50 protein-coding genes (2 of these 50 cut by a window edge) are annotated in these 57671 nt (G+C 71.6%); 29 read left to right on the top strand and 21 right to left on the bottom strand.

Annotated elements, in window-relative coordinates:
* Positions 1-48: the 5' portion of an FAD binding domain-containing protein gene (locus tag FB157_RS31370; RefSeq protein WP_145884024.1), read on the bottom strand. 675 nt of this gene lie to the left of the window's left edge; only the first 48 of its 723 coding nucleotides appear in the window; its start codon is at positions 46-48; the stop codon falls past the left edge of the window.
* Positions 49-259: 211 nt separating this feature from the next.
* On the opposite strand from FB157_RS31370, the gene FB157_RS31365 reads away from it, so the two are divergent.
* From FB157_RS31365 to FB157_RS31350, 4 genes are all read left to right on the top strand, one after another.
* Positions 260-1984, top strand: a complete 1725-nt coding sequence (locus tag FB157_RS31365; protein ID WP_145884023.1) for a serine/threonine protein kinase — start codon at positions 260-262, stop codon at positions 1982-1984.
* Positions 1985-2100: 116 nt separating this feature from the next.
* Positions 2101-2748: an RNA polymerase sigma factor gene (locus FB157_RS31360; RefSeq protein WP_261386655.1), complete on the top strand. Its 648-nt coding sequence runs from the start codon at positions 2101-2103 to the stop codon at positions 2746-2748.
* The gene (locus FB157_RS31355) at positions 2741-3685 is read left to right on the top strand and encodes a CU044_5270 family protein (RefSeq protein WP_145884022.1); all 945 of its coding nucleotides are present in this window, start codon (positions 2741-2743) and stop codon (positions 3683-3685) included. Before FB157_RS31360 ends, FB157_RS31355 begins: the two co-directional genes overlap by 8 nt.
* A 31-nt stretch (positions 3686-3716) precedes the next feature.
* Positions 3717-4301, top strand: coding sequence for a DUF6434 domain-containing protein (locus FB157_RS31350; protein ID WP_145884021.1), 585 nt, complete (start codon positions 3717-3719; stop codon positions 4299-4301).
* A gap of 118 nt (positions 4302-4419) precedes the next feature.
* On the opposite strand, the gene FB157_RS31345 is transcribed toward FB157_RS31350, so the two are convergent.
* Positions 4420-5361: an Ig-like domain-containing protein gene (locus FB157_RS31345; RefSeq protein ID WP_145884050.1), complete on the bottom strand. Its 942-nt coding sequence runs from the start codon at positions 5359-5361 to the stop codon at positions 4420-4422.
* Positions 5362-5639: 278 nt separating this feature from the next.
* Between FB157_RS31345 and FB157_RS31340 the strand changes: the two genes are divergently transcribed.
* On the top strand, positions 5640-6629 hold the full coding sequence (locus FB157_RS31340) for a phosphotransferase family protein (protein WP_261386654.1): 990 nt from the start codon (positions 5640-5642) through the stop codon (positions 6627-6629).
* A gap of 10 nt (positions 6630-6639) precedes the next feature.
* On the opposite strand, the gene FB157_RS31335 is transcribed toward FB157_RS31340, so the two are convergent.
* The 9 genes from FB157_RS31335 to FB157_RS31295 all read right to left on the bottom strand — a co-directional run bounded on the left by FB157_RS31335 (position 6640) and on the right by FB157_RS31295 (position 17993).
* On the bottom strand, positions 6640-9462 hold the full coding sequence (locus FB157_RS31335; protein ID WP_222440982.1) for a type 2 lanthipeptide synthetase LanM family protein: 2823 nt from the start codon (positions 9460-9462) through the stop codon (positions 6640-6642).
* 95 nt (positions 9463-9557) lie between these two features.
* A complete protein-coding gene (locus FB157_RS31330; protein ID WP_145884020.1) occupies positions 9558-9758 on the bottom strand; it encodes a DUF6229 family protein in 201 nt (66 codons plus the stop codon).
* Positions 9759-9914: 156 nt separating this feature from the next.
* Positions 9915-11336, bottom strand: a complete 1422-nt coding sequence (locus FB157_RS31325) for an aminobutyraldehyde dehydrogenase (protein WP_145884019.1) — start codon at positions 11334-11336, stop codon at positions 9915-9917.
* Positions 11329-12642, bottom strand: a complete 1314-nt coding sequence (locus FB157_RS31320) for an NAD(P)/FAD-dependent oxidoreductase (protein ID WP_145884018.1) — start codon at positions 12640-12642, stop codon at positions 11329-11331. Before FB157_RS31320 ends, FB157_RS31325 begins: the two co-directional genes overlap by 8 nt.
* Positions 12643-12675: 33 nt before the next feature.
* The gene (locus tag FB157_RS31315) at positions 12676-13746 is read right to left on the bottom strand and encodes an ABC transporter ATP-binding protein (protein ID WP_145884017.1); all 1071 of its coding nucleotides are present in this window, start codon (positions 13744-13746) and stop codon (positions 12676-12678) included.
* 3 nt (positions 13747-13749) lie between these two features.
* The gene (locus tag FB157_RS31310; protein WP_186581773.1) at positions 13750-14631 is read right to left on the bottom strand and encodes an ABC transporter permease; all 882 of its coding nucleotides are present in this window, start codon (positions 14629-14631) and stop codon (positions 13750-13752) included.
* Positions 14628-15518, bottom strand: coding sequence for an ABC transporter permease (locus FB157_RS31305; RefSeq protein ID WP_145884016.1), 891 nt, complete (start codon positions 15516-15518; stop codon positions 14628-14630). The genes FB157_RS31310 and FB157_RS31305 overlap by 4 nt, the downstream gene beginning before the upstream one ends.
* 3 nt (positions 15519-15521) lie before the next feature.
* Positions 15522-16646, bottom strand: a complete 1125-nt coding sequence (locus tag FB157_RS31300; protein ID WP_145884015.1) for a spermidine/putrescine ABC transporter substrate-binding protein — start codon at positions 16644-16646, stop codon at positions 15522-15524.
* A 168-nt stretch (positions 16647-16814) separates the two neighbouring features.
* On the bottom strand, positions 16815-17993 hold the full coding sequence (locus tag FB157_RS31295) for an aromatic ring-hydroxylating dioxygenase subunit alpha (RefSeq protein WP_145884014.1): 1179 nt from the start codon (positions 17991-17993) through the stop codon (positions 16815-16817).
* 406 nt (positions 17994-18399) lie between these two features.
* Between FB157_RS31295 and FB157_RS31290 the strand changes: the two genes are divergently transcribed.
* The 8 genes from FB157_RS31290 (at position 18400) to FB157_RS31255 (ending at position 26571) form a co-directional block, all read left to right on the top strand.
* Positions 18400-18828: a hypothetical protein gene (locus tag FB157_RS31290; protein WP_145884013.1), complete on the top strand. Its 429-nt coding sequence runs from the start codon at positions 18400-18402 to the stop codon at positions 18826-18828.
* Positions 18825-20078 (top strand): NADH-ubiquinone oxidoreductase-F iron-sulfur binding region domain-containing protein, encoded by a 1254-nt coding sequence (locus FB157_RS31285; RefSeq protein ID WP_145884012.1) that lies wholly within the window; start codon positions 18825-18827, stop codon positions 20076-20078. Before FB157_RS31290 ends, FB157_RS31285 begins: the two co-directional genes overlap by 4 nt.
* Before the next feature lie 160 nt (positions 20079-20238).
* The gene (locus FB157_RS31280) at positions 20239-20430 is read left to right on the top strand and encodes a ferredoxin (RefSeq protein WP_145884011.1); all 192 of its coding nucleotides are present in this window, start codon (positions 20239-20241) and stop codon (positions 20428-20430) included.
* Between the two features lies 1 nt (position 20431).
* Positions 20432-22486 (top strand): acetate--CoA ligase family protein, encoded by a 2055-nt coding sequence (locus tag FB157_RS31275; RefSeq protein WP_145884010.1) that lies wholly within the window; start codon positions 20432-20434, stop codon positions 22484-22486.
* A 105-nt stretch (positions 22487-22591) separates the two neighbouring features.
* Positions 22592-23764: an acyl-CoA dehydrogenase family protein gene (locus FB157_RS31270; RefSeq protein WP_145884009.1), complete on the top strand. Its 1173-nt coding sequence runs from the start codon at positions 22592-22594 to the stop codon at positions 23762-23764.
* 39 nt (positions 23765-23803) lie between these two features.
* A complete protein-coding gene (locus tag FB157_RS31265; RefSeq protein WP_145884008.1) occupies positions 23804-24976 on the top strand; it encodes an acyl-CoA dehydrogenase family protein in 1173 nt (390 codons plus the stop codon).
* A 36-nt stretch (positions 24977-25012) separates the two neighbouring features.
* The gene (locus FB157_RS31260; RefSeq protein ID WP_145884007.1) at positions 25013-25912 is read left to right on the top strand and encodes a 3-hydroxybutyryl-CoA dehydrogenase; all 900 of its coding nucleotides are present in this window, start codon (positions 25013-25015) and stop codon (positions 25910-25912) included.
* A 47-nt stretch (positions 25913-25959) separates the two neighbouring features.
* Entirely contained in the window at positions 25960-26571 is a 612-nt protein-coding gene (locus FB157_RS31255) for a TetR/AcrR family transcriptional regulator (RefSeq protein WP_145884006.1), read from the top strand.
* On the opposite strand, the gene FB157_RS31250 is transcribed toward FB157_RS31255, so the two are convergent.
* The gene (locus FB157_RS31250) at positions 26507-27031 is read right to left on the bottom strand and encodes a hypothetical protein (protein ID WP_261386653.1); all 525 of its coding nucleotides are present in this window, start codon (positions 27029-27031) and stop codon (positions 26507-26509) included. The two genes, FB157_RS31255 and FB157_RS31250, sit on opposite strands and share 65 nt — an antisense overlap.
* Entirely contained in the window at positions 27009-27290 is a 282-nt protein-coding gene (locus FB157_RS31245) for a hypothetical protein (RefSeq protein ID WP_145884005.1), read from the bottom strand. Before FB157_RS31245 ends, FB157_RS31250 begins: the two co-directional genes overlap by 23 nt.
* A gap of 302 nt (positions 27291-27592) precedes the next feature.
* On the opposite strand from FB157_RS31245, the gene FB157_RS31240 reads away from it, so the two are divergent.
* The 5 genes from FB157_RS31240 to FB157_RS31220 all read left to right on the top strand — a co-directional run bounded on the left by FB157_RS31240 (position 27593) and on the right by FB157_RS31220 (position 31758).
* Complete coding sequence (locus FB157_RS31240; protein ID WP_145884004.1) at positions 27593-27823, top strand: hypothetical protein; 231 nt, start codon at positions 27593-27595, stop codon at positions 27821-27823.
* On the top strand, positions 27820-28134 hold the full coding sequence (locus FB157_RS48805; RefSeq protein ID WP_261386652.1) for a hypothetical protein: 315 nt from the start codon (positions 27820-27822) through the stop codon (positions 28132-28134). Before FB157_RS31240 ends, FB157_RS48805 begins: the two co-directional genes overlap by 4 nt.
* Positions 28135-28196: 62 nt before the next feature.
* On the top strand, positions 28197-28955 hold the full coding sequence (locus FB157_RS31230) for a PIG-L family deacetylase (protein ID WP_145884003.1): 759 nt from the start codon (positions 28197-28199) through the stop codon (positions 28953-28955).
* A gap of 92 nt (positions 28956-29047) precedes the next feature.
* Complete coding sequence (locus tag FB157_RS31225) at positions 29048-30004, top strand: hypothetical protein (RefSeq protein WP_145884002.1); 957 nt, start codon at positions 29048-29050, stop codon at positions 30002-30004.
* 107 nt (positions 30005-30111) lie between these two features.
* Positions 30112-31758, top strand: coding sequence for an APC family permease (locus FB157_RS31220; RefSeq protein ID WP_145884001.1), 1647 nt, complete (start codon positions 30112-30114; stop codon positions 31756-31758).
* 42 nt (positions 31759-31800) lie between these two features.
* On the opposite strand, the gene FB157_RS31215 is transcribed toward FB157_RS31220, so the two are convergent.
* Genes FB157_RS31215 through FB157_RS31205 form a run of 3 tightly spaced genes read right to left on the bottom strand, consistent with a single transcriptional unit; the run spans position 31801 to position 34989 of the window.
* The gene (locus FB157_RS31215) at positions 31801-33072 is read right to left on the bottom strand and encodes an ABC transporter permease subunit (RefSeq protein ID WP_145884000.1); all 1272 of its coding nucleotides are present in this window, start codon (positions 33070-33072) and stop codon (positions 31801-31803) included.
* Between the two features lie 5 nt (positions 33073-33077).
* Positions 33078-33860 (bottom strand): ATP-binding cassette domain-containing protein, encoded by a 783-nt coding sequence (locus FB157_RS31210; RefSeq protein ID WP_145883999.1) that lies wholly within the window; start codon positions 33858-33860, stop codon positions 33078-33080.
* A 40-nt stretch (positions 33861-33900) separates the two neighbouring features.
* A complete protein-coding gene (locus FB157_RS31205) occupies positions 33901-34989 on the bottom strand; it encodes a substrate-binding domain-containing protein (protein WP_145883998.1) in 1089 nt (362 codons plus the stop codon).
* Positions 34990-35178: 189 nt separating this feature from the next.
* Here FB157_RS31205 and FB157_RS31200 point away from each other — a divergent pair, with 189 nt between their 5' ends.
* The 3 genes from FB157_RS31200 to FB157_RS31190 all read left to right on the top strand — a co-directional run bounded on the left by FB157_RS31200 (position 35179) and on the right by FB157_RS31190 (position 40099).
* Positions 35179-37707, top strand: a complete 2529-nt coding sequence (locus FB157_RS31200; protein WP_145883997.1) for a SpoIIE family protein phosphatase — start codon at positions 35179-35181, stop codon at positions 37705-37707.
* Positions 37704-38780 carry a sugar ABC transporter substrate-binding protein gene (locus tag FB157_RS31195; protein ID WP_145883996.1) on the top strand — a complete coding sequence of 359 codons (1077 nt, stop codon included), beginning with the start codon at positions 37704-37706 and terminating at the stop codon, positions 38778-38780. The genes FB157_RS31200 and FB157_RS31195 overlap by 4 nt, the downstream gene beginning before the upstream one ends.
* 281 nt (positions 38781-39061) lie before the next feature.
* Complete coding sequence (locus FB157_RS31190) at positions 39062-40099, top strand: chitinase (RefSeq protein WP_261386651.1); 1038 nt, start codon at positions 39062-39064, stop codon at positions 40097-40099.
* Between the two features lie 86 nt (positions 40100-40185).
* On the opposite strand, the gene FB157_RS31185 is transcribed toward FB157_RS31190, so the two are convergent.
* Complete coding sequence (locus tag FB157_RS31185; RefSeq protein WP_145883994.1) at positions 40186-41259, bottom strand: acyl-CoA desaturase; 1074 nt, start codon at positions 41257-41259, stop codon at positions 40186-40188.
* Between the two features lie 205 nt (positions 41260-41464).
* On the opposite strand from FB157_RS31185, the gene FB157_RS31180 reads away from it, so the two are divergent.
* The 8 genes from FB157_RS31180 (at position 41465) to FB157_RS31145 (ending at position 52790) form a co-directional block, all read left to right on the top strand.
* Positions 41465-42595 carry a PP2C family protein-serine/threonine phosphatase gene (locus tag FB157_RS31180; protein ID WP_385172411.1) on the top strand — a complete coding sequence of 377 codons (1131 nt, stop codon included), beginning with the start codon at positions 41465-41467 and terminating at the stop codon, positions 42593-42595.
* 32 nt (positions 42596-42627) lie between these two features.
* Positions 42628-45429, top strand: coding sequence for a SpoIIE family protein phosphatase (locus FB157_RS31175; protein ID WP_186581772.1), 2802 nt, complete (start codon positions 42628-42630; stop codon positions 45427-45429).
* Positions 45430-45600: 171 nt separating this feature from the next.
* Positions 45601-47181 carry a hypothetical protein gene (locus FB157_RS31170; RefSeq protein ID WP_145883992.1) on the top strand — a complete coding sequence of 527 codons (1581 nt, stop codon included), beginning with the start codon at positions 45601-45603 and terminating at the stop codon, positions 47179-47181.
* 186 nt (positions 47182-47367) lie between these two features.
* The gene (locus tag FB157_RS31165; RefSeq protein ID WP_145883991.1) at positions 47368-48054 is read left to right on the top strand and encodes a FadR/GntR family transcriptional regulator; all 687 of its coding nucleotides are present in this window, start codon (positions 47368-47370) and stop codon (positions 48052-48054) included.
* On the top strand, positions 48051-49490 hold the full coding sequence (locus FB157_RS31160; protein WP_145883990.1) for a hypothetical protein: 1440 nt from the start codon (positions 48051-48053) through the stop codon (positions 49488-49490). Before FB157_RS31165 ends, FB157_RS31160 begins: the two co-directional genes overlap by 4 nt.
* Entirely contained in the window at positions 49487-51322 is a 1836-nt protein-coding gene (locus FB157_RS31155; RefSeq protein ID WP_145883989.1) for a GMC family oxidoreductase, read from the top strand. Before FB157_RS31160 ends, FB157_RS31155 begins: the two co-directional genes overlap by 4 nt.
* Before the next feature lie 50 nt (positions 51323-51372).
* A complete protein-coding gene (locus tag FB157_RS31150) occupies positions 51373-51810 on the top strand; it encodes a GNAT family N-acetyltransferase (protein ID WP_145883988.1) in 438 nt (145 codons plus the stop codon).
* Between the two features lie 20 nt (positions 51811-51830).
* Positions 51831-52790, top strand: a complete 960-nt coding sequence (locus FB157_RS31145; RefSeq protein ID WP_145884046.1) for a MerR family transcriptional regulator — start codon at positions 51831-51833, stop codon at positions 52788-52790.
* Between the two features lie 128 nt (positions 52791-52918).
* Here the strand turns inward: FB157_RS31145 and FB157_RS49715 are convergent, their stop codons facing one another.
* The 4 genes from FB157_RS49715 to fdh form a co-directional block, all read right to left on the bottom strand.
* The gene (locus FB157_RS49715) at positions 52919-53044 is read right to left on the bottom strand and encodes a hypothetical protein (RefSeq protein WP_398947549.1); all 126 of its coding nucleotides are present in this window, start codon (positions 53042-53044) and stop codon (positions 52919-52921) included.
* Positions 53045-53425: 381 nt separating this feature from the next.
* On the bottom strand, positions 53426-54376 hold the full coding sequence (gene nrfD, locus FB157_RS31135; RefSeq protein ID WP_261386647.1) for an NrfD/PsrC family molybdoenzyme membrane anchor subunit: 951 nt from the start codon (positions 54374-54376) through the stop codon (positions 53426-53428).
* Positions 54355-55287 (bottom strand): 4Fe-4S dicluster domain-containing protein, encoded by a 933-nt coding sequence (locus tag FB157_RS31130; RefSeq protein WP_145883987.1) that lies wholly within the window; start codon positions 55285-55287, stop codon positions 54355-54357. The genes nrfD and FB157_RS31130 overlap by 22 nt, the downstream gene beginning before the upstream one ends.
* Positions 55284-57671, bottom strand: the 3' portion of a protein-coding gene (fdh, locus tag FB157_RS31125) for a formate dehydrogenase (protein ID WP_261386646.1). The gene runs 900 nt beyond the window's last position; the window shows 2388 of its 3288 coding nt (coding positions 901-3288); its start codon lies off the right edge, out of view; the stop codon is at positions 55284-55286. Before fdh ends, FB157_RS31130 begins: the two co-directional genes overlap by 4 nt.

The following is a 57671-nucleotide window of genomic DNA, read 5'->3' as shown; positions in this document are numbered from 1 at the left end:
CAGACACTCCCGCGTCTCGGACACGGAGCTGGGCAGTCGCAACAGCATCGCAGCCGACCTGCCTTTCTGGGTAGTTGAGCAGCGGGGCCGTGAACCGGTCACCCGCTCACAGGCATGGCGCATTCTTGTCGCACGACGCGGGGCGCACACAGGGCTCACACGAGCATGCCGGGCGTCGTCGAAACGCAGGCCGCACAGGCATCGGGTACCGGCCCCCTGCGGCGAAGGAGGCATCCCGGCCCCCGCTAAGCTCGCGCGCATGAACGGTGAGGGAAGCGACAACAGCGGTAGACGGGTTGTCGACGGGCGGTTCGAGCTGGAAGCACGGCTCGGCGGTGGCGGTATGGGCATGGTCTGGCGCGCGACGGACCTGGTGCTGCATCGGAGCGTGGCCGTCAAGGAGGTTCGGCCGCCCGATCCCGACCTCGCCGAGTACGATCCGCAGGCCGCCGGGATGCTGCGCGAGCGGGTCCTGCGGGAAGCACGCGCACTGGCCCGTATCGATCACCCCAATGTGGTGACCATCCATCATGTGGTCGACGGAGGTCCGGGTACCTACCCCTGGATCGTCATGGAACTCGTCACCGGCGGCTCCCTGGCCGACCGGCTGGCCCGCGGACCGATGTCCCCCCAGGAGGCGGCACGGATCGGGCGTGAGGTGCTGGCCGCGCTGCGCGCCGCGCACCAGGTGGGCATCCAGCACCGCGACGTGAAGCCGGCCAACGTCCTGCTGCGTCCCGACGGCCGTCCGGTGCTGACGGACTTCGGTATCGCGGCGATCCGCGAGGCGACCTCGCTCACGGCCACCGGGTCGGTCATCGGAACCCCCGACTACATGGCGCCCGAACGCGTCTCCGGCAAGGACGGTGGTCCCGCCTCGGACCTGTGGTCGCTGGCGATGATGCTCTACACGGCCGTGGAGGGCCACCACCCGCTGCGCCGCGGCACGACACTGGCCACTCTGGCGGCCGTCCTCAGCGAGGAGATCCCCCCGCCGGTCAAGGCCGGTCCGCTGCAGGACGCCCTGACGCGGGTCCTCGTGCGGGACCCCGCGGCGAGGCCCGATGCCGAGCAACTCGACCGGATGCTGGGCGACGTCGCTCGCGAGCCCGAGTCGCCCACGTCCTACCAGCTGCACCCCCCGTCGGCGCCGTACGTTCCCGGGCCCGCCACGGCACCCACGGGCTTCGGTCCCGCGCCCGCGATGTCCGGGGGGCCGTACGGCGCTCCCGGGGCCCCGACGGCGTCCCAGGGCCCGCAGGACGCGCGTCCTGCGTCGGCCACCGTCCCGGTGCGGCCGGACCGTGGCAGGCGCTGGAAGGTGGTGGGCCTGCCGGTCGCCGGAGTGGTGCTCGCCGGGGTTCTCGTCTGGGCGGGGCTGCCCGACGGAGACTCCAAGGCATCCGGTTCCACCGCGTCCGGCAACTCCACCGGCAAGTCGCCCAAGTCGCCGTCGGGCGGGGGCTCGACCGCCACGGACGTCACGCCGTCGGCGAAGGAGTCGACCGGCGCCACGGAGAGTGCGAAGGGGAACTTGCTGACCCCGGCCGGCATCCGCACCGCCATCAGCGCGTTCAAGCAGCAGACCGGACGGACCCGGTTCGGGGCCTTCGTCGTGTATCCGGACTACGTCTCCGCCGACCTGATGGTGAACGGCAGCGACACCAAGAAGGACTCGTACACCTATCGCCCCGGTCAGGGCGTCGAGAAGGGCATCATCAGCGACACGCTCAGCGATGGGGAGAAGCCCGTCAGCCTGGACGACTTCGACTGGGACAAGGTCCCGGCCCTGCTGGCCGAAGCCGAGCGGAAACTGAAGGTCGATCACGTCACGACCCGCTACCTGACGGTGATCCTGCCGGGCAACGCCTTCGGCGACCCCGCCGGAATGTCCGTCTACCTCACCAACGCCTACAGCCAGACCGGCTACCTCCAGGCGGACACCCGGGGCAAGGTGACCAGGGTGATGCCCAACGAGGGCTGACGCGGCATGTGAGGCAGGTCACGCTGCGGGGTGGAACTCGGGAAACGGAATCGGCGAACAGGAGGTGACCACAACACGGCTCTCGAGGGATACGAAATGAACCACAGAGGTGAGGCGTGACGCTCCTGCCGGGCACCGCTGCCGCACTCACCACGGCAACGGAAGCGGTCGCGGACTCCGACGGCTCGGTGATCGAACGGTCCTGGCGGACGCCCGAGGCGTTCGCCCTGATCTTCGACCGCTACGCCGACGACATCCACCGCTACGTCGCCCGACGTCTGGGCTCCGACACCGCCGACGACCTGATGGCGGAGACGTTCGTGATCGCGTTCCAGCGTCGTCGGCGCTACGACCTGTCGCACGCGCACGCCCGACCGTGGCTGTACGGGATAGCCACCAACCTGATCGGCCGTCACCGCAGGGACGAGGCGCGCCGGCTGCGGGCACTGTCGCGCATGGCCTCGCTGTCCGCGGACCGGGATCTCGAAGGTCCCGAGGACGGGATCACCGAGAAGCTCAGCGGCGGCGGGACGCACGGCACTCTGGCCGCCGCTCTCGCCGGACTGCCCGCCCGCCACCGGGACGTGCTGCTGATGATCGCCTGGGGAGAACTCGACTACGCGGAGGCCGCGCAGGCCCTGGGTGTACCCGTCGGCACCGTGCGCTCCCGCCTGCACAGGGCCCGCACCAAGCTGCGGCGGGCACTGGGGACACCGGATCTCACCACCTCGACCGCGCCTCAGAAGGAGACGGATCATGGATGAACTGACGATGGTGCGCGGATGGGAAGCCGACGAGCACGGGCTGTCCGACGACGCCCGAGTCGCCGCCCGGGCCCGCCTCGGAGCCGCGATGGCCGAGGAGTCCCGCGGCGGCGCGTCCCGTGGGGGTGTGCTGAGCCGGCGACTCGTGTTCCGTACCGCGCTCGTCGGCGTGACCGCGGCGGCAGTGGGTGCGACCGTCGTGGTTTCCCGCGATGCCGGGGACGACCACAAGCCCCGTCTGGGCGCGATCAGCGCGACGGAAGTGCTGCGGAAGGCCGCTGACAGGTCACGCGCCGCGGGGAGCGATCTGCCCGTGCCGCGCGACGACCAGTACTTCTACTACAGGACCTACATCCTGCGGACGCCGGTCAAGGGCGGGAGGACCAGGACGTGGACCGACGAGAGCTGGATGTCGGTGGACGGTTCCAAGCCCTCCCTGCGGGAGGAGCACGGGAAGATCCACCACGATCCGCCGCTCGGCGAGCACGAGGTGCGCTGGCCGCCCACCGTCTACTCCAAGCTCAAGGCCATGCCGACGGACCCCGACAAGCTCCTCGCCCGGTTCAGGATGGGCCGGCCGGGCTCGCCCGACAACGACAGGTACGCATTCTTCGAAGGATGCATGCTGCTCATGGGGCCGCGTGTGATGCCGCCCGGCCTGCAGGCCGCCGCCTTCGAAGCGCTGGCGAAGCTGCCCCGGATCCGCCTGGACTACGACGCGGTGGACGTGGCCGGCCGGAGCGCAGTCGGCGTCTCGTACCCCAAGACGGAGTGGACGTTCCTCTTCGACCGCAAGACGTACGACTACCTGGGCCTGCGTACCAAGGGGAGCAGTCCGAGGAAGGTGCACGGCGAGTGGAAGCAGGCCAACTGGTACTACGAGACCAGGAGTCTGCAGGACATCCAGGTGGTGGACGGCATCGGACAGCACGGCTGAGCACGGGACGCGGTCCGGCAGAATGACGGCCATGAACGAGAACCAGAACACCAGTGCGACATCTGTCGAGTCCAGGCCGCCTCTGACGGCCGCCCTCACCGGTGCCGAGCTGCTGCGCTGGTACTGGACGCTGGACGAGCTCACCGGCCTGGCCCGCACGATGGGCGTCGCGCGGCACGGCGGCAAGGCGGCGGTCACCGCCCGCCTCGCCGCGGCGCTGGACGGCCTGCCGCTGCCGGCCGCCCCGGCCCGCCGCCGCCCGGCGACCGCGCAGTTGGCGGAGCCCGTCGACGGCGGCACCGTGATCCCGGCCGGCCAGCGGTGCAGCCAGATCCTGCGGAGGTACTTCATCGAGGCGATCGGCCCCGGCTTCCACTTCGACGCCTTCATGCGCGACTTCATCGCCGGGAATCCCGGCAGGACCCTGGCGGACGCGGTCGCCCACTGGCACGCCACCCGCCCGGACGCGGCCCGGCCCCGCGAGATCGAGGGGCAGTTCGAGTTCAACCGCTTCACCAGTGCCTGGCACCGCGAGAACCCCGCAGGCACCCGGGCCCAGGCTCTCGAGGCCTGGTACGCCCACCGCGCACTCCCCAAAACCGCCGGCGGCGGCTGACGGCACCCACATCGGGCGGGGACGGACCCGGACGTCTCCGCCCGGCCCGAAGGGCACGCACGCCGATGGCGTCGCGGTCGGCATCATCGAGTGCCTACCGCGACGCCATCGCAGTGCGTCACAGGGTCGCGGTCGAACCCTCCCCGGACGCGCTGCCCGCGAGCCACTGGTCCCATCCGAGGTTGAAGTCGGCGTAGCCGTTGTCGGGCGAAGCCTTGGCACGCGTCGAGCCGGTGATCGTGACGGGGTCGCCCTGCTTGACCTGGCCGTAGAACCACTTGGCGTCCGACATGGACAGGTGGACGCAGCCGTGCGAGCCACGGGCGCTGCCGCTGCCGGGGTTGGGGTCACCCGTCGAGAAGTGCACGTAGGTGCCGGACTGGGTCAGGTGGACGTCCCAGGGCAGCGTCAGGTCGTAGTAGTTGGGGCTGCCCTTGTCGCAGCTGATGCCGACGCTGCAGGAGGTCATGTGGACCTTCTCCTGCTTGTCGATGACGGCCATGGTGCCGTTCCACGTCGGGTACTGAGGGCTGCCCGCGTTGATCGACAAGGTGCGCACCGCCTTGCCGTTGCGGCTCACCTTCATGGTGTGGCCGGTCACCGAGACGTCCGCGCGCACGTCGTCGCCGACCTTGAAGGTGTGCGTGTAGGCGCGCACGCCGTAGCGCCCGTTGCCGTTGCTGACGCCCTTCATGTCGGCGTCGATCTTCACCGTCGTACCGGAGGGCCAGTAGTTCTTCGGGCGCCAGTCCGCGCGCCTGTCGCCGAACCAGTGCCAGGCGCCGGCCACCGGCTGCGAGGCGCTCACCTTCATGTGCTTCTCGACCGAAGCCCGTGCCTTCGCCGCCACCGGGTTGGTGAAGACCACCGAGATCGGCATGGCCACACCGACCGTGCTGCCCGTCTGCGGGGTGATCGTCTCCAGCAGCATCGGCGGGCCCGCGGGCTTCGTCGGCGACGGAGAGGAGCTGGCGCTCGGCTTGCCCGGCGCCTTCGCGTCGCCCCCACCGGCCTTGTCGCTGCCGCTCCCACCGCCGCAGGCAGTCACGCCCACCAGCATCGCACCCGTGACCAGTGCGATCCCTATGCTGCCCTTGCGCCGTCCCACGCCCCGCCCCACTCTCTCGATCTTCGGCCCTGACGGGCCCGACTCCCTGTCAGACAGTGTGGACCCGGGCCTCAGTTGCACGTGTCGTGTAAAGCATGTCCCAAGAATCAGCGCCTACCACCGGACCGGGCCGCTGACACCAGTCTTCTGCCTGCTGATTTCACTCGATTCCACGCCGACGTCCCCCATAGGGTGCACGAGTTGCCGTGACGGAGGGGCGGGTGCGGGACGTGGCAGGCAGGGCAGTGGCGCGGGAGCAGTTGGCGGGGGCGGCCCGGGCCGCGCTGGGCGGCGGGCGGCGGCTGGAGGCGGTCGAGCGGGTCGCGGGCGGCAGCAGGAAGGGCGTGTACCGCCTGGTGCTGGACGACGCGACGACGGCGATCGCCTACCTCTGGCACGACGCCGAGAACCACTGGCCGGCGGCCGAGGGCGACGACGACCTCACCGACCCGTTCTCGCCCGGCCTCGGGCTCGACCTCTTCGAGGCCGCCCACGCCCGGCTGGACGCGCTCGGCGTCCGCGTCCCGGCCGTCCGTCTCGTCGACCGCGAGGGCACCCACGGTCCCGCCGAACTCGCGATCGTCGAGGACATCCCGGGCGAGAGTCTGGAGCACCTGCTCGCCCGGGACCCGAGCGCCGCCGCCCCCGTCATGGAGCGGCTCGGAGAGGCGCTGGAGGCGATGGGGCGGCACCGGGCGTCCACGTACGGCAAGGTGGCCGTGGTCGACGGCGGCGGCACGTCACAGGGGACGTCGTGCGAGGACGTCGTCCTGGACCGCGCGCTGCGGGACCTCGCCGAGGCCGCGTCGCGCGATCCGCGGATCGCCGAGGCCCGCGGCCGGCTGGAGGAGCGGCTGGCGGATCTCGCGGCGGCTGTGCGGCCCCGCGCCGAGTACGCGGTCCTGCACGGCGAACTCGGGCCCGACCACGTGCTGGTCGACGCGGCCGGGTACCCCGTGGCGATCGACATCGAGGGCTCGATGTACTTCGACGTCGAGTGGGAGCACGTCTTCCTGCGGATCCGCCTGCACGACGCCTACCGGCCACTGGCGGTGGACGGCCTGGACGAGAACCGCCTCGCGCTCTACACGCTCGCCCGGCGTCTCTCCCTCACGACGGGTCCGCTGCGGCTGCTCGACGGGGACTTCCCCCACCGGGCGGCGATGGCGGACATCGCCGAGCACAACCTGAAGGAGGCGCTGGCCCTGGTCCTCGATTGACCCGCCTGGATCAGTCGAGGACCAGGGGATCCGGCAAGGATGCCGACCCGTGCATCCGCAGGAGCGTGTGGACGACTCCTGCGAGGCCCGACATGAGGCTCGGGGAGAACGCCTCGCGGGCCAGGCCGCCGACCGGGCCGCGTTGTTCGAGGCTGGTGAGTATCTCGCCGTCCAGGTCGGCGGGGTCGCCGACGTTCATGGACGTGAGGAACTGCCAGAGGCCGAGATCGCCGTGGCACAGCGTGTGGCTCCAGCCGAAGCCCTCCGCCGCACAGGCCTGTGCGGCCCGGCGGGCCATGTCGAGGTGGGCCGGATCGCCGGTGCGCCGGTGCAGGTCGAGCATGCCGGTCCCGATGCCCGCGCTGCCGTGGCACCAGCTGGTGAAGAAGTCCTCCTCGGCGCCGATGCGGACGTCGAGCCAGTTGCCGTGGCTCGGCTGGTAGAGGGACTCCTGGTAGGCGAAGGCCAGTTCGGCCAGGCGGGCCCAGTCGTGGCGCTCGGCCGCGGAACCGGCTTCGCTCAGGGCGAGCCGGGACAGCGCCCAGCCGATGCCGGTCGCTCCGTGGGCGAAGCCGCCGATGCCCTCCGGGTTGAGCCGGGTCGTCCAGCGGGCACCGCTCGCGTCGACCGTGGCCAGCCCCGTCAGCCGGCGGCCGATGTGCGCCGCCGCGGCGAGCCAGCGGTCCTGCCCGGTCGCCGCGGCCAGGTTGAGCAGCGGGACGATGCCACCGGCCGCCCCGTTGAGGAGATCCACCTCGACGTCGTCCTCGACCAGACGGCCCTCCAGCAGCACCGCCCTCGCGGCGGCCCGCTCCAGCAGCCGGCTCTCACCCAGCACCCGGTGCAACGCCAGCCACGTCCACACCTGCGACGCGGCGCCGCTGAACGCCCCGGCCGACGGGGTGGGGGTCCGGTCCTCGGTACTCATCAGCACGCGCAGCGCGCCGTCGAACGTCTCGGTGACGCCGGGCACCTCGTCCGCCCGCCCGGCCCGTACCTCGGCCGCGTACTCCGCGAGCGTCAGCACCACCCCGCCCTGCCCGGTGTACAGGTCGGCGGGCAGCACCCTGATGGACCATCCGGCAGGGGTGAAGACCGGGCTGATCCAGGTCGCCGTACCGTCCTCACCGCGCACCGCCCCGTCGCACAGCCGCCGCACCATCCGCGCGGCCTGCTCCCGGCGGCGCCGCTCCCGGTCACGGGCGTGCGGCTCATGGGCGGCGGCCTGCACCCGCGCCGGCAGCGACCGCTCGTTCAGGTACGCGCCCACCAGCGCGTCCTGGATCACCGACTCCTCCAGCGCGAAGTCGGCGGTGCGCCAGTCCTCGACCGTGTTCCGTACGGCGGCCTCGTCCACGGTGAAGCCGAACATCGGCACGTCGCCGGCCAGGAGGTCCGCGATCTCGCCGTCGACGGCCGTGTGCTCGGTCGGCGCACCGGGCAGCACCTCGGCGTTGCGCAGCAGGATGTCCCGGGCCCGCTCGACGGCCGAGGCCTCGTCGTGCAACGACGCCGGATGCCACAGCATGCGGCCGATGTCGACGTACGCCTGGGTCGGTCGCAGGATCCGGCGTGCCCGGGCGCCTTCGAAGCGGGCCAGCAGACGGTACGGATCCGCGCCGGGCCGGAGCAGGTGCGCGGTCATCTCGCGGAAGCCGGCCAGGATCCGGTCCCAGTACGTGCTCAGCACGGGGGTCGGGCTCGGGTGATTTCCGGCGGTGGGCATCGCCACCAGGTCCACCTGGAAGCGGGCCGCCGCGGTGCCGCCGTCCGCGATCACCGGGTTCGGGATCAGCGGCTGCTGGCCGGGCAGCGCCCCCACCCCGGAGATGTCCACGCCGCCGAGCGCGAACCCGGTGCCGCGCACGGGCAGCAGCCCGGTGCGCAGCACCGTCCGGCGGATGGCCGCCGCTGCCACGTCCACCGCGTCACCCCGGCCACTGGGCGGGAAGGGCGCGGGGGAGTCGAAGAGCGTCTCGGCGTCCACGATCACCGGTACCGGACCTGCGGCGATCATGTTCTCGGCATGCATGTCGGTGCCGCCGGTGAAACGCAGCACGGCCAGCCAGTGCCCCATGTTGCGGTAGAAAGAGGCGAGTTCGGCGTCGTCCGCGCAGTACCGGTGGTGGACGAACTCGGCCCAGCCGTAGCCCTCGCGCGCCAGCGTCCCTGGCACGCGGATCCGTTCGTCCGGTGCCGGGGCGCCGGGGAAGTCGGAGAACAGCTCCGTCAACAGCGCGCCCAGAGCCACGTCCGCCTCGGACGGCCGGGGTTTGTACATGACGCTGCCGCCGGCGAAGTCGACCCGGCTCACCGTCAGACCGCCCCGGTGGCTGTCGCCCGCCCCGAACGTCACGGCGTGCATCGGCCCAGCCGGACCCCCGAGCAGCGGGTGCAGCAGTGCCCGGTCCGCGGCGAGCCGCTGCGCGAACCCGGCCGCGGCCGCGACCGACATCCGTGCCACCGAGGCGACCCGCCGGCCGGCACACGGGTACCGGTCGGCCAGCTTGTCGAGATAGCCCTCCGCACCGGCCTGCTCGACGAACGCGGCCCACGTCCTCGTGTCGGCCGTGCCCCCGGCGTCCGGACCGGCGCCGCCGGCCAGGCGCAGCGCGTGGAGTTCGACCAGGAGGAGGCGGGAGAGTTTGGCGTGCAACGACCTGACCAGGGCGGTGTGACCCGCCTCCAGCACCACGTCCCGCTCGTTGCGGTCCAGCGCGGTCACGGCCGCCAGACGCCCTGCCAACTCGTCCCGCCACGGCCGAGCCATGCTCCGTACAGGCCCGGCGAACCACTCGGACTCGTCCACGCCGTCCGGCGCCGATCCGCTCACCTTCCACCCTCTCTTCCAGTCGACCGAACGAGACGCGGGGAACCGCGCGAGCAGCGCGCGGTTCCCCGGCCGGGGCCCGAAGGCACCGTGGACGATCAGCAGCACCAGCTGCCGTGCGACCCGCTCGGGCTGGAACAGAAGCCGTACAGGGAGTCGCTCGGGTCGGTGAGCGCGGCCTCGGCGGCGGCGCCGCCGACGTACAGCGGCCCGGCTGGGTTGAGCTGGCCGTAGGCGCTCTCGGCACCGGACAGCCAGGCTTCGAGCACTGCCGCGGTCTGAACACTGGTCTGGGGCATCAGTGGCCTCCGAAGGCGGGAGTTTGGGGCGGATTGCCCAGCCCTGAGTATCGCGATGTTCGAACACCCGTCAGATGCGCAATCCGGCCACAGTCGTGTGGGAATCCTGATGCCTCCGGTAGGAAACTGAGGCGTTCGGCAGGCACCTGTCCACCCTCACAACATGACGTGCTTGACCTGTGTGTAGTCGAGCAGGCCGGTCAGAGAGAGGTCGCTGCCGTAACCGGAGTGGCGCACACCGCCGTGTGGCATCTCCGAGACTGTCGTGCCATGGGTGTTGACCCAGACGATGCCGGTGTGCAGTGCCCGGCTCGCCCGCATCGCCCGGTCGTGGTCGCGGGTCCAGACACTCGCGGCCAGTCCCTGGGGAACGGCGTTCGCCATACGGAAAGCCTCGGACTCCTCACTGAACGGCTGCACGGTGACGACCGGGCCGAACACCTCGCTGCGCACGATCTCGTCCTCCTGCCGGGCCCCGGCGACCACCGTGGCCTCATGGAAGTAGCCCGGACGGTCGAGGGCACCGCCACCGGTGACCACCTCGGCGTGGTCCGGGAGCCGCTCCAGCAGGCCGCGCACGGAGGCGAGCTGGGCGGCGTTCGCGAGCGGGCCGAAGTCGGCGCGCGCGTCGCCCGGGCCGCCGGGCAGCAGCCGCGCGGCCCGGTCGGCGAAGGCGTCCAGGAAGATCTCGTACACACGGCGGTGGACGAGGATCCGGGTGGCGGCAGTGCAGTCCTGCCCCGCGTTGTAGAAGGCCAGCGATGACAACTGCGCGACCGCGTCGTCGAGATCGGCGTCGTCGTGGACCAACACCGGAGCGTTGCCTCCGAGTTCGAGGTGCAGCCGCTTGAGGTCGGCGGCCGCCGCCGCGGCGATCTCCTGTCCGGCGCGGACGCTGCCGGTGACGGCGACGAGCCGCACGTCCGGGTGGGCCACGAGGGCGCGCCCGGTGTCGCGGTCGCCGCACACCACGTTGAGCACTCCGGGCGGCAGATGCTCGGCGGCCAGCCGGGCGAGGAGCGTGGCCGACGACGGCGTGGTGTCGGACGGTTTCAGGACGACGGTGTTGCCGGCGGCCAGCGCGGGGGCGACCTTCCAGACGGCCATCATCAGCGGGTAGTTCCACGGGGTGATCTGCGCGCAGACGCCGACCGGTTCGCGCCGCAGGACGGAGGTACGGCCCGGCGTGTACTCGGCCGCGGCGGCGCCCGGCAGGTTCCGGGCGGCCCCGGCGAAGTACCGCAACACGTCCAGGACCGCGGGCAGTTCGTCCGCCAGGAAGAGCGCGCGCGGTTTGCCGGTGTCGGTCACCTCGGCGTCCGCCAGCGCGTCCGCCTCCCGCTCCAGGGCGTCGGCGATGCGCAGCAGCGCGGTCTGCCGCTGTGCCGGAGTCGTGGCCGACCAGCCGGGCAGGGCCCGCTCGGCCGCCCGGCAGGCCAGGTCCACGTCCACGCGGCCGGAGAGCGGTGCCGTGCCGTGGAGGAGTCCGGTGGCCGGCTCGACCAGCGGCACGGTGGCACCGGAGGCGGCCGATACCTCCTTGCCGTCGACGTGGTTGAGACGGATGTGGTCAGCCACGGCGCAGCACCTCCTCGGCGGCGGCGCGCCCGGTGCGGACGGCGCCCTCCATGTACCCGGCGACCCACTGGTCGGAGCCGCAGACGTAGAACGGCGGCTCGTGGGTGCCGTGCAGCGGGCCGACCGCCATGACCTCGCCCGGCGGCCACTGGGTGACGTAGCCCTGCGTCCACGGGTCGGTGCCCCACAGCCGCAGATGGCAGGCGGTCGGCCGCAGCGCCTCCTCGCCGAACATCACGGCCATCTCGGCGAGCAGTTCGGGCGTGCGCAGATGGGGCGGGGTGCCGAGCAGGACGCCGTAGCGCTCGGGCGGGACCAGCGCCGACAGCACGCCCTCGTTCTGCGGCCAGGTGCTGCCCAGAACCCCCTCGGCCTCGGACAGGCCGTTGAGCCCGTCGGCGCGCCAGAAGGGACGGTCGTACACGGCGGCGAACTTCGCGGCCGTCGCCTGTCGTTGCCGGTGCAGCGAGGCCAGGCGGGCGTCACTCACCCCGGTGACCGCGACCGACCGCAGCGGTCCCACCGGCAGGGCACTCACCACGGCCGCCGCGGTGAGGACTTCGCCGGTGACCAGGCGTACCGTGCAGTGGCCGGGGCGTATGTCCAGCGCGGCGACGGGCGAGCCGAGGCGTATGCGCGGCCCCAGCTCGCGGCCCAGGACCTCGGCGAGGGTGGCCGACCCTGCCGCCAGTCGCAGCCCCTCCCAGTTGTCGTAGTCGTAGTCGCCCGTACCGGGGACCGCCGCGCTCTTGCGGAGCGCGGCCAGCAGCGAGATGCGCTCGTACGATCCTCCCGCCAGGGCCAGTTGGCCCAGGTCCCACAGCCGCACCACCGCGGGTGCGGCGTGGCGGGAGCGCAGCCAGTCGGCCACGGACAGCCGGTCCAGGGCGATCGCGTCCGGGTGGGACCAGGGGTCTGCGGGGTCGACCGTGGCGGCGAGTTCGGCGAACTCCTTGCCGAGCTGCTCGTGCCGGGTCATGTCGCCGGGCCCGAACCAGTGCGGCGGTTCGCCGGCCGAGAGACCCTCGGGTGTGGAACGGGTGATACGGCCGGGTTCGGCGACGTAGCTGGCGACCAGCTCCAGGCCCAGTTCCCCGGCGAGTTGCAGATAGGCGGTGTGGGCGCGGCCGACCACTTCGCCGCCCAGCTGGACGGTACGGCCGTCGGGCGTGCGGGTCTGCTCGACCCGGCCGCCGACGCGGTCCCGGGCCTCCAGGACGAGCACGTCGGTGCCGGCGGCCGCCAGGTCCCGGGCGGCGGCGAGCCCGGCCAGACCCGCGCCGAGCACGATCACGTCGTGATGCATCAGCTTCGCTTTCGTGAGTGGGGCGGGCGGGGATCAGGCCAGGACCAGGCAGTGTTCGGGCCGCCAGCCGAACTCCACCGTCTCGCCGCCGCTCCAGCGGTCCTCCATGCGCGCGCGGGCCGTGTTCTGCTCCAGCACGGACAGCGTGACGCCCGGGGCGAGTTCGATCAGATAGGTCGTGGTGGGGCCGCTGTACACGGTTTCGCGGATGACGCCGGTCAGCATCGACATGCCCGGTTCGAAGTCCGACAGCCAGATCTTCTCCGGGCGCACGGACACGCTGACGGCGGTGCCGTCCGCTATGCCGCTCCGGGCGCCGACCGGCAGGGCGGGCCCCTGCTCCAGGGCGACCTCACCGCCCCGGTAGGTGCCGGTCATCAGGTTGGAGGTGCCCATGAAGGAGGCGACGAAGCGGGTGGCGGGGTGCTCGTAGACGTCCTCGGGGGTGCCGCACTGCTCGATGCGGCCCTCGTTCATGACCGCGATCCGGTCGGACATGGTCAGCGCCTCGTCCTGGTCGTGCGTGACGAAGACGAAGGTGATGCCGACCTCGCGCTGGATCTGCTTCAGCTCGACCTGCATCTGCCGGCGCAGCTTCAGATCGAGGGCGGCCAGCGGCTCGTCGAGGAGCAGGACGGCGGGACGGTTGACGAGCGCGCGGGCGAGCGCGACGCGCTGCCGCTGGCCGCCGGAGAGGGTACGGGGTCTGCGGTCGGCCAGCCCGGCGAGCTGGACCAGATCCAGCATCTCGCCGACCCGCTGCCGCATCTCGGCCTTGGCGACGCCCTTGCGTTTCAGCCCGAAGGCCACGTTGTCGGCGACGCTGAGGTGGTCGAACAGCGCGTAACTCTGGAAGACCGTGTTGACGTTGCGCCGGTTCGGCGGCAGCGCGGTCACGTCCTCACCGGCGAGCAGCACCGAGCCCTCGGTGGGGTCGCTGAACCCGCCGATCATGCGCAGGGAGGTGGTCTTGCCGCAGCCGGAGGGGCCCAGCAGGGAGAAGAAGTGGCCGGACTCGATGTCCAGGTCGAGCCGGTGGACGGCGTAGGAGTCGGCGTACTGCTTGGAGACGCCGTCGAGCCGGACGGCGGGGGTCGCGTCCATGGATCACTCTCCGGAGAGGATGTCGAGGCCGCCGCGGCGGCCGAAGAGGCGCGGGATGAACAGGGCCAGGGCGATCAGGGCGATGGATCCCGCCAGCATCAGCGTGCCGACCGCGTTGATCGTGGGCTGCACCCCGAAGCGGATCGCCGAGTAGATGCGCACCGACAGCGGCTGGGGGTCGACGCCGGTGGTGAAGTAGGCGAGGACGAAGTCGTCGAAGACGAGCGCGAAGATCAGCACGGCGCTGGCCAGTACGGCGGGGAGCAGGGCCGGCAGGGTCACCAGGCGTACCGCCTGCCACCGGGTGGCGCCGAGGTCCATCGCGGCCTCCTCCACCTCCGGGTTCAGCGCGGCGACCCGGGACCGGAGGATGACCGTGACGTAGGAGATCGAGAAGGTGATCTCGGCGAGCATCACCGTGCCGGTGGACAGGGCCACGCCCAGGCCCTTGAACAGCAGCATGGACGCCACGCCCGTCACGATCTCCGGCGTGATCAGCGGCACCAGCATGATCAGTCCGGCCAGCGAACCGAGCCGGGTGCGGCAGCGGACCAGGCCGAGTGCCAGCGCCACACCGAGGACGACCGAACCGGCCATCGCCACCAGGGAGATCCGCAGGCTGGTGCCCAACGACGAGATGAGGACGTCGTCGTGGACGAAGGCCCGGTACCAGCGCAGGCTGAACCCGCCGAACACGGTCAGGGACTTCTTGGAGTTGAACGAGAACAGGGCCACGACGGCGATGGGCAGGTAGAGCAGCGCGAAGAAGAGCCCGGTGACGGCGATGAGGATGCGGGGCCTGCGGTCGGCGCGGCCGCGCCGCTTGCGGGCACGGCCGGCCGGGCGGGCCGGGGCGGTGGTGGAGGGCACCTCGAGCAGCGTCATCGGCGGGCCTCCGCCTCGTCCTTGCGGGTGCGCCGCAGGTAGCCGAACATCCCGATCAGCAGGACCAGCATCAGCAGCATGGTGAGCGCGGAGCCCAGCGGCCAGTTCTGGCCCTGGAAGAACTTGTCCTGGATGAGGTTGCCGATCATGATCTGGTCCGGTCCTCCCATGAGCTGTGCGCTGACGAAGTCGCCCATGGCGGGCAGGAAGACCAGGACGAGTCCGGCCGCCGCGCCCTGCCTCGTGGCGGGCAGGGTGACGTAGAGGAAGGTGCGGACCGGGCCGGCGTACAGGTCGCGGCCGGCCTCGACGAGGGAGACATCGAGCCGCTCCAGGGCCGCGTACAACGGGATGATCATGAAGACGACGAAGCCGTAGACAAGTCCCGCGACCACGCCGACGCCGGTGTTGAGGATCTTCGTGCTGCCGTCGGCGAGCCCCACCGCGCGCAGGGCGCGCAGCACGGGCCCGTCGTCGGAGAGCACCACCGACCAGCCGTACATCCGCACCAGGTAGTTGGCGAAGAACGGCACCACGATCGCGGCGATCAGCGCGTGTTTGTACCGTCCGCCGTGCAGGGCGATGGTGTACGCCACCGGGTAGGCGATCAGCAGGCAGATCGCGCAGGTCAGCAGGGCGTAGCCGAGCGAGCGGGCCAGGACCTCGGTGTAGGCGGGGTCGGCGAGGGCACGTACGCCGGCCAGGTCGAAGCCGAAGCGCGGGTTGCCGAGATCGTCGGTGGTACCGACCGCGAGGACCGCGACCAGGACCAGCGAGGCGATCAGGAATCCGGTCATCCAGAGGGTGCCGGGCAGCATGAACCAGACCCACATCCGGTTTCCGGTGGTGTCCCGGCGGCGGGTGCGCGAGGGGCGGAGCAGTGCCATGGCTCAGCCCGCCTTCACATGGGTCCAGGCGGTGTCGCGGGCGTCCTCCGCCGCGCGGCCGCCGTTGCGGAAGAACAGGTCCGCCTTCAGGTCGTCCTCGGTGACGAGGCACTGGGGGAACGGTTTGACCAGCTCGGCGTAGGTCCTCTCGGAGCCGGCCACCGGCATCGGGTAGCCGATGTACTCGATGTTCTTCTTCACGTTCTCCGGCCGGAGCATGTAGTCGATGAACAGCATCGCGGTGCCGGGATGCGGGGCGTTCCAGGGGATGGCGTAGCAGTCGGAGTTGATCGGCGTGCCCTCCCGCGGAGCCTCGAAGCCGAACACGGAGGGGTCCTTTGCCTGGTTGAGCATGGCGGCCATGTCACCGCTCCAGGCCTGGGTCATGACCGCGTTGCCGTTGAGGAGGTTGTTGTAGCTGTCGCTGGAGAAGCCGCGCAGCCGCGGGCGAAGCGTGCTCAGCAGGGAGGTGATGCGGTCGAGGTCGCCGGGGTCCCCGGTGCTGACGCCGAGGCCGAGTTCGAGGGCGCCCATGCCGAGGACCTCGTCGCGGTCGTCCAGCAGGAAGACCTTGCCCCTGGCCCTGTCGCTCCACAGGTCCTTCCAGGACCCGGTCAGGTCGCCGATCTTGTCACGGCGCCAGCCGATGCCGGTCTTGTACGCGGTGAAGGGGACCGTGTGTGCGGAGCCGGGGTCGTACCAGGGGTCCGCGAAGTACGCGTAAGCACCGAATATGGCGTGCGCGTTGGTGAGCTGGGAGTGGTCGATCCGGCGCAGCCGGCCGCCGCGGACCAGGCGCTGGGCCCATTTGGCCGTGGGGAAGACGATGTCGTAGCGGTTGCCGGCGTTGAGCTTGGCGACCATGCCTTCCATCGAGTCGAAGTTCGACTGGATGACCTTGACGCCGTACTCCTTCTCGAATCCCCTGAACAAGGACGGGTCGACGAAGTCGGCCCAGTTGAAGTAGATGAGATCGCCGTCGACGCGCGCCCGGACCGGGGCGAGCTGTCGGGCGTCGGGCGTTCTGGCGGGCATGAACCCGCAGCCGCCGGCCGCGGCGCCCAGCAGGCCGCAGGCTCCCGCCCGCAGCACGGCGCGTCGGGTCGGCGGTGGTACCTCGGGGGACATGGAACGTCCTCTCCGTCGAGGAACGGCACAACTCCAGGGCGGGACCGGCTGGTCGGCTCACGGAGGCCCTGACTCCGTAGGGAGGACCGGTCTGGGGAGGGTGCGTGCGTCAGCGGACGCGGGGTAACCCCGACGGGAGGCGTACGGCGTACAGCGCGCGGGAGCACGTCACGGGGTGTCCCCCTCCAGGTCGTCCCGGACCCGGCGGGCGAACCAGCCGACGGCGGCCTCGCGCTGCGACAGCGGCCCCGGCTCGAAGCCGGGCGTGCGCAGGCCGGCCTGCACGCGTTCCACCAGCTCGGCGTCCTCGTCGTTGGTGACCCAGCCGATGTGGATGTTCAGCCGCCGGGCCAGCCGGGTGCGGACGCTCTCCCCGTGCCGTGTGTAGAAGCCGCCGGGAATCGCCGCCCGGTCCTGGGCGGTGGGCAGGGCGGTCCACGCGAGCACGTGGTCAGGGTAGAAGTCGATGAGCGTGTTCGGATAGATCACGGCGTACCGCCACACGCGCCGGTCCGCCTCGGTCAGCCCCGGCATCGGCGTCGCGAGCCGCTGGTAGAGCCGCTCGGTCCAGTTCGAGGAGGGCTTGTCGCGCAGCGGGGACTCGAACAGGACGTAGTTCTCCTGCACGTCCACCGTGTACGCCTGGTAGTCCAGCAGCCGCATGAGCGCGGGGTGGGCCACGGGTACGTGGTAGCCCTCGAGGTAGTTGTCGACGATCACCTTCCAGTTGGCGTTCTGCTCCTCGCCGCCCGCCAGGTCGTGGATGCGGTGCCTGCCGACGGGGATCAGGCCGGGGTCGGCGTAGCGGCCGACGGCCTCGGCGAGCCCGGCGCAGCTCTCCGCGAGCGGGGTCGCCTCCATGTCGAGGTTGACGAAGACGAACCCGAGGAAGGACTCCACATTGACCGGGTGCAGTCCGAGCCGGGGCTTGTCCAGGCAGGGGATCCGGCGCGCCTCGGGGGCACCCACGAGCCGCCCGTCCAGTTTGTAGGTCCACCCGTGGTACGGGCAGCGGATGGCCTTGCCGGATGGCTCCGGGGCGGTGACCAGGCGGGTGCCGCGGTGCCGGCAGACGTTGAGGTGGGCGGCGAGACCGCCGTCCTCGGTGCGGACGACCAGCACCTCCCGGCCGGCGGCGGTGGCGGTGAGGCGCGCGCCCGGTCCGGGGAGGTCGGACTCGTGGCAGACGAGCTGCCAGGACCTGGCGAAGATGCGCTCGGTCTCGGCCTCGGCCAGGGCCGGATCCGTGTAGTAGCGGGCCGGCAGGGCTTCCCCGGGGTGCTCGGGGGGCGGCTCCGGCGGGGCAGCGGAGACGGCGTCGGCTGCCCGGGTGGTCGAGGGGTGCATGGGGTCCTCCTCCGCGCCGCGACGGCGGCGATGGGCGGTGAGGCTGTGCCCGGAACGGGCGGCAGGCAGGGCGTCACGTACGGCGTCACGTACGACGTCACGTGAAGCGGCCGGACCTGCCGGGATCCGGCTGACTAATTGGTTAGTCAGAGTGCGGCGACGGCCAGATCAAGTCAAGACTTGTGGGCTGACTAATTAGTTAGTTAGTGTCGTGGTAGACGGACGACCGGGCACCTCGAACCGGTCCGGACACCCCCTGTCACCGTCCACGCCGTGCCCGGTCCCGGCCGGACACCCGCACAGCTCCCCACCCCTCTCCTCGCGGTGCCGGAGCTCCCCGTCCACGCCGTCGCCGCGCCACCCCGGCTCCGGACCACCCGGAGACGGTGCGCCCCCGGAGGCACGCATGAGCGCTCGCCGAAGTCTCGTCTGGCTCGGTCTCACGCCGGAGCCCGAACAGGAACTGCCCGCCGCGGTGGCCGCCCTGCGAGCCCCCGCGGACGACCGCCCGTCGGCGGCCAAGGTCGCCGCCGAGCGGCACCGGGTCGAGCGGCTGGTGCTGCGCGGCACGCAAGCCGGCTGGCTCCGCTATCTGCGAGAGGTGACCGACCTGGTCGTCGAGGCCGCGGCAGGAGCCGCCCCCGCCGACCCGGGGCCGGCACTGGTGGCCGGCGAGGTCGTCCTCGACCACCACCGCATGCTGATCGGCCTGCCCGGGGCCGGATACGTACGTACGGCCACGCAGCGACGTGACCTGGAAAGGGCGCTGGTGCGGCTGAGGGCCCGCGACGACATCGGCCCCGCCGGCCACCCCGACCCCAGGAGCACCGCATGACCGGCGTCTTCTCCCTCCTTCCCGACGGCCGGCCCGGCCTCCTCGCCCCGCTGCTGTCCGGCGCCTGGCTGTCCGGCGGCGGCGAGGACGGCGCCCGGTACCTGGCCGCGGGCGGCTACGCGCCGCTCACCTCGCCCGGCCGGTTGCTCGACCGGATCGCCGCCGTCGGGCTGCGCGGCCGTGGCGGGGCCGGCTTCCCCGCCGCGGTCAAGATCCAGGCAGTCCGGGACGCACCGGGCCCGCCCGTCGTCGTCGCCAACGGCGAGGAGGGCGAGCCGGGCTCGGTGAAGGACCGCTGGCTGCTGCGGCACCGGCCGCACCTGGTCCTGGACGGCATCCGCCTGGTCGCGGCCATGACCGGTGCCGAGCGCGGCTGCGTGTACCTCTCCGACGCCCCCGCCGAGCAGGCCGTGCGCCAGGCACTCGCCGAGTGTCCCCCCACGCCGCGCATCGATGTCGTCCGCACGGAGCACACCTACGTCGCGGGGGAGGAGACCGCGGTCGTACGGCGCATCGACGGTGGTCCGGCGCTGCCCACGGCGAAACCCCCGCGCCCCTTCGAGAGCGGTGTCGGTGGCGCGCCCACCCTCGTCGCCAACGTGGAGACACTGGCCCGCATCGCGCTGATCCACTCGCGCCCCGAGGCCGCGGACGCCGTCGCCGGATCCCATCTGGTGACCCTCTCGGGTGGCAGCGGTGCGTCCGCGCTGGCCGAGGTGCCCGCCGGGACGCACCTGAAGGTGCTCGCCGACCTGTGCCGGCACGGCAGAGCCGAGGCGGTCCTGCTGGGCGGCCTCTTCGGCGGCCTGCACGGCCCCGGCTGGACGGACCTGCCCCTCGACCACGACCGCCTGCGCGCGGCCGGCGGGGCCCTCGGCTGCGGGGCGCTGCACTTCCTGCACCCCGAGGACTGCCCCGTCGCCGTCGCCAACGAGGCAACCGCCTACCTCGCGGCGCAGAGCGCCCGGCAGTGCGGGGTCTGCGTCGCCGGCACGGGGGCGATGGCCCGCACCCTCACGGACGTCGCTCGTGGCCGGTCGGACGACGACTCGGCCGGCAAGCTGCACCGCTGGTCGCGTCAGCTGCCCGGCCGCGGTGCCTGCGGGCTGCTCGACGCCGCGGCCCGCGTCGTCGCCACCCTGCTCGCCCACTTCCCCGAACACGTCGAAGCCCACCGCCGCTCCCGCTGCGCCGCCTGCGAAACCGCCACACCCGAGGACGGGCGCCGGTTCACGGTGCCGGTGCCCTGAGCCACATCCGGCCTCCTGACTCCCGCCCACCGGGTCGGCTGAGCCCGGGTCGGCCCGCGGTGCCGCGTCCGGACCCGAGCCCGAATCCGGCTTCCTGACCCGCAAGCACCCCCCGCCCCCGCAACGCACCCGCACCCCGCCGCACCGAAAGGACCGCACCATGAAGCTCCTGCTGGACTCAACCCGCTGCCAGGGCTACGGCCTCTGCCAGGAACCCGCGCCCGAGCAGATCGACCTCGACGAGTGGGGCTACGCGCAGGTGCGCGCGCAGGAGGTCCCGCAGGGCGGCGAGGACGCCGCTCTGGCAGCCGTCTCCGCCTGCCCCAACTCCGCCCTGCGGCTGGTGAAGTGACATGGGACGTGACCTGTCGGCCCTCTTCGACCCCGTCTCCGTCGCCGTCGTCGGAGCCAGCGACGACCCGGCCAAGTACGGCCATGCCATCGCCGCCCAGGCCGTCCGCGCGAACGGCCGCCGCCCCGTCCACCTGGTCAACCGCCGCGGCGGCACGGTGCTCGGCCGTACCGCCGCCCCCAGCCTGAGCGCGATCGGCGAGCCCGTCGACCTGGCGGTGGTCTCCGTGCCCGCCGCCGGCTTCGAGGACGCCGTCGACGAGGCGCTGCGGTGCGGAGCCCGGGCGATCGTCGCGATCACTGCCGGGTTCGCCGAGACCGGCGAGGCGGGACGCAGCCGCCAGCGTGCCGTCGCCGAACGCGTACGCGCCGCCGGAGCCGTGATGATCGGCCCCAACTGCCTGGGCCTGGCCGACAACACCACCGACCTCTTCCTGGCCTCCGACACCTTCACACCCGGTGGCATCGCGCTGCTCAGCCAGAGCGGCAACCTCGCCCTCGAACTCCAGCTCCGCTTCGGCCCGCACGGCCTCGGCTTCTCCCGCTTCGTCTCGCTCGGCAACCAGGCCGACGTCACCCTCGTCGACCTGCTCGCCGACTGTGCCCGGCACGAGGGTACGAACGCCATCGCGGTCTACGCGGAGGACTTCGCCGACGGACGCGCCTTCGCCGAGGCGGCCGCCGACGCCGGGAAGCCCGTGGTGCTGCTCACCGCCGGTCGCGGCGACGCCTCCGCACGCAGCGCCCAGTCGCACACCGGCGCGCTGACCACATCCGCCGACGTCGTGACCGCGGCCTGCCGCGACGCCGGTGTGGAACTGGTCGCCACACCCCGTGAACTCACCGTCGTCCTCACCGCGTTGCAGGGCGCCCGCCGGTCGGCCGGCCGCCGGGTCGCCGTGCTCACGGACGGCGGCGGCCACGGGGTGGTGGCCGCCGACGCCGTCGAGACGGCCGGCCTGACCGTGCCCGAACTTCAGGAGCCGACGCGGCAACAGCTCCGGGAGGCGCTCTGGGCGCAGTCGGCCGTCGCCAACCCGGTGGACCTCGCAGGAATGGGGGAGCAGGACCCCGGCTCGTACGCGGAGACCGTCGCCGCGCTGCTGGCGGCCGAGGAGGTCGACGCAGTCCTGATGACCGGCTACTTCGGCGGCTACGCGGCCTCCGACGGCGGACTCGGCGGCGGAGGCACCGTGCTCGCGGACGGCGAACGGGCGGCCGCGCGTCTCATCGCCGCCCGGTACCGCGCCACCGCGAAACCCCTGGTGGTGCAGTCGATGTACCCCGGCTCGCCCAGCTGCCGCACCCTCAGCAGGGCCGGTGTCCCGGTCTTCGCCGCCACCGAGGACGCCGCCCGCGCCCTCGCCGCGACGGCACCCCGCGCGCTCCGCACCGGCATCACGCCCCTTCCGCCTCCGGCGTCACCCCTGCGCGAGAGCGGCTATCTGCAGACCCGGCGAGCCCTCGAAGCGGCCGGGCTCGCCTTCCCCGCCGCCCGGGAGATCCACGACGAGGCCGAACTGCTGTGCGTGACCGAGGAGTTCACCGGCCCCTACGTCCTCAAGGCCCTCCACCTGCTGCACAAGTCCGACGCGGGCGGCGTGGCACTGGGGCTGGCCGGACCCGGCGAACTGCTCGCCGCCTTCCGCGAGATGCACGCCCGGCTCGGCGCCTCCTCCTATTCCGTGGAGGCCATGGCGGACCTGACCGACGGTGTCGAGCTGATCGTCGGCGTCAACCGGGACCCGCGCTTCGGCCCGGTCGCCATGGTCGGCCTGGGCGGAGTGCTGGCCGAGGCTCTGCACGACGTCGCCTTCACCCTGGCCCCCGTACCCGCGGACCGTGCCCTGAGCCTGCTGCGCGGACTGCGCACCGCCGCCCTGCTCGACGGGGTGCGCGGCCGCCCGCCCGTCGACGTCGAGGCGGCCGCGGCCGCCGTCGAGACGATCACGACGTTCGCCGCCGCGCACCCGGAGATCGCCGAGATCGAGGTCAACCCCCTGCTCGTCGGCCCGCACGGAGTCCTCGCCCTGGACTCCCGAGCCGTACTCGCCTGACCGGGCACCGGCCCAGCGCCACCGGCCCACCGCCCCACCGCCACCGTACGACCCGCCACAGCCCCACCCGTCCCGCACGCCGTCCCGCCGACCGAAGAGGCACCCATGGACATGCGCTACACCCCCGAACAGGCAGACCTGAAACGCCGCGCCGCCGAGTACGCGCGCCTGCTCATGCGCTACGAGGACCAGTCCGAGCAGGCCGGCGGACCCCTGCCGCAAGAGCTCGTCACCGAACTGACCCGCGCCGCCAGGGACGCCGGCGTCTACGCCATCAACATGCCCGCCGAGTGGGGCGGCGCCGGCCTCAGCCTGCTCGACCAGGTCATCGTCGAGGAGGAGTTCGGCAAGGTCACCAACTGCCTCTGGGACATCCCCTGGCGGCCCGCCAACGTCCTGGCGTACGGCGACGAGCGGCAGCGCGAGAAGTACCTGCTGCCGGTGATCCGCGCGGAGAAGTTCGACGCGTTCGCCGTCACCGAGCCGGGCGCGGGATCCGACCCGTCCTCCGGCACCTCCACGGCCACCCGCACCGACGGCGGCTGGCTGCTCAACGGGGAGAAGTGGTTCGTCACCTGCGGCGACATCGCCGACTTCCTGCTGGTGCAGGCGGACGCCGGCCCCGAGCGGCAGCCCACGCTGTTCTTCGTGGACAAGGCCGCGCCCGGAGTCGAGATGACCAGGGTCCCGCACTTCATGCACTCCGCGGTCAACGGACACCCCGAATTCACCTTCACCGACGTCTTCGTGGCCGACGAGGACGTCCTCGGCGGCGTCGGCAACGGCTACGAGCTGACCAAGGAGTGGTTCACCGACGAACGCCTGATGATCGCGGCACGCACCGTCGGCGCAGCCGAGCGGGCCCTGCGGCTCGCCCGCGACCGGGCTGTGGAGCGGGAGCAGTTCGGGGCGCCGATCGCGTCGTACCAGCTGATCCAGGGCATGCTCGCCGACTGCGCCGTGGACATCGCCGTCAACCGCGCCTACACCCACCAGGTCGCCTGGGAGGCCGACCAGCCCGGCACCGACCGCAAGACGCTGCACGCGAAGGCCTCCACCGCCAAGCTCGCCGCGAGCGAGGCCGCCGGCCGGGTCGCCGACCGCTGTCTGCAGATCTTCGGCGGCCGCGGCTACGACCGTACCTACCCCGTCGAGCGCATGTACCGGGAGCTGCGCGTCGACCGGATCTGGGAGGGCACCTCCGAGATCCAGCGACTGATCATCGCCAACGAGCTGATCAAGCGCGGCACCCGCGCCCTGGCCCTGCCCACGCACTGAAACCCGCCCACCCCCGATCACCCCACAGCGAGGACTTCCATGGACTTCCGCCTCACCCCGCGCCAGGCACAGCTGAAGGCCGACGCGCGCGCCCTCACCGACGTCATCGCCGCCTACGAGCTCCAGTGCGAGGAGGACAACGGCCTCCCCGCGAGCGCCCACGCCAAGATCCGTGACGCGGTCCTCGACGCCGGACTCCAGGCCGTGAACATGCCGGCCGAGTGGGGCGGCGCCGGACTCACCATCGCCGAGCAGGTCACCGTGCAGGAGGAACTGGGCCGGCTCACCGGCGCCCTGTGGGACATGGTGTGGCGACCCGCCAACGCCCTGAGGTTCTGCACCCCGGAGCAGCGCGAGCGCTTCCTCGTCCCGGTGATCAGGGGCGAGCGGCGCGACTGCTACGCCGTCACCGAGCCCGGCGCGGGCTCGGACCCGCAGAACCTGGCCACCACGGCCACGAAGAACGACCACGGCTGGGTGCTGAACGGCGAGAAGTGGTTCGTGACCGTCGGCGACCACGCCGACTTCATGATCGTGCTCGCCGCGGTGGGCCCGGACCGCGCGCCCACCCTGTTCCTCGTCGACAAGGACACCCCCGGCATCGAGATGACGAGGGTGCCGCGCTTCATGCACACCTTCGTCTACGAGCACCCCGAGTTCACCTTCAGCGACGTCCAGGTGTGCGAGGACGCCCTGCTCGGCGGTATCGGCGAGGGGTACGACATCACCCGCTCCTGGTTCACCGAGGAGCGGCTGATGATCGCTGCCCGCACGACGGGCGCGGCCGAGCGGGCGCTGGAGCTGTCCCGTGACTGGGCGGTGGAGCGGGAGCAGTTCGGGGCGCCGATCGCGTCGTACCAGCTGATCCAGGGCATGCTCGCCGACTGCGCCGTGGACATCGCCGTCAACCGCGCCTACACCCACCAGGTCGCCTGGGAGATCGACCAGGCCTCGGCCGAGGACCGCAAGACGCTGCACGCCAAGGCGGCCATCGCCAAGCTCGCGGCGAGCGAGGCGTCGGGCCGGGTGATCGACCGCTGCCTGCAGATCCACGGCGGCCGCGGGTACGACCGCTCGTACGCCGTCGAGCGGCTCTACCGCGAGCTGCGCGTGGACCGCATCTGGGAGGGCACCTCCGAGATCCAGCGGCTGATCATCGCCAACGAACTCATCCGGCGCGGCACGGGGGTTCTGGACCTGCCCGTCGCCTGACACCCGTACGTCACAACAGATCGGAGAGGAAGACGGATGACCGGGATCGAGCGAGTGGGGGTCGTCGGCTGCGGCCTGATGGGCGCCGGCATTGCGGAGGTCTGCGCCCGCGCCGACGTGCCGGTGACGATCGTGGAACGCGACACGCAGGCGGCCCGTGCGGGCCTGCTGCGCATCACCCGCTCGCTCGACCGGGCCGTCGCACACGGCAGGCTCGACGCCGCACGACGCGAGGCCGCCACGGGCCTGATCACCGTGGTCGACCAGATCGAAGCCCTGCACGACCACGACCTGGTGATCGAGGCGGTGCCGGAGGACGAGAGCCTCAAACTCGACGTCTTCACCCGCCTCGACTCCGTGATCACCGGTGACCACACCATCCTCGCGACCAACACCTCGTCCATCCCGGTCATCCGGCTCGCCACCGCGACCACCCGCCCCGACCGCGTGGTCGGCGTGCACTTCTTCAACCCCGTACCGGTCCTGCGGCTCGTCGAACTCGTCCCGTCGCTGCTGACCTCGCCCACCACCACGGCACGGGCCGAGGACTTCGTGACCGGCAGGCTCGGCAAGGAGGTCGTCCGGACCCGGGACAAGGCCGGATTCATCGTCAACGCGCTGCTCGTCCCGTACCTCCTCGCGGCCGTCCGCATGCTGGAGTCGGGCAGCGCGACGGCCGAGGACATCGACCGCGGGATGGTCCTGGGCTGCGCGCACCCGCTCGGCCCGCTCGCCCTGACGGACCTGATCGGCCTGGACACCACCCGCGCCATCGCCGAATCCCTGTACGCCGAGTTCCGCGAGCCGCAGTACTCACCCCCACCGCTGCTCTCCCGGATGGTGGAGGCCGGTCTGCTGGGACGGAAGTCCGGCCGGGGCTTCCACGTGTACGAAGAACACCGACGTGAGGCCGCGGCACCGGCGAGGCCGCGATGAGGGAAAATGGTCACGGCGTACGACCACCGAACGAGGGGAGCCGCAGGGTGTCCACGAAGGTGCGCACGGCAGACACACGCGAGCGCATCCTGACCGCGGCGTGCGAGGTCATCGCGGAGATCGGCTTCGAGAAGATCCGCATGCGCATGGTCGCCGAGCGCGCCGGTGTGTCCACGGCGCTGTTGCACTACCACTTCGACACGCGCGAGAAGCTGTTCACCGAGGCGATGACCCACTCCTTCGCCAACACCGCCCTCGACGTCGACCGCGACGCGGACACGGCTCCGGCGGCCGTCATCCTGGCCCGCACCCTGCGCAGCCTGCTGCCGACCGATCCCGAACTGCGCCAGGACTGGCGGCTGTGGCAGGAACTGTGGGCCCGGGCCCTGCGTGACGAGACCACCCGGACCTTCGCCGTCGACCTGTACGCGCAGCTGCACACCTGGGTGGCCGACGCGGTACGACGCGGCATCGAGTCCGGCGAGTTCACACCGACCGACGTGGACGGCCTCAGCACACTCGTCCTGTCCCTGAGCGACGGCTACGGCATCCGCCTCATGCTCCGCGACCCGACGGTCACCCTGGACGGCGCCCTCACGGCCATCTGGCGCCAGGTGTCCGCGGCGCTGGGCCTGCCGGACTCGGTGCCGGTGGACTGACCTCCCACAGCTCCGGCACCCGGCCCCCGCCGGTGTGCATCCCGGTCGCCAGCGTCCGCAGCGCGGCGGCGAACGCCACCAGGCCGCGGAGGAACTCCATGTGGATGCCGGGAAACTCGGTCCAGGGCGACCCGATCCGACGGGCGATCTCGACGGAGGGCCGCGCGTAGTACAGCCCGCGGTCCTCGGCACCGGCGCCGAGCACGATCGGGAAGGGCGCCGCCCCCAGCGCGGCCTCGTCGGGCTGGAAGGCGACGAAGCCCGGCCACTCGGATCCGAAGAGATGGTCCTGGTTGCTGAGGAACCGCTGCCACAGGTCGTCCGGCCAGCGATACGTCCCCTCGCCGCGCACCGTCTGCGCGAACCGGCGGCCCGCCGCCGGGCCACCGCCCTCGGCGTGGAGCGCGGCCAGCTCCGCGAAGAAGCCGCGCGCCGGATCACCGGCGGGCAGGACGTTCACCGCCGGCGGCTCGTGCGCGCTTGCCGGGGACCGTATCCCGGGGAGGAGCAGTCGTCGGCAGCGGCTTCACGAGGGGCGCCGACCGAGCGGCCGGCAGCCAGCCCACGACGAACACCGCCGCCAGGGCCAGCGGCAGGAGAACGTCCGGGCGTGGGCCGTCGGCGTATTCCTGGATCGAGGCCGTGCCCCATGCGACGGCTGCCGACAGCAGGGCCGCCGCACCCAGACTCCTGGCGAGTGGCGTCGAACGGTGCTGCATGCGGTCTCCCCCCGACCGTGGCGTGCAGATCCTGTGCGCGGCATGCAGATTACGCTCTGGTGATCAGCTCCCGGAAGGGGCCTGGCCCGGACGGCCTTCGTCGCCGAGGCCCGCCCGACCGATGCCGGAATCGACCACGGCCGATCGGCAGTTCAGTGCTGGCAGGCGCATCCGGCGGCGCTCTTGGCCGCACTGACGGTGACGGACGGGCTGGGCGCCTGCTCGGCGGAAGCGCTCAGTCGCAGCAGCGCAGACACGTGTCGGCTTGGCTCAGAAATCGAACATGTGGCCTAATCGAAGGCATGGAGCACGTTCCCTTCCCGCCCGACCTCCTGCGGCTCCAGGCGGACTGGCACCGCACATACGCAGCACTCGCCGCGCCGCACCCGGTGCACCCCACCGCCCTGCGCCGCCGCTTGCTGGCACTGTCCGGGCGGCTGTTGTGGCACCCCTACTGGTCCGGCCCGGCCGGAACCCCGGCGGCGCGGGTGGAGCTGCGCCGCCGGGCTCGCGCCCTGGAGCCGCTGCCGTGACGACGCACCTGGTCCACCTCCAGTTCGTGGCCGGCGGCCCGGCGGTCACGGGGGAGTGGGCCGACGGTGCGACCGCCCGCCGCACCTGGCGCGACTGGGTCGGGCTGTACGGCAGCGACGAGAAGGTCGTCATCCGGCTCGCCGAGGGCGCGGACGGCGGAGAGCGGCTGCTGATGGCTTGGGAGCGGGGGCACGCGGTCGCGGCGAGTTCGGGCGGTCCCGCCGCGACGGAGGGATCGGCGTTATCGGGGTGGTGGCGGCCCCTGCAAATGGCTTACGACGGGACTGAGTTGCGGCATCCCGCCAGTTGACCACAGGCAGACCCCGCCCCCCGGTCTATGATCCAGCCCCCTCCCCGGAAGGCGGCCCCCCCATGCCCGTGCCGAGCCTGCTCGCGGTCTTCGCTCATCCGGATGACGAGTCGCTGTTCGCGGGGGGAGTGCTCGCCCGTCACGCGGCTGCGGGTGCCCGCGTCGGAGTTGTCACATCGACCTGGGCGGCCGGCACCCCGCGCGCCACGGAGTTGGCCGACGCGCTGCGCATCCTCGGGGCCGACGCGCCACGGATGCTCGGCTACGCCGATGCGCGGGTGCCTCGATCGGCCCCGGGGCGTGCGCGGTTCTGCGACGCTCCGCTGGACGAGGCGGTGGAGCGGTTGGTGGCCCACATCCGGGAGTTCCGCCCGGCGATCATGGTCACCCACGACGCGTACGGCGGGCTGACGGGCCATCCGGACCACGTGCACACTCACCGGGTGGCCGTGCTCGCGGCCCAGGCGGCCGGGCTCGACCGGCTCTACCCCGATGCGGGTGCCCCCTGGCAACCGTGTGCCCTCTACCTGGCCACGCACCCGGACTCGGCCGTGCCGGCGCTGAGGGACGCGGTCGGCGTGCACAAGGCCGTCTACAGCGTTCCGGACGAACAGGTCACCGCGACCGTCGACGTCGGCCCCTGGACGGAGCAGAAGGTCGCCGCCGTACTGGCTCATCGCACCGAGGTGGAACGCGGAGCCGTACCCGGCCTCGTCGCCGGTCTTCCCCGGGAGGCTCGGAAGCGGCTCCTCTCCACCGAGTGGTACATCCGCCATCCCCTCGTCTCAGCGCCGGCCGCCCAGACGGAACTGACCGCCTGAGCCAGGTACGCGATGACCCTGGTGATTCGTGTAATCCATAACGATCTTGGCTGAAACCTTGCGTTATTCCTGGCCGCCTCTAGCCTCCCGACATGGCTTTTCTTTCAAGTCGCCGCAAGCGGGTACGCCTCGCCCCGGAACTCGACGACCAGGACCTGGGCAGGCTGCTGAAGTCCCTGCTGGCGACCACGAGGACCGGAACGATCGCGACGACGGACCTGTGCGCGGCGCAGATCACCCGGCTCCTGGACCAGGAACCGGGTGACTGGGACCGCCGGACGCACCGCCTGAGCACCCTGGCGGACTTCCTGGCCGACTCGCATCTGCCGCGGTCCTGGGCCACGCGCGAGCCGCGCAACGCGAGCGCGCTCGTGCTGCACGCGTGGACCCAGCTGGCACGCGCACGCTCGCAGGGGCGCCCGGAGGACACCGGTGACGCCACGGACGCCTGTCTCCGTGCCGCCGACATCGTCCCCGAGGACCCCACTCCCTGGGTGGTGCTGCTGGGGCTGGCCCGCCTGCAACGCTGGGAGCAGTCCCAGGTGTTCGGCGTGTGGAACGAGGTACTCGCGCGTGACCGCTGGAACCGCGAGGCCTACCTGAGCATGCTCGGCTATCTCACCCCCGAGGAAGCGGGCTCCCGCATCCAGGTCCTGGACTTCGTGGACGCCCTGTGCGCCCGCATGCCGGCCAACGCGCCCTGCGCGGTCACGGAACTCACCGCCCAGGTCCTGCAGTACCAGTCCGTCCTCGGCCGGGGCGGATTCGAAGCACTGGTGGCGCGGAACCACTGGTCCCAGGCGATGGCCGCCCAGGCACTCGACCGCGTGGCCGTGACCTGGGTGCAGCCGGGGTTCCTGCGCCATGCCAAGACGCTGGCCGACCTCAACGTCCTCGCCTACGCGCTGATGGCCGCCGACCGGCGCCACGAGGCCCGTCCGGTGTTCGAGGCCATCGGCGGCGCCGTCACCGGGTGGCCCTGGCAGGCCGGCGGCGACCCCCTGTCCGAGTTCGACCAGGCACAGCGGAGGGCCACCGCAGGGCAGTGATCTGACGCCCGCCGCACCGCCAAGTCCTCGGCGTCGCACCCAACCGCCGGTGGGGCCACACCGTGGCACGATGGTGGTGAGCATCACCTACTGAGGGGGTGTGGGGCATGGCCACATCGGAAACGGCACCTGCCTCAGGAACCCACCACCCCGGGCTGCGGCGCGAGATCGGCTTCATCGGGCTCATCTGGGCCTCGGAGGGGTCGATCATCGGATCCGGGTGGCTGTTCGGTGCTCAGACGGCACTGGCGGCGGCCGGCCCCGCGGCGATCATCTCCTGGGCCATCGGCGGCCTCGCCATCCTGATCCTGGCGCTGGTGCACGCCGAACTCGGCGGCATGTATCCGGTCTCCGGCGGCACCGCCCGCTTCCCGCACTACGCCTTCGGCGGCGCCGCCGGGGCCTCTTTCGGCTGGTTCTCCTGGCTGCAGGCGGCCACCGTGGCGCCCATCGAGGTGCTGGCGATGATCACCTACGCCCAGCACTACTCCTGGGCGAGCGGCTGGGAGAAGATCCAGGGCGGCGAGCACGTCCTGACCCCGGCCGGCATCGCCGTCGCTGTCGCTCTGATGGCGGTCATCACGGCCGTCAACTTCCTGAGCATCCGTCTGCTGGCCCGCACCAACAGCGCGGCCACATGGTGGAAGGTCGGCGTCCCGCTGGTGACGATCTTCGTGCTGGCCGTCGCCCAGTTCCACACCGGCAACTTCACCGCGGCCGACGGATTCAACCCCTACGGGGCCAAGGGCATCCTGTCCGCCGTCTCCACCAGCGGCATCATCTTCGCCCTGCTCGGCTTCGAGCAGGCCGACCAACTCGCCGGCGAGAGCTCCAACCCCAAGCGCGACATCCCGCGCGCCGTGATCGGATCCATCGTCCTCGGCATCATCATCTACATCCTGCTGCAGGTGAGCTTCCTCGCGGCCCTGCCCGCGTCCCAGATCGGCAGCCACTGGGCCACCTCCGCGTTCACCGCGCTGAGCGGACCATTCGCCCAGGTCGCCACGCTCATCGGCCTCGGCTGGCTGGCGACGATCCTCTACCTGGACGCCGTGATCTCACCGGCCGGTACCGGTCTGATCTACATCACCGGCTCCTCCCGGGTCTCGTACGGCCTCAGCCGCAACGGCTACGTGCCCACCGCGTTCGAGGCCACCAACCGGCGCGGCGTCCCGTGGGTCGGCCTGATCACCGCGTTCGTCATCGGCTGCATCTGCTTCCTGCCCTTCCCGAGTTGGCGCTCCCTGGTCGGGCTGATCACCAGCGCCAGCGTGCTCATGTACGCCGGTGCCCCGCTGTCCTTCGGCGTGTTCCGCAACCGGCTGCCCGACGCCCACCGCCCCTACCGGCTGCCCGGCGGCAGCTGGATGTCGCCGCTGGCCTTCGTCGTGGCCAACCTGCTGATCCTGTGGTCCGGGTGGGACACCGACTGGAAGCTCGGCGTCGCCATCCTCATCGGCTACGTCATCCTGATCGCCAACCGCGTGTTCAAGATGAACCCGATCACGCCCCAGCTCGACCTGCGCGCAGCACAGTGGCTGCCCGTCTACCTCGTCGGCATGGGCCTCATCGTTTTCCTCAGCGACTTCGGGCCCCTCAAGCACCCCTGGTTCCCGCTCTGGTGGGACATCGGCGTAGTCGCTGCGTTCAGCCTCCTCGTCTACTACTGGGCCCTGGCGGTCGCCCTGCCGACCGAGAAGATCCAGCACATGGTCGACCAGGTCGTCGTCCCGGAGGAGGAAACCGTCCTCTGACGGTCCGGCACCGAAGGCGCTGACCGTTCGGCGCAGCTCGCGTCATGCCCGGCCGTGTGCCTCCTGCGAGCGGCGCGACAGCGAGTCGATGACCACCGCGGCGAACAGCACCCCGCCCGTGATCACGAGCTGCGCGGCGGTGGGCGTGTCGGTGAGCGCCATGCCCGACGCGATCGACTGGATGACCAGGATGCCGAGCACCGCGGACCACGTCGTACCGCGCCCCCCGAACAGGCTGGTGCCGCCGATCACGGCGGCCGCGATGGCGTTGAGCAGCAGTACCCCCGAGCCCGAACCCTGGCTCACCGAGGTGATGCGGGAGGCCAGGAACAGGCCGCCCAGCGCGGCCATGGTGCCCGATATCGCGAGCACCGCGGTCTGTACCCGCAGCACACTGAGACTGGCCCGGCGGGCCGCTTCGACCCCGCCTCCCAGGGCGTAGACCTGCCGTCCGTAGTGCGTGCGCCGGAGCAGGACGTCGAGGCCGGCCACCACCACGAGGAAGATCAGCAGGGCGAGCGGCAGACCCTGGAACTGGTTGAGCACGTACGCGGCGGCGAAGGTGATCACCGCCAGTACCGCCGTACGTGCCGCGATGCTCCGGACGGAGCGGTACGGCATGCCGACGGCCCTGCGGCGCCGTCGGTCCAGGTGGAACCCGAGGAGGACCATGGCCGTGCCGAGGGCCGCCAGGCCGTAGGCGGCGGCGTCGTTGGTGAAGTAGTAGCTGGTCAGCTTGGCGACGAGCCCGTTCTCGTCGAGGTTGACGGTGCCGCTCGTCCCGAGGACGGCGAGCATGACGCCGTTCCAGGTCAGCAGCCCGGCGAGGGTGACGACGAACGCCGGGACCCGGACCTTGGCGAAGGAGAAGCCCTGGATGGTCCCCGCCACGGTTCCGGAGAGCAGCGCGACGATGAGCGCCAGCCATTCCGGCATGCCCCGGTTCACGTTCAGGACGGCGAACACCGCCGCCGCGAGGCCGCTGATCGAGCCCACCGACAGGTCGAGTTCACCGAGGAGCAGCACGAAGACGATGCCGACCGCGATCAGACCCGTACCCACGATGTCCACGCTGAGATTGGACAGGTTCCGGGGGGAGAGGAAGTTCTGGTTGAGGGACTGGAAGATGATCCAGACCAGGACCAGGACCAGGATGACGGGGAGCGAGCCCAGTTCGCCGGCGCGCAGCTTGTGACCGACGACGGCGGCCCCGCGCTCCATGGCCCGGGTGACCGCCCGCATGGGGTGCGGCCGGGGGGCCTCGGCGGTGGGTGCGGAGGATTCGGTTCGCGTGTGGTCCGCCATGTCGTGCATCCCTTTCACCACCCCGACTCCTGGTGAGCCATCCGGCGGGGCACGTTCTCCGTGGCACCGGTGATGGAGGAGATGATCTGTTCCTGAGAAGCGGTGTTCACGTCGTAGAACCCGTTGTTGCGCCCCAGCCGCAGCACGGCGGCCCGGTCCGCGAGGGCTTTGACGTCTCCCAGGTTGTGGCTGATGAGCAGCACGCCCAGACCGCGGTCGCGCAGCCGGTCCACGAGGTCCAGGACCTCGGCGGTCTGCTCGATCCCCAGCGCGGCGGTCGGTTCGTCCAGCAGCAGGACCCGCGGTTCACCGAGGAGGGAGCGCGCGATGGCGACGGTCTGCCGCTGGCCGCTGGACAGGGAGACGACGGGGCCGCGCAGATCGGGGATGCCCCGGGTCAGCCGTTCCAGCAGGTGTCTGCTGCGGCGCTCCATCTCCACCTCGTCGAGGAACCCGAACCTGCGGATCTCCCGGCCGAGGAAGAGATTGCCGACGACGTCGAGGTTCCCGCACAGCGCCAGGTCCTGGTAGACGGTGGCGATGCCCAGGGCGCGGGCGTCATGGGGGCGTCTGATGTGGACGGGGCGGCCCTCCCACTCGATGGTGCCCTTGTCCGCGGGGGCGACGCCGGAGATCACTTTGACCAGGGTGGACTTGCCGGCCCCGTTGTCGCCCATGAGAGCGAGCACCTGGCCGGCGTGGATCTCCAGCTCGATGTCGGTCAGGACATCCACGACACCGAAGCGCTTGCACACGCCGTGGAGCGCCAGCAAGGGGGGAGCCGGCACGAGAACCATCTCCTTCCCGGGGCACGGTCGCGGTCGGGGAACCGCGCTGTCAGGTGAGCCCGGCCTTCTTGCAGGCGGCCGCGAGCCGGGGGGTGCAGATCTGCCGGACCGAGTACACGCCGTCCTTCACCAGGGTGCTCTTGATGTTGGAGGCGATCACGGACACGGGGGTGAGCATGACGGCCGGCACCTCCGTCCCGCTGCGGGTCCTCACCTTGCCCGTGGCGATCCGGTCGAGGCTCTCACCGCGGGCCGCGGCCACGGCCATGGCGGCGGCGGAGGAGGCCTCGGGGGTGAACGGCTTGTAGACCGTCTGGTACTGATCACCCTTGACGATACGCCGCACGGCGGCGAGTTCGGCGTCCTGGCCGGTGACGGGGGGCAGTGGGCGGACCTTGTTCGCCTTGAGCGCGGAGATGCTCCCGCCGGCGAGGCCGTCGTTGGCGGCGTAGACCCCCTGGATGTTCTCGGCGCCGAGTGCGGCGATGGCACCGCTCATGTTCATGTTGGCCACCTCGGGCCGCCACTGGAGCGTGTCGTACGACTTGCCGATCTTCACCTTCCCTCTGAGCACGGACAGGGCGCCCTCCTTGAACGCGACCGCGTTGGGGTCGGCGAGATCGCCGTTCATCATGACGATCTGGCCGCCGTGCGCCTTGTCGCCCAGGCCCTGCAACAGCGCTCGGCCCTGGAGTCTGCCCACCTCCTTCCCGTCGAAGGAGACGTATCCCGAGATCGGGCCCTCGGCGAGCCGGTCGTAGGCGATGACCGGGATGCCCGCCTCATGCGCCTTCTGGACCGAGGGGCGCATCGACTTGGCGTCCACGGGCACGAGCAGGATGGCGTCGACCCCCTCGGTGATCATCGAGTCCATCTGCTCCTGCTGGATGGCCACGTCGTTCTTGGCGTTGGCGTGCTCGATCACGCAGTCGTGGCACAGGTCCTTGACCGTCTTCTCGAGCAGCGGCCTGTCCTGGGTCTCCCAGCGCGCGGTGGTGGAGTCCGGCAGCAGCACACCGATCTTCGGCGAGTTCCCCCGGGCCGCGGCGTTCCCGGCGTCCGTTCCGCAGGCCGCTACGGCAAACATCGCCGAGACGACGGCCATCGCCATGGCCGCGTTCCCCATGAAGGTCTTCATCGGAGAGACCTCTCTGAACGGGCTGGCCGCGAGGACGACCACGTCGTCAGTGTGACACCGGCCGCAGTGATCCGCGAACCCGGCCGGCACGCCGTCGACCTGTCCGGTCGGTCCGCATATGCGATTCTGGTCTAAGGCCCTCGTCACACCCTGTCGGCACCTCGGCCTGGACGGGAGGTGGGTGCGGACATGCCTCATGACGGCAGTGCCCGGGCCGGTGTCGCACAGCTGCGGGCAACCGACGCCGACCCCGCCGGCGCCGGCCCGCCGCCGGTGCCCGAGGCCACCGCGAGTGCGCGCGTACTGACGTACGCCGGAGCGGCGCTGGCAGCGGTCTATGTGCTCGGTGCCGGGTCGGAAGAGCTTCTGCTGGTGGAGACGGCCGGCCGGCCCGCTTCCGAGTACGGGCTGCCCGAGCGCCTGGTCGTCTCCGGTGGCTCACCCGCGGCCCAGGCCCTGCGCACCGGCCGTCCCCTGTGGCTGAATCCCACGGCACTCGCCTCCTTCCCCGACGGCGGCCCGACCGCGCCGCGCGCCGAGACGTCACTGGGCACACTGCCGCTGCGCGCGGAGGGCCGGCGGCTGGGCTGTCTCGTCGCCGTGGGCATGTGCCCGGACGGCTTCGAGCCCGAGCAGCAGCGCTTCCTGGAGGGGTACGCCGACGCGGTCGCCGGCCAGCTCAAGACGTCGGTCGGGGGCACCACGCCCGCCCCGCTGGGTCCCGCGCTGCGGCAGCTGCGCGTGGGCTCGTTCGCCCTGGTGCCGGACACCGGCCTGGTCGATGCGGACGAGGCTCTCCTCGACATGGTCGGCATCACGCCGGACGAGTTCGACGGCAAGGCGGACACCCTGCTCGCACACACCCTCCCGGAGGACATGCACGCACTGATGTCGGTCCTGGAGCCGTCCGCCCACGCGCTCGGCGGCCGGGTGCTGGAGTTCCGGGTCCGCCGCCCGACCGGTGAGATGCGCTGGCTGAGCCTGAGCTGCCGGGTGCTCCCCGGCGGCGACGACCGGCCCGACCAGGTGCTGGGTGTGGTGACGGCGACCTCGGTCCTGCCCCGGAGCACGGACGACGTCTCCAGGATCCAGTGGCTGACCGCCGCACTCGACGACGCCACCACGGTCGCCGACGTCAGCCAGGTGGTGGTCACCGCCCTCCGGGAGCCGCTCGGCGCCGACCGGGTCGCGCTCGCCGAGCTGCAGGACGACCGGCTCATGGTCACCGTGCTCGACCCGCCGGAGCCCGACGCCTGGCCCGAGGCGTGGCGCAGCGAGTGGCGCTCGCAGTGGCCCGACGCACCCGTCAGCGCGCTGCCCACCCTGCGGCTGGCGCTGCGGGACGGGCGCATGGACCTGTGGCCCGCCGGCACCGCCCTCGAACCCGGACTGAACGGCATCGGTCCCGGAGGTCTCGCCGTCCTGCCGCTGCCCGCCAAGGGGCGGCCGGCGGGCCTGTGCCTGATCGGCTGGGACCGGCCGCACGAGTTCGCCCCCGAGGAACGCTCCCTGCTGACCGCCACCGCGGCGCTGGTCGGGCAGGCCCTCAAGCGTGCCCACGCACACGACGCCGAGCAGGAACTCGCCACGATGCTGCAGCGCAGTCTGCTGCCCCGGCGCCTGCCCGAGCTGTCCGGCGGGACGGCCGTCGCCCGCTATCTGCCGGCCCGGCGCGGGCTGCAGGTGGGCGGCGACTGGTACGACGTCATCGCCCTCTCCGAGGACCGGGTGGCACTGGTCATCGGAGACGTGCAGGGGCACAGCGCGGGCGCGGCGACGATCATGGGGCAGATGCGCACCGCGGTCAGGGCGTACGCGGTGGAGGGCCACCCGCCCGACGTGGTCGTCTCCCACGCCAACCGGCTCCTCGTCGGCATGGAGACCGACCTGTTCGCCACCTGCTGCTACGCCGAACTGGACATGGAGCAGGGCAACACCCTGTTCGTCCGCGCCGGACATCTCGCACCGCTGGTACGGCATCCCGACGGCAGTACCGAGGAGGTGCAGGTCGAGGGCTCGCTCCCGCTGGGCATCTCCGCGGAGGCGGAGTTCCCCATGACGTCGGTCGCGCTGGCCCCCGGCACGCTGCTCGCCCTGGTCACCGACGGTCTGGTCGAGGCCGCCGACCTGCCCCTGGACGAGGGCATGCTGCGCACCCGCGCCGCGCTCGCCGCCGCCGATCCCTCGGACCCGGGCCGGGTGGCCGACGAACTGCTCGGTGACGTCGGCCGCCGTGAGGACGACGTGGCGCTGTTGCTGCTGCGCTACGACGGCATGAAGACCCGGCCGATACGGGCCGGCTGGGCGGTGTGGCGGCTGCCGGACGCCGTCATGCACGCCCGCCGTTTCACCTCGCGCACGCTGCGCCGCTGGCACATCGAGCAGGTCGCCGACTCGGTGCTGCTGGTCGTCTCCGAACTCGTCACCAACGCCCTGGTGCACACCCAGGGGACGGTCCGCGTCGACCTGACGCTCCGCGGGGACCGGGTGCGGGTCTGTGTGAGCGACTCCTCCCCACGCGCGCCCGCCAAGCCGGTGATCGTGGACTGGGAGTCGACCGGCGGCCGCGGCCTGATGCTGGTGGAGGCGATGTCGGAGTCGTTCGGCTCGATGCCGGTCGCCAGCGGCAAGCAGGTGTGGAGCGAGATCGTCGTACCGCCGCCCGATCCGGATCGCCCGCGCCCGGGGCTCTGGACGGACCAGGAGGATCCGCTGTGAGAGCCCGTACCCGGCATGTCGTCGCGGTGCTCGTGGCGCCGCTCCTGGCGCTGCCCGTGGCCGCCTGCACGGGCAAGGACAAGACGGGCGCGGACGGTTTCACCGTCGGGCTGCTGCTCCCGAGCCGGACACTGCCCCGCTGGGAGCACTTCGACAAGCCGCTGATCGAGAAGCGGCTGAAGAGTCTGTGTCCCCGGTGCGACCTGGAGTACGCCAATGCGGACAACGACGTGACGAGACAGCAGCAACAGATGAACTCGATGGTCCTGAGGGGGGTCAAGGTCGTGATCATCGATGCCACGGACGTCAAGGCGCTGCGCTCCTCGATCCAGCAGGCGCACGCGGCGGGCGTCCCGGTCGTCGCCTACGACCGGCTGGCCGAGGGGCCGATCTCGGGCTACGTCACTTTCGACGGCGCGAAGGTCGGCAAGCTGCAGGCCGAGGCACTCCTCAAGGCGATGGGTGACAAGGCGAACGGCGGCAACATCGTCATGATGAACGGCGATCCGACCAACCCGAACGCGGCCTGGTTCAGGGCGGGGGCGCTGTCCGTCCTCACCGGCAAGGTGAACATCCGCCGGTCGTACGACACACCGGGCTGGAGCACGGACACCGCCCACAACAACATGTCCGCCGCCATCGCCGCCATGGGCCCGGGGCGGATCGACGGCGTCCTCGCCGCCAACGACTCGCTGGCGGCCGGTGTCATCTCCGCCCTCAAGAGCGCGCAGGTGCGCGATCTCCCTCCCGTCACCGGCCAGGACGCCGACCTCGAAGCCGTGCAGCGCATCATCAAGGGCGAGCAGCTCATGACGGTCTACAAGCCCTTCCCGTCGGAAGCCGGGGAGGCCGCCGCCATGGCCGTGGCCCTCGGGCGCGGCGAGAGCGTGCGCGACATCGCCATGACGACGGTCGACAGCCCCACCACCAAGAACATTCCGACCGTCCTGCTCACTCCCAAGGCGGTGACCGTCGCCGACATCCGGCGCACGCTCATCAAGGACCGCCTCTACACCATCGAGGAGCTCTGCCCCCCGGCGCTCCGCCGCGCATGCGACAAGGCCGGCCTGTAAGCGGAGGACTGACCGCTCCCTCGGCTGCGTCCCGCAGCTGACGGTGCTCGCGGCGCCGCGGGCAGCAGCGAACTGCCCGGCACACACGTGGTGTTCATCCGCGCAGGCTTGGTCAGTTGATTGTAAAGAACCTTGACAGTTAATTGGTCTAGTCCAACTATGGACCCGGTTCGACCTCACGCACATCCGTCCTCGCGGTCTTCCCGCTGTCCCCGCCTGCTCACTTCGCCATGGGAGCGTCAATGCGACGAACCGGTCCTGTTCATGCGCTGCTGTCCGGCATGACCGCAACTGCCTTGTCGGCCGCGCTGGTTGTCCTCGGGGGAGGCGGAGCACACGCCTCGTCGCAGCCGTCCCCGCACCACGCCCGGCCCATGCCCGCCCATGTCGCGGCCCCGTACCTGGAGACGTGGACCGGCGAGAGCCCGTCGGCGCTCGCCGCGGAGTCGGGCAACAAGTACCTCACGATGGCCTTCCTCCAGACGCCCGCCGCGGGCTCCTGTGCGACGTACTGGAACGGCGACACGACCCAGCCGATCTCCCCGTCGGTCTTCGGCGGCGACATCGCCGCGATCCAGGCCCGCGGCGGCAATGTCATCCCCTCCTTCGGCGGCTACGGTGCCGACACCACCGGCACCGAACTCGCCGACAGCTGCACGAGCGTCGACGCCATCGCCGCGGTGTACGAGAGTCTCGTCAGGACCTATGGCATCACGCGCATCGACCTCGACGTGGAGGCCGACTCCATCACCGACACCGCGGGCATCGACCGCCGGAACAAGGCCGTCGCCAAGGCCGAACGCTGGGCCGAACGCACCGGCCACAGCCTGCAGTTCTCCTACACCCTGCCGACGACGACCACCGGCCTCGCGCCCAGTGGCGTGGCCCTGCTGCAGAACGCCGTCGACAACCACGCCCGGGTGGACGTCGTGAACATCATGACGTTCGACTACTACGACGGCGCCACCCATGACATGGCGGCGGACACCGAGAGCGCCGCCGCCGGTCTGTACGGCCAACTGGCCGCCCTCCACCCGAAGAAGAGCCCGGCGAAGCTGTGGAGCATGGTCGGCGTCACCGAGATGCCCGGCGTCGACGACTACGGCCCCGAGGAGACCTTCACCACGCAGAACGCGGCCACGGTCGAGAAGTGGGCCGAGGCCAAGGGGATCGACACCCTCTCCTTCTGGGCCCTGCAGCGCGACAACGGCGGCTGCGTGGGCACCGCCGGCGCCAACTCCTGCTCCGGAATCGCCCAGGACACCTGGCAGTTCAGCCACACCTTCGAACCGTTCACCCGGGGCCACCACGCCCACTGACGACCGGACCGCAGGGCGTCGGCCGAGCCGCCCCGACCGGCTCGGTGCCCCCGGGTGCACGACCTGGGGGCGCCGGGCCGGCGCGATCACGCCCTGCGCTGCCGCCGGATCGGCTCTCCCACCCGGTACATGTGTGCCAGGGCTTCGCGGTAGGACCGGATCAGCCCCGTCTCGTGGTACGGCACCCCGATCTCGGCGCAGTACTCCCGCACGATCACCTGGGCCCGCCGCAGGTGGACCGTGGGCATGCTCGGGAAGAGATGGTGCTCGATCTGGTAGTTGAGCCCACCCAGCATCACGTCCGTGAACCGGCCGCCACGCACGTTGCGGGACGTCAGCACCTGGCGGCGCAGGAAGTCGAGCCTCTGCGGACCGGTGACCGTGGGCATGCCCTTGTGATTGGGGGCGAAGGTGCAGCCCAGGTAGACGCCGAACAGACACTGGTTCACGGCGAGGAACGCCACCGCCTTCCCCGGTGAGAGCACCAGGAACAGGGCGGTGAGCAGACCCGCGATGTGCAGCAGGAGCAGAGCGGCCTCGAGCCGCCGGTTCCGCATGGACGGCGAACGCAGCGCCCGCAGGCTCGCGACGTGCAGATTGAAGCCCTCCAGGGTCAGCAGCGGGAAGAACAGCAGCGCCTGGTGGCCACCGAGGAGACGGGCCACGCCGCTGCTCGCGCGGGCCTGCTCGGTGGACCACACCAGGATGTCCGGGGCGACATCGGGGTCCAGCTCCTCATGGTTGGGATTGGCATGGTGGCGGGTGTGCTTGTTCATCCACCAGCCGTAACTCATGCCTATGCCGAGGTTGCCGAACAGCCGTCCCCAGATCTCGCTGTGCCGACGCCGCCGGAAGACCTGCCGGTGTGCCAGGTCGTGCGCCACCAGGGCGACCTGCCCGAACATGAGGGCCAGGAACGCGGCCACGGCCAGTTGCCACCAGGTGTCGCCGAGCGCGAAGAAGGCTCCCCAGCCCGCGACGAACAGTCCGACCACGAGACCGAGCCGTACCGTGTAGTAACCGGGGCGCCGCTTCAGCAGACCGGCTTCGCCTATGCGCTGGGACAGTCTCGCGAAGTCGCTGCCGGCGCCGGGGTCGGGCGTGCCGGCGCACGCGTCGGCGGCCCGGGTCGCCACGGAGGCATCAGGGGAAATCGTCATGCCGAAAATTCTGGGGACGGGCCAGGGCCCGAAGAAGCCTGCCAGCCACCCGGCGGATACGAGGGCTGCCCCACCCGGCCTCCGGGGGTTTTCCCCCGTACCCGCCGCCACCCCGGCTCCTGCCGCTGCGAGCGGCTGATCACCGACCGCGCGTGTGCACCTCTACATGGCGTGCTGTCCGCAACATCCCGTTAAGATGCATTTTGTGATCAGGTCGGGACGGCTCCAGCGTCGCCCTCCGCTGGGCGGCCGACGGGACCCCGTGATGCTGTCACCGGTGATCCTGACGCTCCTCATCGCCGGCCTGGCCTTCGCCACGCCGAGGGAGATCGCCTTCAGCCGCCTCCTGCCCGCAGCACCCGCCCTCGCGGCCGCGTTGTGGACCGTCGTGCCGACGATCCTGCTGGGGGCGTTCTGCCTGCTGGTCATGATCGGGCTCAGCCTCGTCTACTCCGACCTGGGGACGCCGTACACGGGTGCCGCGATCATCGCGGTCACCTTGGCGGCCGCCTACGCCAGCCATCTGCGACTCGAACGCGAGGAGATGCTCTTCCAGGTCCGGCTCGTCGCGGACGCGGCCCAGAAAGTGCTGCTCCGCCCGCTGCCGCGCCGTATCCAGGACGTCGAGATCGAGTCGCTGTACCTGGCGGCCCAGGAGCAGGCCCGGATCGGCGGCGACTTCTACGAGGCGGCCGACACCCCGTACGGCGTCCGGCTCCTCATCGGTGACGTGCGCGGCAAGGGGCTGCAGGCGGTGGGAGCGGCCTCGGCGGTGATCAACTGCTTCAGGGAGAACGCGTACGACCAGCCCGACCTGAGGAGCATCATCCGCCGCCTGGAAGCCAGCATCGCCCGGCACAGCCTTGCCTCCCCCGCCCCGGACCAGCCCGAGCACTTCGCCACCGCGCTCATCGCCGAGATCCCGTACGGCGGTGGGCAGATCAGAATTCTCAACTGCGGGCACCCGCCACCCCTGCTCGTGCAGCGCGGGGAGGTCCGCGTCCTCGAGTCGAGCATGCCCTCGCCGCCCCTCAACCTCGCGACGCTCCTCGACGAGCACTACATCGGCGACCACTACATCGTTGACACCGTCAACTTCTCCGACGGCGACCAGTTGCTTCTCTACACGGACGGCGTAACGGAGACCAGGGACCGCGACGGCGCGTTCTTCCCCCTGCCGGACTGGATGCGTCGGCTCGGCCCGGCGCCGCCCCGTGAGCTGCTGGACCGGCTTCACCGGGACCTGCTCCACTACAGCGGCGGACGCCTCAACGACGACATCGCGGCCCTCGCCATACGCTGCCGGACCCCACCGGGCGAGGAGCCGCCCGCCTAGAGCGGACGCTGCCGCAGTGTTAGAAAAGGGGCATGAGCGGACGCTCCCGCCGGCCACGGGGGAGAGCGGCGACGCCGCACGGCCCGGGGCGGTCGTCCGATCCGCCCCGCCGTACCCGTCGTGGCCGCACCGGCCCCTGGCCGTCGCACGGACGCCGCCTCCGGCCGTCCCTGAGTGTCCGCACGCTCGCCGCACAGGTCTTCCTGCTGCAGGCACTCATCATGCTGCTGCTGGTCGCGGTGGCGGCGGCCGCACTGGTGGTGCAGGGGCGGTACGACGCCGAGCGCAACGCCAAGGACCGTTCACTGGCCGCGGCGGAGGCGTTCGCGCACGCACCCGGCACCGTACTCGCGCTGCAGTCACCGGATCCCTCGGCACGGCTGCAGGCTCCGGCGGAGCGGGCGATGCTGGGATCCGGCGTCGACTTCGTCACCGTCCTGGACGAACACGGGGTCCGGCTCACCGACCCCGACCCCGCCCTGATCGGGACGAAAGCACAGGGCGTCGGCCGAGCCGCCGCGGGGGAGACGTTCACGGAGACCTTCCACGGCCGGCCGGCCGACGCCGTGCGCGCGGTCGTCCCCGTGACGGATGCGAGCAGACGCGTGATCGGCATGGTCAGCGCCGGCATCGAGTACGAGACCCTGGGCCACGTGCTGAGCCAGCAGCTTCCGCTCCTGCTCGGCGCGGCGGCGGGGGCACTCGTGCTCGCGACCGGCGGTGCGGCTCTCGTCAGCAGGCGGCTGCTGCGGCAGACCCACGGACTCGGGCCCGCCGAGATGACCCAGATGTACGAGCACCACGACGCCGTGCTGCACGCGGTGCGCGAGGGAGTCCTGATCGTCGGCGGCGACGGGCGACTGCTGCTCGCCAACGACGAGGCACACCGGCTGCTGGACCTGCCCGAGGACGCCGACCAGCGGCACGTGACGGACCTGGGACTGGGGTCCGGCCTGAGACGCCTGCTGGCGTCGGGCGAGGCCGTCTCCGACGAGGTGATGCCGGCCGGGGACCGGCTGCTGGCGGTGAACACGCGGCACATCGCACCGTACGACGGCGCGCAGGGCCTGGTGGCCACCTTCCGGGACACCACGGAGCTGAGAGCCCTGTCCGGGCAGGCCGAGGTGGCGCGGGGCCGGCTGTCGTTCCTGTACGAGGCCGGCACGCGGATCGGCACCACACTCGACGTACGGCGTACGGCCGAGGAGCTCGCGGAGGTGGCGGTCCCGCGCATGGCCGACGTCGTCACCGTGGAAGTCCTCGACTCCGTGCTGCGCGGCGAGGAACCCACCGGTGCCGTACTGCGCATGCGGCGCACCGCGCTCAGCGAATCACGGGCCGGACATCCGTTGCAGCCGGTGGGAGACCTGATCCGGTTCGTGGTGGCGGACACACCGATGGTGGCCGCGCTGCAGCGCGGCAAGGCCGTCCTGGTGCGCGACCTGCACACCGCCCAGGACTGGCGGGCCCAGGATCCGGAAGGAGCACGACGGGCCCTCGACTACGGCATCCACTCACTGGTCACGGTCCCTCTGCGGGCCCGGGGGACCGTCCTCGGCATGGCCAACTTCTGGCGCGGCGCCGGCTCCGCCCGGTTCGAGGAGGAGGACGTCGCCGTGGCCGAGGAACTGGTCGCCCGGGCGGCCGTCGCGATCGACAACGCGCGCCGGTACGCCCGCGAGCACGCCATGGCCGTGACGCTCCAGCGCAGCCTGCTGCCCCTGGACCTGCCGCACCAGGACGCACTGGAGATCGCCTCCCGCTACCTGCCGGCGCAGTCCGGTGTGGGCGGCGACTGGTTCGACGTCATCCCCCTGCCCGGCTTCCGGGTGGCGCTGACCGTCGGCGACGTCGTCGGGCACGGGCTGCACGCCGCCGTGACCATGGCACGCCTGCGGACCGCCGTGCTGAACTTCTCCTCCCTGGACCTGGCCCCGGACGAACTGCTGAGCCGTCTCGACGAGATGGTGACCCGCCTGGACACCCAGACGGCGAACGCCGACGACGACCGTGCACCGCTCACCGGCGCCACCTGCCTCTACGCCATCTACGACCCGGTCGGCGGGCGCTGCACCGTCGCCCGGGCCGGCCACCTCGCACCGGCCGTCGTCGACGAACACGGCACGGTCACCATGCCCGGCCTCCCCCTGTCGCCGCCCCTGGGGGTGGGTGGACACCCCTTCGAGGCCGGCGAGCTGGCCCTGTCGGAGGGCAGCCGGCTGGTCCTGTTCACGGACGGCCTGATCGAGAACCGGTCCCGGGACGTCGACGAGGGCCTGGGCCTGCTCCGCTCGACCATCGCCCACGCGGACCAGACGCCGGAGGAGACCTGCCGCGCCCTCATGGAGGCACTGCTGCCCGAGAAACCGGGTGATGACGTGGCGCTGCTCGTCGCCCGGACCCGGCTGCTCGACCCGTCCCAGGTGGCGACCTGGGACGTGCCCTCCGATACGCAGGCCGTGTCCCGGGTGCGTACGGACGTCAGCCGCCGCCTGTACGACTGGGGACTGCAGGAGTCGGCGTTCGGCACGGAACTGATCCTCAGCGAGCTGCTCACCAACGCGATCCGGTACGGCGCTCCGCCCGTGCGGGTCAGGATCCTGCTGGGCAGCACTCTGGTCTGCGAGGTGTCGGACGGCAGCAACACCTCACCCCGGCTGCGGCGTGCGGCCACCACCGACGAAGGCGGCCGCGGCCTGTTCCTGGTCTCCCAGTTCGCGGACCGCTGGGGCACCCGCTACGCGGCGCAGGGCAAGGTCATCTGGGCCGAGCAGACCCTGAACCACGGCCGGGAACCGGACCCGGCGGCTCTGTTCGACGCCGTGGCGTGGTGATCGCGACCCGCGCCGTCTGCCCCCGTCCCGCCCTCCGCGCGGCCGACAACAAGCCCCCGCGCAGGTCATTGCAGGATCATGAACAATCCTCACCTTTCTGTGGACTGCTCGGCACGGCGCTCCTATGGTCGCCGTCGGCGCGACCACTGTCGTACGCACCCGAGGAGCCGCATGTCCCGCAGGAGACTCAGCCGTGCCCTGGCGGTCGCCCTCACCCTGGCGGCGGCCGCAGCCGTCACCGGGCCCCGGCCCGCGCAGGCCGAGCCGATACCCAGGGCCCCCGGCCACCGGCTGGTCGACGCCTACCAAGGCGCCCCCGCCGCCGCCCGGCCCCTCCCCGGCAAGCAGCCCCCGCAGCACCCGTTTCTCGCGGCCAACGGCCGCAGCGGCATGCACGCCGATGCCTGGGGCAGCGCCACCTACCCGTGGAACGGCCCGCTCGGCAGACATCCCCAGGTCAGCAGCGAACGGATGGCGCCGCTCGGTGGCGAGTGCGCCAACGCCACTTTCGACCGGGAGGGCCGCGTCGTCACCGTCTGCGGGACCTTCACGGGCTTTCTGGTCAAGCTGCTCGACCCGCGCACTCTCGTGACCCTCGCCGAGTACAAGCTGCCGCAACGTCCCTCCACCGTCGAGGCGATCACCCGTCTCGACTTCTCCCGGATCTTCAAGGACACGTCCGGCGGCGCCTACTCGTACCTCGACGACCAGGACCGGCTGGTGCTCGCAGACTCCCGCCAGCACCTGCTGCGCCTGGCGCACCGACAGGCCCCGGACGGAACCTGGAGCTTCAGCGCCACCGACGACTGGGACCTCGGCGGTCACGTACCCCACGACTGCGTCACCTGGACCAACCTGCACCCCAGCGGCGAATGCGACCCGGTCACGTCCGTCGTGCCGGACTGGACCGGCCGCATCTGGTGGGTCACCTGGCAGGGCCGTGTCGGCACCGTCGACCCCGCCATCGGCACCATCCGGTCCGTCCAGCTCACCGGCGAGGAGATCCAGAACTCCTTCTCGGTCGCCGAGGACGGCGTCGCCATCGTCTCCGACCACGCTCTGTACGACTTCCGCGCCTCGGCCGACGGCACACCCGAGATGGTCTGGCGGCAGACCTACGACCGCGGAACCGGGACCAAACCCGGCTCGGTCAACCAGGGCTCCGGCACCACACCGGACATCTTCGGCGAGGGCGGAAAGTACGTCGCCATCACCGACAACGCCGACGACCGCATGCACGTCCTGGTCTACCGGCGGGGCGCCGACGTCCCCGCCGACCGCCGCCTGGTCTGCGAGATCCCCGTCTTCGGGTCCGGTGCCTCCACCACGGACAACTCCCTGATCAGCTGGGGCGACAGCCTCGTGGTCGAGAACAACTACGGCTACGAGAACATCAGCTCGCTCACCTTCGGACGCAGCGTCGTCGGCGGAGTCACCCGCATCGACGTCCGCAGGGACGGCAGCGGCTGCGACACCGTGTGGGAGAGCGCCGAACGCTCACCCTCCACGGTGCCCAAGCTCTCCACCGCCGACGGCCTGCTGTATCTGTACACCAAGGACCCGAACCCGCTGGGCATCGACGCCTGGTACCTGACCGCCGTCGACTTCCGCACGGGCGCGACCCGCTTCAAGCAGCTGGTGGGCACCGGCATCAACTACGACAACAACTGGGCCCCGATCACCCTCGGCCCCGACGGCACCGCCTACGTCGGAGTGTTCAACGGCCTCACCGCGGTCCACGACGGCAACTGAGGCACAGCCGCCACGTCTTGACGGAGGTTCGGCCCAGGAAGCGGGTGGAGGTCACGCAGGCTCCATCCACCCGCTTCCTGGGCCGAGTTGGGCGATGCGAACCCCGATCCGTGGCCCTTGGACCATTGACTCCACGAACACATATTGGTTGAGTGGATCATCCACTGAGCCACTCGGGAGGACGGCGTGGAGGCACTGCCCCGCGAGACCATCGTCGATGTTCTGGAGAGCCGACTGCGTGAGGACATCCTCGCCGGGCGCCACCCGGCAGGCAGTTACCTGCCCCCCGAGCGCACGCTCGCCGACGGTTACGGCGTCACCCGCACCACCCTCAAGCACGCCTTCGGCCGCCTGATGCAGGCCGGCCTGCTGGAGACCCGGCACGGCGTCGGCACCCGCGTGCGGGACTACCTGCGGCTGGGCGGCGCCGACCTGCTGCCCATGCTCGTACGGCACAGCCCCGACTGGATCGGCGAGGTCTTCGAAGTACGGCACAGCATCGGCGCGTTGATCGCCGAGCGGGCCGCGGCGCGGGCGACCGACCGGCAGCGAGCCGAGCTGCGCGCGCTGCTGGCGGTGGTGGGGGACGCGGCGGACGCCGATGCCGTACAGCTCGCGGACATCGAGGTCCACCGCGCCCTGGCCCGCGCCACCGGCAACCGCGTCTACGTCCTGCTGACCAACACCCTCTTCAACGCCTATATGCCGGTGCGGGCCGCACTCCGGGGCCCGTTCACGGACGCCGGGGCGGCCCGCGGACGCCTGGAGCCGGTGGTCGAGGCGGTGGCGTGCGGAGACGGGACCGCCGCCCGGCGGGCGGCCGAGCAGTACCTGACGGCAACCGAGCGGATCATGCTGGAGGGTCTCGCATGAGCGGGCAGACGACCTCACGCACGACAACGAACACCGCCTCACCCGCTCGTGGCAGCGCCTTCCGCGAGACGATGCTCGGCACGCTGCGACTCGACGAGGAGGACCGGGCACGCCGGGTCCGCCTCGATCTGACCGTCTCGGCCGACCGTCTTCTCCGCCTCCTCGGTACGACCGAGGCCCGCGCCACCGGCCGGATACGGATCGCGGGCTGGGCAGACGACCCCTGCGCCGAAGGGGAGTTGGAGATCTCGCCGCTCGCGCGACGCCGGATCCGCTACCGCATCGCCTTCACCGCCGAAGGCCGCCGGCTCACCCTCGACGGCTGGAAGTCCGTCACCCCGCGCAGGCCCGTGGTCTCGATGACCGTCCTGCCGTACACCCTTCAGGAAGACGGGGTGCGGATCGGCACCGGCACCCTCCGCTTCCCCCTCGGCACACAACTCCTCCCTTTCCTGGCCAGTTTCCGCTTCCCACGGCATCAGGATCCCGGCACGTTCCTCGCGCCCCGCTGGCGCGGTGAGCGGGGCCGAACGGAGGTCTGGTACTCCACCGTCACCGACCCGGCCACCGGCAGCGGACTGTGGCTGCACCACGAACTGACCGCGCCGGCCGACGGATCCGAGCCGTACGCGCACGGGTGGGCCGCGGTCTTCCCCAAGGACGGACCCGTGCGGCACGCCCGCTTCGGCCCCGCCAAGTGGATTCCCGACGACGCCGGCTTCAGCGCCGACGGGGTCGAAGTCCGGCCCGGACACCTGTCCGGAGCGGCCGAGGGCGGCGCCCTGCGCTGGGACCTGACCGAACGCCCCACGGACGAACCGCTGTTCACCTTCCCCCGCTGGTCCTGGCGCCGGCCCCTGCTGCCTGCCGCTCAGATGCTCCCCGCGGCCAGGGCCACCTACGACGGCACCTTCACCCACGACGACACCACGCTGACCCTCACCGCCGCCCCGGGCGCCTCCGCCCGCATCTACGGCCATGGCAACGCCCGCCGCTGGGCCTGGCTGCACGCCGACCTCGGCGGGGGAGACGTCCTGGAGATCGTCGCCGCCGTCTCCATGCGCCCGGGCCTGCGCAGGCTTCCCCCCATGGTCTTCCTCCGGCTGCGCAGGCAGGGCCGCACCTGGCCGCGCCGCCCCGAGCGGCCGGCCGCCGGCTGGGCCGGAGCGGGGCGCTTCCGCGCCGACATCGCCCTGCCCACCTGGAAGGTCACCGGCCGCGCCGGCCTGCGCCGGATCCGGGTCGAGGTCACCCAGCGGGCGGACCGTACCCTCGCCCTCGACTACACCGACCCCGACGGCCAACACGCGACCTGCCGCAACAGCGAACGCGCCGACGCGCACGTCCTGCTGGAACGGTGGTGGTTCGGCGGCTGGCGGACCGAGGCCGAGTGGTCGCTGGAGGGCACGGCCCACGCGGAGGTGGGCACACGATGACGCTCACCGGCCTCGTGTCCGCCCTGATCGCCGACGACGGCACAGCCGACTGGCCCCGTCGGGTCCCCGCCAGGCTGGAGACGGTCCTCACCACGATGCCGCTCGCCGCGCGGGCCGGCCTACGGGCGGCAGCGCGCGGCGTGGACGCCTACGCCATGACACGCACCGGACGCACGCTCGGCGCACTCACCCCGCCCGAACGGGAATCCGTGCTGGCCGAACTGGCCGCACGACCCGCCCTTCTCCCACTCCTCGACGTACTGAAGGTGCCCGTCCTCCTGGCCGCCGGGACCGAGCGGATGCTCCAGGACGGTCCCGCACCGCGCGGCCTCACCCGCCAGGATCCGCCGCTCGACCTGACACCCGCGCCCGCCTGGCCCGCGCGCTCCACCGCCGACGCAGTCGTCATCGGCTCGGGCGCCGGCGGGGCGACGGCCGCACGGACGCTGGCCCGGGCCGGGCTGGACGTCGTCGTCCTGGAGGAGGGGCAGCACCACTCCACCGAGTCGTTCGGCCGACGCACGCCACTGGACCGATTCACCGACCTCTACCGGGACGGCGGGGCCACCGTCGTCGTCGGCAACCCACCGCTGCTGCTGCCCACGGGCCGCGCCGTCGGCGGCACCACGGTCGTCAACTCCGGTACCTGCTACCGCACTCCGGGGCACGTCCTGGCCCGCTGGAGCAAGGACTTCGGATTCACGCCCGCCGACGGATTCGACCGGTGTCTGGACGAGGCCGAGCGCACCCTGCGGGTGGCCACCCAACCCGTCGACGTCCTCGGCAACAACGGCCGCAGCGCGCTCGACGGAGCGCGCGAGCTCGGCTGGCAGGCCGCGCCGCTGCGCCGCAACGCGCCCGGCTGCCAGGGCTCCTGCCAGTGCGTGGTGGGGTGTCCGACCGGCGCCAAACAGAGCGTCCAGCTGTCCGTGCTGCCCGAGGCCTGCGCCGCGGGGGCGCGTATCGTCACCGGAGCCCGAGCCGAGCGCATCCTCGTCGACACGGACCGGCCCGGAGGCCCGCGCACGGCAGGGGTACGCGCACGCTTCGGGGAGAGCGGCGCCTTCGAGATCCTCGCGCCCCTGGTCGTCGTCGCCGCGGGCGCGCTGCAGTCCCCGCCACTCCTACGCCGCTCCGGCCTGGGCCGGCATCCCCGCCTCGGCGGCAATCTCAGCGTCCACCCGGCCACGAGCGTCGCCGGACGCTTCGCCGAACCGGTCACCGCCTGGGAAGGCGTGCTGCAGAGCGTCGGAGTCGAGGAGCACCACTCGCAGGGCATCCTCATCGAGGCCACCGCCACCCCGCCCGGCATGGGCTCCTTCGTCCTCCCCGGGCTGGGTGCCGAGCTGCGCCGCGAACTGGAGACCGCCGACCGGCTCGCCACGCTCGGCGCGATGATCGCCGACCGCCCCTCCGGTCGCGTCCTCGGCCGCGACCGCACGCTGATCCGCTACGGCCTGGACCGCCGCGACGCGGGCCGCTTGCTGAGGGCCGTGCGCGCCATGGGAGAGCTGCTGTTCGCCGCAGGAGCCGAGGAAGTCCTCACCGGCATCCCCCGCGCACCCCGAGTACGCAGCCTCACGGAACTGGACGCCGTGCTGGCGGGCACGAGCGCACGCCACCTCCACCTCTCGGCCTACCACCCCACCGGAACGGCAGCCGCAGGAGCGGACCCGCACCGCTTCCCGGCCGACCCTTGGGGCAGACTCCGAGGCGTACAAGGAGTACTGCTCGCGGACGCCTCCGTGCTCCCCAGCTGCCCTCAGGTGAATCCCCAACTGAGCATCATGGCGGCGGCGTCGGCGATCTCGGAGGCGGCTGTCCATGCATGAGAAACAGGACCGCGAGGTGACTGTCGGCCGGTGAAGCGTACGATCGGTACGTGACGATCAAGTACGAGTGGCGGCCCGATGTCGACAACGCCTCCCTGAACGAGCTGCACGCCGAAGGCTTCGGTCACCCGGTCGGTCACACCGACTGGCGAGCGCGACTTGAACGCCACAGCCTCGGCTGGGTCTGTGCGTGGGAAGACGGCTCGCTGGTCGGCTTCGTCAACGTGGTCTGGGACGGCGGAACTCACGCGTTCATCCTGGACACGGTGGTCGCCCGGCACTGCCGGGCACAAGGAGTCGGCGCCAGGCTCGTCGCGATCGCAGCCGAAGAAGCCCGTGCCGCGAAGTGCGCGTGGCTTCACGTCGACTTCGAGGACCACCTGCGTCCGTTCTACTTCGATGCCTGCGGCTTCGCCGAGACGACGGCCGGACTGATCGCCCTCCAGCCCGGAGAGCGGCTTGACCTTGCCCTCGAGGTCAAGGTCTAGCGTTCGTGGAGATGAGCGGCATGAAGATCGGCGAGCTGGCCAGACGCGCCGGCGTGACAATCAAAGCGGTGCGTTACTACGAATCGCTCGGATTGATCACGCCGCGCCGGCTCGCCAACGGGTACCGGGACTACGACGAGGACGACGTGCGGATGGTGCGTGAGATCCGGACTCTCGGCAGCCTCGGCATCCCGGTCGAGCGCACACGCCCTTTCCTTGAGTGCCTGGCGTCCGGACAGCAGCACGCCGACGACTGTCCGGCGTCACTGGCCGGCTATCGCGAGGCCATCGACGAGCTGACCGAGCGGATCGAGGCCCTGGCCGGCCGCCGAGCGACCCTGATACGGCATCTGAGACAGGCCGCCCATCGCAACAGCAGCAGCCCGGCGCCCGACGACGGAGAGCACACCATGACCGACTTCCACCGCCTGCCTCCGGACCTGCCCGTCCCGGAGGACGACGGCGCGGCCGACCACCTTCGCGACCTGAAGGCACCCCACCTCGAACTGGCGAACACCACAGGCGATATGGTCCGCCTCGACACCCTTGGCCCAGGCCGCACGATCGTCTACGTGTACCCGCTCACGGGCCGCCCGGACACCGACCTCCCCGACGGCTGGGACTCCATCCCCGGAGCCCGGGGCTGCACCACCGAAGCCTGTGACTTCAGGGACCACCACCAAGAGCTTCTCGCGGCCGGCGCGCAGCGGGTCTTCGGCCTGTCCAGCCAGGACACCACCTATCAGCGCGAGGTCGTCGAACGGCTCCGTCTGCCGTTCGCCATGCTCTCCGATCCTCGGCTGAGCCTGGCCGCGGCTCTCGGCCTGCCCACGTTCGACGTCGACGGGATGACGCTGTTCAAGCGGCTGACCCTCGTCATCCGTGACGGGGTGATCGAGCATGTCTTCTACCCGGTCTTCCCGCCCGACGCGCATGCCCAGCAGGTCCTGGCGTGGCTGCGCGACAACCCCGTGGCATGAACTTCCCTGTGTTCAGCGGGTGGTGAAGCCTCCGTTGACGAAGAACACCTGGCCGTTGGCCCACCAGCCGTCGGTGAGGCAGAACTTCACCCAGGGGACGATGTACTCGATCTCGGTGAGGTCGCCGTTCATGGCCGGGCCTTCAGGTAGGCGACGGAGTCGCCGGTCTCGGGCGGATAGAAGAAGCCGGTGTCCATCGGCCCGGGAGCGATGGTGTTGACGGAGACGTTCCGGCCGAAGAGTTCCTTGGACAGGGCGCGCGCGAAGTCCTCGACCGGTGCCTTGCTGCCGGCTTAGAGCGAGTACAGGCCGGTGTAGCCGGCCAGCAGCGAGGTGACGACGGCGAGGATCTTGCCGCCGTCCTCGGTCCGCTGAGAACGCCTCGCCGCCCTGGGCCGTGATCTCGTCCACGACGGCCTGGGCCTTGGCCGCGGACGATTCACTGTTGTAGTGCACGGCCACACGGGCACCGGCGTCGGACAGGGTACGGCTGATCAGCGCACCGGGACTGCGGGATGCGCCGCCGACGGAGACGGGCTTGCCTTCCAGGGTGTTGGCACAGCGGTAACCATGAGTCGTGACTCCTTGCGCGAGGGGGTTGTCGGGGCAGCTGCCGAGGGGGCCCCGGACACGGGCTAGGTGCCGTCAGAACCCTCGGTCCCGAGGCGCTGCCGCTGCGGAGTCACCACGTACACCGGGTCCTGAGCGGACGCGATGCCCGCGGCGAAAACTCCGAACCGGGTGCACAGTCCCGCTGCCAGGTACGCGCCTCCCGCCAGTAGCGGAGCCGCCCGACGCCCCGGAAGAAGCGACAGGCCGGCTCCGGCCACGACCAGCGCCTTGCTCAGGGTCAGCAGCCGCCCGGGCCGCCCCGTCACATAGGGCTCACCGACCAGCCCGAGCCGTCGCTCGATGCGGCGTACCGCGGCGAGTTCCATGCACGCGCCGAGCAGGCCCATCCGGATCGGCGGACCGTGGTCCGCACGGGGCGCGCAGAGCAGTGCCGCACCCGCGGCGCTGGTCAGCGCGCTGCCCGCGAAGACGTACGGCAGTTCCGGGTACGCCTCGTGCCATGCCGGAACCGCTGTGTCGGAGAGCAGGACCGCGGTGTACGTGCACATCGCCGGCCCCAGGACGGCGGATCCGATTCCGGCGACGCGGCCGGGCCCGGGCAGCCTTCCAGTGACCTGCGAGGCCGCCGCGGCGGTGGCGAGCGTCGAGAACGGCGCGAGGATCCAGGAGCCCACCGACAGCGGTGACGTGGGCTTGAAGACGCGCAGCATGTGCGTGAAGCGCTCGGGACGGCCGAGGTCATGGACCAGGGCGGCGACGCTCGCCACCGATGCGGCAGCAGCGACCTGCCGGCCCGCCCCGGCCAGATCCCGACGCCCGGTCAGTTCGGCCACCGCCGCCATCGTCGCCGACGCACCGGCTGTGCCTCCGAGGAAGAGGTACCCCGGAACGTCCGGCACCTTCCAGGTGGGACGCTTGAGGATGGGCCGGCCGTAGTACGACCGGAACTGCGCGCGCGGAACCATCGGCCGTTCCCGCGCACCGCGCCCCGTCACGGCCTCGTCCTCTCCCATGTTCCCCGCCCCAGGAAGGACAGCGCCACGCTCACTGCCACTCCGACCGCGGCCGTCGCCGCGTGCCGCCACATCGACGACAGGTCATGAGTGGTGACCACCGGGTCCGGCGGCAGCCCGTACACCTCGGGCTCGTCCAGCAGGAGGAAGAACGCGCCGTCACCGCCGACGCCGTCCTCCGGATCCCGGCCGTACAGCCGTGCCCGGTCGACCCCGCGCTCGTGCAGCTCCGCCACTCGACGGTCGGCCCGCTCGCGCAGCTCCTCCAGCGGGCCGAACTGGATGGAGTCGGTCGGGCAGGCCTGCGCGCAGGCCGGTTCCCGGCCCGCCCCCAAACGGTCGTAGCACAGCGTGCACTTGAAGGCCCGGCCGTCGCCCGGGCGGATGTCGATCACGCCGTACGGGCACGCCGGCACGCAGTATCCGCAGCCGTTGCAGATGTCCTCCTGCACCACCACGGTCCCGAACTCGGTGCGGAACAACGACCCGGTCGGGCAGACGTCCAGGCAGGCGGCGTGGGTGCAGTGCTTGCACACGTCACTGGACATCAGCCAGCGCACCTGGCCGTCCCCGGAGCCCGTGTCGTGCCCGGGCGGCGGCCCTACGGCCGGCATGCCCAGGTCTACCGGCTGCCGGTCCGGTGCCACCTTCTGCTCGACGAACGCCACGTGCCGCCAGTTGTCGGCGCTCAGTGCGCCCGTGTTGTCGAACGACTGCCCCAGGAGGTCGAGTTCCTCGGTTTCGGCCGGCAGGAGGTTCCACTCCTTGCACGCCACTTGGCACGCCTTGCAGCCGATGCAGACGGAGGTGTCCGTGAAGAAGCCCATCCGGGGCGGGTGGGTGTCCGGGTAACCGGCGTCCGCGGCGGGGTCGGCCAGTGGGCCGGACAGCCTGTTGCGGTCGGAAGTCATCGCTGCCCCTCTCCCGCGTCCGGCGGGGTGTCCTCGGGGAGGCCGGCTCGCCGCCGGTAGGCCGCCACGTGGGCGCGCAGCGCCGGGCCCCGTGGACGCCTGCCGGGCCGGATGTCGCAGGTCGCCGCCTTGGACTCCTGGATGCGTACGTTCGGGTCGAGGACGACGGACAGCAGGTCGTTCGCCGAGTCCCCCGTCGACAGGCCGTTCGGACCCCAGTGGTAGGGCAGTCCCACCTGGTGGATGGTGCGGCCCCGCACCCGCAGCGGTCTGATCCGGTCGGTCACCAGCACCCTCGCCTCGACCGCCGTACGGGCCGTGGTGATGGTCGCCCAGCCCAGGTGTTCCAGACCGCGCTCCGCGGCGAGTTCGGGGGAGACCTCGCAGAAGAACTCCGGTTGCAGCTCGGAGAGATAGGGCAGGGTACGGCTCATGCCGCCGGCGGTGTGGTGCTCGGTGAGCCGGAAGGTGGTGAACGCGTACGGATACACCTCGCTGCAGGCCGGGTGGTAGCGGTTGGCCGGGCGGTCGTAGGCCTGCAGCGCCGGGTTCGTCTGCCGGCCGTACAGCGGGTTGTCCACCGGCGACTCGTACGGCTCGTAGTGCGCGGGCAGCGGGCCGTCCGCCAGCCCGGCCGGCGCGAACAGCCAGGCGCGGCCGTCGCTCTGCATGATGAACGGGTCGGTGCCGGCCAGGGCGTCCTGGGCCCTCGCGCCCGGCGGCGGCCGGTAGTCGGGTGGCTTGTCCGCCTCGAAGTCCGGGACGTCCTCCCCGGTCCACCGGCCTTGTCCGGCGTCCCACCACACATACCGCTTGCGCTCGCTCCACGGTCTGCCCTCGGGGTCGGCCGACGCCCGGTTGTAGAGGATGCGGCGGTTGGCGGGCCATGCCCAGCCCCAGTCGGGGGCGACCCGGCTCTGTTCGTCGCCCGGTCGGCGGTTCGCCGCGTGGTTGTGTCCGTCGGCGTGGACCCCGCAGTAGATCCAGACACCGCAGGAGGTGGAGCCGTCGTCCCGCAGCTGGGTGTACGACGACAGGGGCTGCCCGTCCTGTCCGTACCCGTTGATCTCGGCCAGTACGGCGTCGGCGCTCGGCTCGGCCAGCGGGCCCGACGTCGGGTAGTCCCAGGTGAGGTCGAGCAGCGGCCGGTCGCGCGGTTCGGTGGATCCGGCGAGCTTCTCCCTGATGATCCGCCCCAGGTGGTGGTAGAACCACAGGTCGCTGCGGGCGTCCCCGGGCGGGGTGACCGCCGTGTCGTGCCACTGCAACAGCCGCTGGGTGTTGGTGAAGCTGCCGTCCTTCTCCGTGTGCGCCGCGGCCGGCAGGAAGAACACCTCCGTCGGGATCTCCTCGGTGCGCAGCTCACCGGTCTCGATCTCGGGCCCGTCCAGCCAGAAGGTCGCGCTCTCGATGAGGCGCAGGTCCCGCACCACCAGCCAGTCCAGGTTCGCCATGCCGAGGCGCTGCAGCTTGCCGTTGGCCGAACCGACCGCCGGGTTCTCGCCGACGAGGAAGTACCCCTTGCACTCGCCCGAGAGCTGGTTCAGCACCGTCCGGTAGGTGCCGTGGTCGCCGGTCAGCCGGGGCAGCCAGTCGAACCGGTAGTCGTTCTCCGCCGTGGCCCCCTCTCCCCACCATGCCTTGAGCAGGCTCACCAGGTACGCGCGCATGTTGCCCCAGAAACCGGTCGTGCCGCTGTCCGCGGCCACGAACGCGTCCAGGTTCTCGTGCTGGTGGGCGTGCGGCATGGGGATGTAGCCGGGCAGCAGGTCGAACAGCGTGGGGACGTCCGAGGAGCCCTGGATGCTGGCGTGTCCGCGCAGGGCCATGATGCCGCCGCCCGGCCGCCCGATGTTGCCCAGCAGCGCCTGCAGGATGGATGCGGTACGGATGTACTGCACCCCGACGGTGTGCTGGGTCCAGCCCACGGAGTAGCACAGCGCCGTGGTGCGTTCGCGTCCCGAGTTGGCGGTGATCGCTTCGGCCACCCGGGCGAACAGCTCGCGGGGGACCCCGCAGACGTCCTCGACCAGCTCCGGCGTGTAGCGGGCGAAGTGCCGCTTGAGCACCTGGTACACGCAGCGGGGGTGCCGCAAGGTCGGATCCATTGCCGCTTTCCCGCTCACGGCGGGGCCGCCGGCGCCGTACGACTGCGCGCGGGAGGCCTCGTGAGCCTCCCTGCCACCGTGCTGCTGGGCGGCCGTGCCCTGCTCGCCCTCGTCCTCCGCCGCCGTCCACCGGTCCCGGTCACCGGCCGCGGCCGAGATCTGCGCGCCCTCGTACATCCAGCTGCTGGTCTCGTAGTGCCGGCTCTCCGGGTCGAAGCCGGAGAACAGCCCGTCCAGGTCCTCGGTGTCGGCGAAGTCCTCGCGCAGGATCGCCGG

This window comes from Streptomyces sp. BK340, from assembly GCF_007827595.1.
Classification (GTDB): domain Bacteria; phylum Actinomycetota; class Actinomycetes; order Streptomycetales; family Streptomycetaceae; genus Streptomyces.
The sequence above is the reverse complement of the archived record's forward strand: the minus strand, read 5'-3'. Positions and strand labels throughout refer to the sequence as shown.

What these genes read in the sequence shown, in the direction of transcription:
- FB157_RS31365 (WP_145884023.1), top strand. Translation starts at nt 260, where the DNA reads ATGAACGGTGAGGGAAGCGACAACAGCGGTAGACGGGTTGTCGACGGG.
- FB157_RS31355 (WP_145884022.1), top strand. Translation starts at nt 2,741, where the DNA reads ATGGATGAACTGACGATGGTGCGCGGATGGGAAGCCGACGAGCACGGG.
- FB157_RS31350 (WP_145884021.1), top strand. Translation starts at nt 3,717, where the DNA reads ATGAACGAGAACCAGAACACCAGTGCGACATCTGTCGAGTCCAGGCCG.
- FB157_RS31345 (WP_145884050.1), bottom strand. Translation starts at nt 5,361, where the DNA reads ATGCTGGTGGGCGTGACTGCCTGCGGCGGTGGGAGCGGCAGCGACAAG.
- FB157_RS31330 (WP_145884020.1), bottom strand. Translation starts at nt 9,758, where the DNA reads ATGCCCCAGACCAGTGTTCAGACCGCGGCAGTGCTCGAAGCCTGGCTG.
- FB157_RS31320 (WP_145884018.1), bottom strand. Translation starts at nt 12,642, where the DNA reads ATGCATCACGACGTGATCGTGCTCGGCGCGGGTCTGGCCGGGCTCGCC.
- FB157_RS31315 (WP_145884017.1), bottom strand. Translation starts at nt 13,746, where the DNA reads ATGGACGCGACCCCCGCCGTCCGGCTCGACGGCGTCTCCAAGCAGTAC.
- FB157_RS31310 (WP_186581773.1), bottom strand. Translation starts at nt 14,631, where the DNA reads ATGACGCTGCTCGAGGTGCCCTCCACCACCGCCCCGGCCCGCCCGGCC.
- FB157_RS31305 (WP_145884016.1), bottom strand. Translation starts at nt 15,518, where the DNA reads ATGGCACTGCTCCGCCCCTCGCGCACCCGCCGCCGGGACACCACCGGA.
- FB157_RS31300 (WP_145884015.1), bottom strand. Translation starts at nt 16,646, where the DNA reads ATGTCCCCCGAGGTACCACCGCCGACCCGACGCGCCGTGCTGCGGGCG.
- FB157_RS31295 (WP_145884014.1), bottom strand. Translation starts at nt 17,993, where the DNA reads ATGCACCCCTCGACCACCCGGGCAGCCGACGCCGTCTCCGCTGCCCCG.
- FB157_RS31290 (WP_145884013.1), top strand. Translation starts at nt 18,400, where the DNA reads ATGAGCGCTCGCCGAAGTCTCGTCTGGCTCGGTCTCACGCCGGAGCCC.
- FB157_RS31285 (WP_145884012.1), top strand. Translation starts at nt 18,825, where the DNA reads ATGACCGGCGTCTTCTCCCTCCTTCCCGACGGCCGGCCCGGCCTCCTC.
- FB157_RS31280 (WP_145884011.1), top strand. Translation starts at nt 20,239, where the DNA reads ATGAAGCTCCTGCTGGACTCAACCCGCTGCCAGGGCTACGGCCTCTGC.
- FB157_RS31275 (WP_145884010.1), top strand. Translation starts at nt 20,432, where the DNA reads ATGGGACGTGACCTGTCGGCCCTCTTCGACCCCGTCTCCGTCGCCGTC.
- FB157_RS31270 (WP_145884009.1), top strand. Translation starts at nt 22,592, where the DNA reads ATGGACATGCGCTACACCCCCGAACAGGCAGACCTGAAACGCCGCGCC.
- FB157_RS31265 (WP_145884008.1), top strand. Translation starts at nt 23,804, where the DNA reads ATGGACTTCCGCCTCACCCCGCGCCAGGCACAGCTGAAGGCCGACGCG.
- FB157_RS31260 (WP_145884007.1), top strand. Translation starts at nt 25,013, where the DNA reads ATGACCGGGATCGAGCGAGTGGGGGTCGTCGGCTGCGGCCTGATGGGC.
- FB157_RS31245 (WP_145884005.1), bottom strand. Translation starts at nt 27,290, where the DNA reads ATGCAGCACCGTTCGACGCCACTCGCCAGGAGTCTGGGTGCGGCGGCC.
- FB157_RS31240 (WP_145884004.1), top strand. Translation starts at nt 27,593, where the DNA reads ATGGAGCACGTTCCCTTCCCGCCCGACCTCCTGCGGCTCCAGGCGGAC.
- FB157_RS31230 (WP_145884003.1), top strand. Translation starts at nt 28,197, where the DNA reads ATGCCCGTGCCGAGCCTGCTCGCGGTCTTCGCTCATCCGGATGACGAG.
- FB157_RS31225 (WP_145884002.1), top strand. Translation starts at nt 29,048, where the DNA reads ATGGCTTTTCTTTCAAGTCGCCGCAAGCGGGTACGCCTCGCCCCGGAA.
- FB157_RS31220 (WP_145884001.1), top strand. Translation starts at nt 30,112, where the DNA reads ATGGCCACATCGGAAACGGCACCTGCCTCAGGAACCCACCACCCCGGG.
- FB157_RS31215 (WP_145884000.1), bottom strand. Translation starts at nt 33,072, where the DNA reads ATGCACGACATGGCGGACCACACGCGAACCGAATCCTCCGCACCCACC.
- FB157_RS31210 (WP_145883999.1), bottom strand. Translation starts at nt 33,860, where the DNA reads ATGGTTCTCGTGCCGGCTCCCCCCTTGCTGGCGCTCCACGGCGTGTGC.
- FB157_RS31205 (WP_145883998.1), bottom strand. Translation starts at nt 34,989, where the DNA reads ATGAAGACCTTCATGGGGAACGCGGCCATGGCGATGGCCGTCGTCTCG.
- FB157_RS31200 (WP_145883997.1), top strand. Translation starts at nt 35,179, where the DNA reads ATGCCTCATGACGGCAGTGCCCGGGCCGGTGTCGCACAGCTGCGGGCA.
- FB157_RS31190 (WP_261386651.1), top strand. Translation starts at nt 39,062, where the DNA reads ATGACCGCAACTGCCTTGTCGGCCGCGCTGGTTGTCCTCGGGGGAGGC.
- FB157_RS31185 (WP_145883994.1), bottom strand. Translation starts at nt 41,259, where the DNA reads ATGACGATTTCCCCTGATGCCTCCGTGGCGACCCGGGCCGCCGACGCG.
- FB157_RS31175 (WP_186581772.1), top strand. Translation starts at nt 42,628, where the DNA reads ATGAGCGGACGCTCCCGCCGGCCACGGGGGAGAGCGGCGACGCCGCAC.
- FB157_RS31170 (WP_145883992.1), top strand. Translation starts at nt 45,601, where the DNA reads ATGTCCCGCAGGAGACTCAGCCGTGCCCTGGCGGTCGCCCTCACCCTG.
- FB157_RS31160 (WP_145883990.1), top strand. Translation starts at nt 48,051, where the DNA reads ATGAGCGGGCAGACGACCTCACGCACGACAACGAACACCGCCTCACCC.
- FB157_RS31155 (WP_145883989.1), top strand. Translation starts at nt 49,487, where the DNA reads ATGACGCTCACCGGCCTCGTGTCCGCCCTGATCGCCGACGACGGCACA.
- FB157_RS31145 (WP_145884046.1), top strand. Translation starts at nt 51,831, where the DNA reads ATGAAGATCGGCGAGCTGGCCAGACGCGCCGGCGTGACAATCAAAGCG.
- nrfD (WP_261386647.1), bottom strand. Translation starts at nt 54,376, where the DNA reads ATGGGAGAGGACGAGGCCGTGACGGGGCGCGGTGCGCGGGAACGGCCG.
- FB157_RS31130 (WP_145883987.1), bottom strand. Translation starts at nt 55,287, where the DNA reads ATGACTTCCGACCGCAACAGGCTGTCCGGCCCACTGGCCGACCCCGCC.